The sequence below is a fragment of the Brevundimonas sp. UBA7534 genome (genome assembly GCF_002479325.1).
In the GTDB taxonomy this organism is placed as follows: Bacteria; Pseudomonadota; Alphaproteobacteria; order Caulobacterales; family Caulobacteraceae; genus Brevundimonas.
On the sequence record NZ_DLMO01000148.1, the window covers coordinates 1 to 48,993 of the forward strand.

Below are 48,993 nucleotides of genomic sequence, written 5' to 3' on the forward strand. Positions count from 1 at the left end.
TCCAAGACCATCCGCGAGATGATCGTCGGCTCGATCGACGTCATCGTTCAGGCCGCGCGCCTGCGCGACGGTTCGCGCCGCATCACCCACATAACCGAGGTGGTCGGGCTGGAAGGCGACGTGATCGTGACCCAGGACCTGTTCGTCTACGACATCACGGGCGAGGACGAGCACGGCCGCGTGGTCGGCCGTCACCGCTCGACCGGCATCGCCCGGCCCCGCTTCTGGGACCGCGCCCGCTACTATGGGCTGGAGCGCGAGCTGGCCGACGCGCTGGACGCGGCGGAGTAGGGCCCATGCTGCCGATCCTCGCCGCCGTCCTGGCCTTCATCACCATCGCCAGCGTCGGCTGGGTGCTGGTCGGCGGCGACGATTCCGGCGCCCAGGCGGTCAAACGCGCCCAGGCCATGGGCGCGGGCAAGAAGGCGGCCCAGGCCACGGCCCGCAAGGCGGCCGCAGCCAACACGCCCGAGGCCCGCCGCAAGCAGATCATGCTGCAGTTGCAGGAGGCCGAGAAGCAGGGGCGCAAGGCGCGCAAGACCCTGTCCTCGCGCCTGGCCGCCGCCGGCCTGTCGATCGGTCCGCGCACCTTCTACATCGTTTCGGCCGTCCTGGGCTTGATCGCCTTGCCGGTCGCCCTGGTCGCGGGCCTTCATCCCTTCGTGGCCCTGGGCGCGGCGATCGTCTTCGCCCTGGGCCTGCCGCGCTGGGTCGTCGGCTTCCTGGGCAAGAAGCGGATGAAGAAGTTCTCGCTGGAGTTCCCCAACGCGGTCGACGTCATCGTGCGCGGCATCAAATCGGGCCTGCCGGTCCACGAATGCTTCAAGATCATCGCCCGCGAGAGCCCCGCGCCGCTGGGACCGGAGTTCCAGAGGCTGGTCGAGGGTCTGGGCGTCGGCATGACGCTGGAGCAGGCGCTGGACAAGATGCACGGCCGGATGCCGACCTCGGAACTGCGTTTCTTCACCATCGTCATCGCCATCCAGCAGAAGACGGGCGGCAACTTGGCCGAGGCGCTGGGCAACCTGTCGACCGTGCTGCGCTCGCGCCGGCTGATGGCCGAGAAGATCAAGGCCCTGTCGTCCGAGGCCATCGCCTCGGCGGGCATCATCGGCTCGCTGCCGCCCGTGGTCATGGCCTTGGTCAGCCTGACGGCTCCGGCCTACATGGGGCTGCTGTTCACCGACATGCGCGGTCAGGTCATGCTTCTGGTGGCGGGCGTCTGGATGACGTTCGGCGTGCTCGCCATGAAGAAGATGATCAACTTCAAGTTCTAGGGCAGGGCGATGAACGGCATCCTCATCTTCCTGACCGACCCGCGCAACCTGCTCAGCATGGGCGTCGGGATCGCGGTGTTCGCCACGGTCCTGACCCTGCTGTCGACCGTGGTGGGGCAGGCCGACCTGAACAAGCGGATGAAGGCGGTGTCGGAACGGCGCGACGAACTGCGCCGTCGCTCGCGCGCCGCCATCCAGGGCGGACCCCAGGGATCGGGCGGCCTGCGCCAGACCGACGAAGGCTTCAAGAAGCGCGTGGTCGAGCGGCTGAACCTGACCAAGCTGCTGGAAGACCCCAAGGTCGTCGACCAGATGGCCCAGGCGGGCTTTCGCGGCCCCCGGCCCGTGACGGCCTTCTACTTCTTCCGCTTCGCCACGCCGTTCGTCTTCATGGCGCTGACGGCCTTCTATCTGTTTGTCGTCAACGACTTCGGCCTGCCGGTGATGATGCGCGTGACGGCCAGCATGGCGGCGGCGGTGGCGGGCTTCTATGCGCCCAACATCTATCTGTCGAACCTGATCTCCAAGCGCCGCACCTCGATCATGCAGGCGTTTCCGGACGCGCTGGACCTGCTGCTGATCTGCGTGGAGTCTGGGATGTCGATCGAGGCGGCGATCCAGAAGGTCAGCGCCGAAATCGGGGGCTCCTCCATCGAACTGGCCGAGGAGTTGTCGCTGCTGGCGGCCGAACTCAGCTATCTGCCGGATCGCCGCATGGCCTATGACAACCTGGGCCGGCGCAACAACCATCCCGGCGTCAAGGCGGTGGCGACGGCCATGACGCAGGCGGAAACCTACGGCACGCCCCTGGCCTCGGCCCTGCGGGTCATGGCCAAGGAAAACCGCGAGCTGCGCCTGTCGGCGGCCGAGAAGAAGGCCGCGGCCCTGCCGGCCCAGCTGACCGTGCCGATGATCGTCTTCTTCCTGCCGGTGCTGTTCGTGGTCATCCTGGGGCCGGCGATCATCAACATCATGGACACGATGAAGGCCTCGGCCGCCGCCAGCGGCGCGGGTTAGGCCTCGGCCGCCGCCTTCAGGCCTTCGACGATCGCCGCGTGGCCGCGTCGAAGGGCGCTGCGATGTTTGTCCATGTGAAGCTCGGCTCGAAGGCCCGAAAACAGCACGCCGGAAGCCAGGATGCAGCTGCCCCGCTCCAGCTCCTCGATCTCGATGTAGCGCAGGGTGCGGAACAGGAAACCGCGCTTTTCGGCCCAGACCAGTCGGGCCAGCGGCTGCCATTCGGCCACCTGGCCGGTGGCGCGCCGATCCTCCATGCCGGGCCAGGTCTCCGTCATATGCAGCCGGCCGCCGAAGGCGATGGCGCCGTCCACATCCCGGTCGTGCGGGTTCCAGCGGGCCCAGGCGTCCAGATCCGCGATCAGGTCCCAGATGCGCTCGGAATCCGCCTGCACGCCGATGCGCTTTTCGATGCGAGTGTCGTCCATCTGGTCCGTCTGGCACGGGTTTCGGCCGGAAGGAAGGCGTCGCGTCGCCGGCCGGCGTCGCTCAATCCTCGACCGGGACCAACGGGGCGCGCACCCGGCGGTGGTCCTGCAGGCCCAGCCGCGCCTTGACCTCCAGCAGATCGGCGCCCGCCGGCACGATCAGCAGCTGCTTGGGCCGGGCGGCGTTCACCGCGATCACGGCCCCCTTGGGACAGACGTCGAAACAGTCGACGCCGGTGACGATCAGGTCGCCCTTGCGTCCCTTATTGCCCTTCTTCAGGTGGAAATATTTCCGCAGCGCCTTCTTGAGGGTCAGGTCGCCGCCGGGGCCGAACCCGCCGTCCAGCTTCTTGGAGCATTTGCGGCACACCAGGACGACGTCGCGCCATTCGGTGCTGGTGCTCTTGAAATCATTGCCGGCCATGGACCGAGGATCGCCGTTCGCGCTCGGCCGCACAAGCGCGCCTGAACGCACCGCTCCGCCGAACGGCGAAATTTCATCCGAGCGTCACAACCGCTCGAACACCGTCTCGATCACCCGTCGATACACCGCCGTCAGGGCCTCCAGCTCGGCCACCGGCACGCGCTCGTCGATCTGGTGCATGGTCTGGCCGACCAGGCCCAGTTCCAGAACCGGGCACAAGGCGCGGATGAAGCGTGCGTCGGAGGTGCCGCCGGTGGTCGAGGCTTCGGGGCGGCGGCCCAGCACGGCCTCGACCGCGTCCTGCACCGCCTCGACGAAGGGGCCTGGCTCGGTCAGGAAGGCGTTTCCCGAACACAGATGCTCCAGCTCGATGCGCAGTCCGGTCTCGGCCTGGACGGCGCCGGCCTCGCGGTTCAGCCAGTCGATCAGCGCGTCGCCCGTGTGGCTGGGGTTGAAGCGGATGTTCAGCCGCGCGCGCGCCTGGGCCGGGATGATGTTGGTGGCCGGATTGCCGACGTCGATGGTGGTGATCTCCAGGTTCGACGGGGGAAACCCTTCATAGCCGTCGTCAAGCACATGGTCGTTCAGCCGGGTCATCAGCCGGGCGATCACTGGCGCCGGATTGGCCGCACGTTCGGGATAGGCGACGTGGCCCTGCTTGCCGTGGACGGTGATCCAGCTGTTCAGCGATCCGCGCCGCCCGACCTTGATCATGTCGCCCAGCTGCTGGGACGACGACGGTTCGCCCACCACGCAGGCGTCGATGACCTCGCCCTCGGCGGCCAGGGCCTCGACCACGCGCTTGGTGCCGTGCAGGGCCGGGCCTTCCTCGTCGCCGGTGATCAGGAAGGACAGGCTGCCGGGGACCTCGCCCTCGGCCAGCACGCGCGACACGGCCGCGACCCAGGCGGCGATCCCGCCCTTCATGTCCACCGCGCCCCGGCCATACAGCACGCCGTCGCGCACCTCGGCCTCGAACGGTTGGGACGACCACTGATCGGACGGACCGGCCGGCACGACGTCCGTATGGCCGGCGAAGCACAGGTTGGGGGCGGCGGTCCCGCGCCGGGCGTACAGGTTCTCGATCCGCGCATGGTCGCCGGTCCCGCCCGGCCCTTCGAAGGCCAGCCGCCGGCAGGTGAAGCCCAGCGTCGTCAGTCGCCGCTCCAGCACGTCCATCGCGCCCTCGTCGGCGGGGGTGACCGAGGGAATGCGGATCAGGTCGCGGGTCAGTTCGACAGGATCGATCACGGGAATTGATGCACGGCTCATGCGGCTATGCTTTAGGAGCATACCGCACCCGCGAGAAGCCCATGCCCAGGATCGACATCGAGACCGCCCCGCGCGGCGACGGCACGACCTATCCCGAGGAATTCGCCGGCCCCTGCAAGCCGCGTCGCCGCTGGAAGCTGGGCGATGCGGCGGGCTTGGACCAGTTCGGCGTCAACCTGCTGCGCCTGCCCGCCGGCGCCTGGTCCAGCCAGCGCCACTGGCACGCCGCCGAAGACGAGTTCGTCTGGGTGGTCGAGGGCGAGGTGGTGCTGGTCGAGGAAGACGGAGAGACCGTGCTGCGCGCCGGCGACTGCGCGGGCTTCAAGGCCGGCGTCGCCAATGGCCACAAGATCGAGAACCGATCCGACCATGAGGCGGTTCTGCTGGAGGTCGGCACACGCAGCCCGACCGTGACGCCCTGCGACTATCCCGACATCGACATGGTCCTGCCCGAGGGCGCGGACCGCTATTTCCACCGGGATGGGACGCCCTATCCGAAGTATCCGCGAAGAACGTGACGACCGAATCCCTCGACACCGGCGCGCCGACGCCGCCTGCTCCGCCCGCGCCGCCCGAAGGCCCGTCCAGTCCTTGGGGAATCCGCGATTTCCGCCTGTTATGGTTCGGACGGGTCGTGGCCGTGCTGGCCATCCAGATCCAGTCGTCGGCCCTGCTGTGGCAGGTCTATGAGATCGCGCGGCGGGATCATCCGATCGAGCAGGCCAGCCTGTATCTGGGCCTGGTCGGGCTATGTCAGTTCCTGCCGCTGCTGGCCTTCACCCTGCCGGCCGGCGCGATGGCGGACCGGCGCGATCGCAAGACGACCGTCTGGATATCCATCCTGATCGAGGCGGCCTGCGCGGGGTCCTTCCTGGCCATGGCGCTGCACGGTTCGCCGCCCCTGTGGGGGCTGTTGGCGGTCGCCGCCCTGTTCGGCGCCGCGCGGGCGTTCCTGGCGCCGGCCAGCCAGGCCTTCCTGCCGATGGTGGTGGGGCGCAAGGCCTTGCCGCCTGCGATCGCGGCCCAGTCCATCGCCTTCCAGACGGGCGCCATCGCCGGCCCGGCCCTGGGTGGCGTGATCGTCGGCCGCAGCGTGCCGCTGGCCTATGCGGTGGCGCTGGGGATGTTCCTGCTGGCGGTCGCCGCCTTCGTCCTGATCCGCACCAGCGGCCGGCCCGCCCCGGTCGAGCACCGTCTGTCGGCGGTGGACTCGGTCAAGGAGGGGTTGGCCTATGTCTGGAAGACCAAGATCGTGCTGGGCGCCATCTCGCTGGATCTGGTGGTGGTGCTGCTGGCGGGGGTGGCCCTGCTGACGCCGATTTTCGCGCGTGACATCCTGCACGTCGGCGCCGAGGGGTTCGGTCTGTTGCGTGCGGCCTTCGGCGTGGGCGCCCTGGGCATGGCGGTCTATCTCAGCCGCTTTCCCATCCGGCGGAACGGCGGGCGGTGGATGTTTTCGGCCGTGGCCCTGTTCGGCCTGTGCACCCTGACCTTCGGCCTGTCCAAGATCGTCTGGCTCAGCGGCCTGGCGCTGCTGATCGGCGGGGCGGCGGACATGATCTCGGTCAATGTGCGCCAGACCCTGATCCAGCTGGCCACGCCCGATCACATGCGCGGACGAGTGTCGTCGGTGTCGATGCTGTTCATCGGGGCCTCCAACGAATTGGGCGAGGCCTATTCCGGCGTCGTGGTGCGGCTGCTGGGCGCGGTCGGCGCGGCGGTCTTCGGCGGCTTCGGCGCATTGGCCGCCACCGGAGCCTGGGCGGCGATGTTCCCCGGCCTAAGGAAGGCGGATCGGCTGACCTGAGGTCGGTGAGTCGTGACTCGTGAGTTGCAGGTTCACCAGTCACGAATCACGGTTCACCATTCACGCCCGTCACCACGGCCGGAAGTGCTTCGACAGCTTCAGCCCCTGGCTCTGGTAGTGGCTGCCGCTTTCGCCATACAGGCGGCTGGGTCGTTCGGTCAGCGGCTCATAGACCAGGCGGGCGACGATCTGGCGGTGTTCCAGCAGGAAGGGCGTGTCGTGGGTGCGCACTTCCAGAACGCCCTTGGATCCCGCGCCATGCGCCTCGTCGGTGCCGAAGCCGGGATCGAAGAAGCCGGCGTAGTGGACGCGGAACTCGCCGACCGACGGATCGATGGGGGTCATCTCGGCGGCCTGGTCCACGGGGATCTCCACATCGTCGGACGAGGCCAGGATGTAGAACTCGCCCGGATCCAGCAGCAGCTCGCCGCGCCGCAGGGACAGCGGCTCCCAGAAGTCGCGCGGATCGTGGCCGTCGATGTGGTCCAGATCGACCACCCCTGCGTGGCGACGGCCGCGGAAACCCACGATCTCGCCGCCCTGCAGATCGACGCCGACGCTGCGCGTCTCCAGCTTGGGCGGTTCGCCGGCCTTCAGGCGCAGCTGGTTCAACCGCGTGCCCGGCCGCACCAGGATGGAGAAGGTCTGGGGCGCGATCTCCAGATAGAGCGGGCCGTCATAGCCCTCGTCCACGTCGTCGAAACTGGCGCCGCGATCGGTCAGCAGGCGCACGAAGACGTCGACCCGGCCGGTCGAACTCTTGGGATTGGCGCGCGCGATCAAACCCTTGGGCAGGCTCAGCCGCTCCTGCAGGCGGGCGATGTAGACGCAGCCCTTCTCCAGCACCACGCCGGCGCCAGTGATGTCGATGGCGTGCATGGCCACGTCGGCGATCCGCTCCTCGACCTTGCGCTGGCCGGGCAGGAAGGAGGCGCGCACCCGCCAGGCGCGGTCGGACAGACGCAGGTCCAGGCTGGCGGGCTGAACCTGATCGGCGTCGAACGGCGTGTCCGACGTGATCGCGCCCGTGGCGATCAGGGTCTCGATCGACTGGGCGGGCAGGATGCCGGGGCGGGGCGTCTGGAAGGTCATGCCGTCTGTCTCACACGGTTTTCGCGGCTTGTCTCCAAGTCACGCTTGCGGCCCGCGCGCGGCGGGGCGAGCATATAGCCCATGCACGACGGGCCTGCCTATACCGCCGAGACCAACGGCGTCCTTGTTCGGGTGCGGCCCAGCTATCTGGCCGGCCAGTCCGATCCCGAGGGCGGGCGATGGGTCTGGGCCTATCAGGTCGAGATCGTCAACCTGACGGGCGGGCCGGTTCAGTTGATGGCGCGCCGCTGGGTCATCACCGACGGCCACGGCCATGTGGAGGAAGTGCGTGGCCCCGGCGTGGTCGGCGAACAACCGGTCATCGCGCCGGGCGACAGCTACGCCTACGCCTCGGGATGCCCGCTGGGAACGTCGACCGGTTCCATGGTCGGGGCCTACTATATGACGGATGCGGAGGGGCGCGGCTTCGAAGCGGCGATCCCGGCGTTCTCGCTGGACACGCCCGACGCGCGACGGGTGCTGAACTGATCGAGAGCAGGTCGGGGCTGCGTCAACCCGGATGAACCGCAGCCCCGCCCCCTGAAATCTCGCCGGCCGCTTGCGCGGGCCGGCGAGGGGGAGGTCGGCTCCATAGGGAGCATCTGTGACAGGGGCATGACCCCCATTGTTCTTGCGCCATCGCCGCCCGCGCGGCGGCCGGGCGCTTCGCGAGCGATAGCGCCCCTTAAATATACCTACGCAGGCTGCGGGCCAGGTCGCTGGCGCCGTCCTTGCCGCCGCGCTTGGTCTGCGGCTGGTAGGCGACGCGGGCGTGCTCGACGCAATAGACGCCTTCCGAGGCGCGGCGGCCGCAGAAGCTGAACTCGCGCGACGACGGATCGCCGATCGGCCATTTGCACATGTGGGCGCCCAGGGTCATGACCGTGGCCGTGCCCGGCAGGTCCGGGATCGGCGCGGGGACCGGTGCGGCCGGCTGCACCGGCTTGGCCTGCACCGCCTCCAGGCGACGCGGCGCCGAAGGCTGTGCGGGCGCCGGCGCGGCCGGACGCGGCCGGGCGGTGCGGAAGGTCGCAGCGGCGGTGCGCGCCGGCTGCGACGGCGCGGCCCGGCCCGATAGGCCCAGGCGGTGCACCTTGCCGATCACGGCGTTGCGGGTGACGCCGCCGCCCAACTGCTTGGCGATCTGGCTGGCCGACTGGCCCTCGAGCCAGAGCTTCTTCAGCGCGCCTACGCGATCCTCGGTCCAGCCTGCGGTCATGCCACCCTCCGGCGAAATGGATTCAAGATGTAGCGGCCAGGGTCCCCCTCTGGGCCTTGACCTACAACTAATCGTAAACCAGCCGTTAAGAGACGCAATATGTGCGAATCGCGCTGTCCACAGAAACCAGATGTTGAATCGGTTTCGGGGTTAACGCCCAGGAGGACTTGGAATGGCGGCAGGCAGCCGCCCAGGCGGCTTCTTGGGAAGTCCGCCGAAGCCCCAAGCCCGCCCTTGCGCAGCCAAGCCTCAAAGCGCATCTGGCGACGCATGACCGATCTGCTCTCGACCCGTCCTTCCGGCCTGCCGCAGCCCCGGCGCTATCCGGGGATCAACTGGATCGGGGTGCGCACCCTCTATCTGCGCGAGGTGCGCCGGTTCTGGAAGGTGGGCGCGCAGACCGTGGCCGCGCCGGTGGTGACGACCCTGCTCTACATGCTGGTCTTCGTGGTGGCGTTGCAGAACGCTCGGCCGCCGCTGCACGGCACGCCCTTCGCCCTGTTCGTCGCGCCCGGCCTGATCATGATGGCCATGCTGAACAACGCCTTCGCCAACGCCTCGTCCAGCCTGATCCAGGCCAAGATCATGGGCACGGCCACCGACTTCCTGACCCCGCCGCTCAGCCCGCTGGAGTTGACTCTGGGCTTCACCCTGGGCGCGGCGACGCGGGGCTTGGCGGTGGGCCTGGTGACGGCGATCTGCGTCCTGCCCTTCGCCCCTCTGACGATCGCCAACCTGGCCGCCGTCGTCTGGTTCGCCCTGGCCGCCAGCTTCATCATGGGGATGATCGGCGTCCTGGCCGGCCTGTGGAGCGAGAAGTTCGACCACCTGGCGGCGGTGCAGAACTTCATCGTCATGCCGATGACCTTCCTGTCGGGCACCTTCTATCTGGTCGACAACCTGCCCGAGCCGTTCCGCACGATCAGCCACTACAACCCCTTCTTCTATCTGATCGACGGCTTCCGCTACGGCTTCATCGGTCATGCCGAGAGCAATCTCGCCGTGGGCGTGATCGGCTCGGCGGCCTTGATGGCGGCCATGGGTGCGATCTGCTGGCTGGTATTCCGCTCGGGCTGGCGTCTGAAGAGCTAGGCGGCTACCAAGGCGGCCTCGTCTCGCCTGGGGTTTTCGCCATGTCGTTCCGTTCGCTCGTCGCCGTCGCGGCCCTGATGACCGCTGGCCCCGTTCTGGCTCAGGAGGCCCCGCCCGAGCTGCGCGAGCGCCCGGACATCGCCGCCGGCGCCGCCCAGTTCGTCAAGCCGACCAACGCCGAACGGACCGAGGTCCTGGTCGGCTTCCTGACCCGCCTGGGCTTCACCCCGGACGTCCAGACTTTCGAGGGCGGCAACGACCGCACCGGCCCGATGGAGGGCGCCAACGTCGTCGTCACGGTCGGCGAGGGCCAACGCGACATCGTCCTGACGGCGCACTACGACGCGGTGAAGCTGCGCGACGGCTCGATGTCCCAGGGGATCGTCGACAACGTCGGCTCGGTCATGGCGATGATGGAGGCGGCCAAGATCCTGGAGATGGGGCTGGAGGGCCAGCCGGTCAGACACCGCTTCGTCTTCGTCTTCACCGATCAGGAAGAACTGGGACTTGTCGGCGCCAAAGCCTTTTTGGAAAGCCACGGCAAGGACCGCATCGCCGCCGTCGTCAACGCCGACGTGGCCGCCTATGGCCGCACCGTCATGTACGGCGAGAACAACGGCGACCAGTCCGACTTCGTGCTTGCGACCCTGCGCGCCCTGTGCGCGGAGCGCGGCTTCGACTGCATGGGTTATCCGATCTATCCGCCCAGCGACGACCGCGTCTTCTCCGCCGCCGGCGTGCCCGTCGTCTCCTTGGGGACGCAGGACGCGATCGGCGCTCACCAGATGTGGTTGGCGTTCAACGGCGGCGAGGACAACGGCCTGCGCGAGGGCTTCGTGCCGCCCGTGTTCCAGCGCATCCACTCCGCCGAGGACAAGATCGAGCGCCTGAACGGCCAGGACGTGGCCCGTTTCGGCCTGTTCGTCGCCGACCTGGCGCTGAAGCTGGACGCGCGTCTGGCGGAAATGGCGCCGCCGCCTGAGACGGAGCCGGCCGCCGACGCCGACGATCCCGCCGAGGTCGAGGACGAAGCCGCCCAACCTCAGTGATCGGCCGCGCGGTTCGCCGCCGTCGGGGCGGTGTTGACTAAGGGCGTCGCGCGTCCGACAACGCCTGTCCTTGTCAATCCGGCTCCGTCGCGCCCGCGCCGGGGCCGTCTCGCTTTTGGAGGTGAAGTCCCGTGTCCACCGAACATCTGATGGGTGTCTATAACCGCGCGCCGCTGGAGGTGGATCGCGGGCGAGGCGCGCGTCTGTGGTCGACCGACGGGACCGAATACCTGGATTGCGTCGCCGGCATCTCCACCAACGGCCTGGGTCACGCCCATCCCGAACTGGTCCAGGCGGTCAAGGATCAGGCCGAGAAGCTGTGGCACGTGTCCAACATCTTCCGCATTCCGGGCCAGGAGGCCCTGGCCGACGCCCTGACGGCCTCCAGCTTCGCCGACGTGGTTTTCTTCACCAACTCGGGGACGGAGGCGGTGGAGTGCGCCTTGAAGACGGCGCGCAAGTATCACGTCGCCAACGGAAGCCCTGAGCGGATCGACATCTACGGCTTCGACGGCTCGTTCCACGGCCGGACCTACGGCGCCATCAACGCGGCCGCCAACCCCAGCTACACCGAGGGCTTCGGTCCGCCGATGCAGGGCTTCCACCAGTTGAAGTGGGGCGACAAGGACGCGCTGAAAGCCGCCTTCGAAAACCCGACCACCGCGGCGATCATCCTGGAGCCCGTGCAGGGCGAGGGCGGCTGCCGCGAGACGCCGGTCGAAGACCTGCGCTGGATGCGCCAGATGGCCGACGACAACGGCGTGCTGATCATTTTCGACGAGGTCCAGTGCGGCATGGGCCGGACCGGCAAGCTGTGGGCGCATGAGTGGGCCGGCATGGCGCCGGACATCATGGCCGTGGCCAAGGCCCTGGGCGGCGGCTTCCCCATCGGCGCCTGCCTGGCCACCGCAGAGGCGGCCAAGGGCATGACCGTCGGCGTCCACGGCTCCACCTTCGGCGGCAATCCGCTGGCGATGGCGGTGGGCCTGAGGGCGCTGTCTCTGATCAACAGCCCGCAGACGCTGAGCAACGTCAACGAGATCGCCGGCTATCTGAAGCAGCAGCTGGCGGGCCTGCAGGAGCGCTATCCCGACGTGATCGTGGACGTGCGCGGCAAGGGGCTGCTGATCGGGGTCAAGCTGGTCCCGAACAATCGCGAGTTCATGGCCCTGGCGCGCGACACGCAAAACCTGCTGATCGCCGGCGGCGGCGACAACTGCGTGCGCCTGCTGCCGCCCCTGAACCTGACGCTGGAAGAAGCCCGCGAGGCCGTCGAGAAGTTCGAGGGCGCCTGCAAGGCCGCCCGCGAGAAACTCGCCGCCTGATTTTCATTTCCGCTCGTCCCCGCGAAAGCGGGGACCCAGTCCTTCCAAGCGAAGGATCGGGATCAGTGGATCGACACCCATCCGGCGCCTCTGCGCCAAATCACTGGGTCCCCGCTTTCGCGGGGATGAGCGGAGTAGAGAATGACCCGCCACTTCCTCGACATCCACCGGCTGGACGCAGCCGATCTGCGCGCCATCCTGGATGACGCCCACGCCCGCAAACGGGCGCGCAAGGGCTGGCCCAAGGGGCGCGCGGACGCCGACGCCCCGGCCAGGGATCGCGTGCTGGCCATGATCTTCGAGAAGAACTCGACCCGCACCCGCTTCAGCTTCGACGCGGCGATCCGCCAACTGGGCGGCGCGTCCATCATCGCCACCGCGTCGGATATGCAACTGGGCCGGGGCGAGCCGGTCGAGGACACCGCCAAGGTCCTGTCGCGCATGGTCGATGCGGTCATGATCCGCGCCAACGACCATGAGGATGTCGAGCGTTTCGCCCGCGTCTCGACAGTGCCGGTCGTCAACGGCCTGACCGATCGCAGCCACCCGTGCCAGATTCTGGCCGACCTGCTGACGATCGAGGAGCATCGGGGTCCGGTGGCGGGCAAGACCATCGCCTGGATCGGCGACGGCAACAACGTCTGCCACAGCTTCATGCATGCGGCGCCCAAGTTCGGCTTCCATCTGAACGTGGCCTGCCCGGCGGAATACCACCCCGACCTGCGCGACCTGGCCAAGGGCGGCGACGCCGTCACCCTGACCAGCGACCCGCGCGACGCGGTGAAGGGCGCCGATGTGGTCGTCACCGACACCTGGGTCTCGATGGGTGACCAGGACTATGAGGCGCGGCTGGCGGCGTTTGAATCCTACACCGTCGATCAGGCCCTGATGGACCAGGCGAACGCCGACGCGGTCTTTTTGCACTGCCTGCCCGCCCACCGGGGGGAAGAGGTCGCCGACGCGGTGATCGACGGCCCCCGCTCCCTGATCTGGGACGAGGCTGAAAACCGCATTCACGCCCAGAAGGCCGTTTTGGCCTGGTGCTTTGCGGGCTGATGGGAAAAAGGGCGACGCCGCGGCGTCGCCCCCGGCCATCCTATTGCAGGTTCACGTCCGACACGCCGCCGGCGTCAGGGACTGACTTGGTCAGGTTCGCCTTGAGCACTTCATAGCCGAAGCCCAGCGCGCCCTTGTCAGACACCCAGACCCGGCCGTCGTCGGCCTCGAAGCGGATCAGGGTCAGGTGCGGGTCGTCCTTGCCGTCGGGATACCAGGCCGCGACGACCGGGTTCCAATAGCGATCGATCCGCTCGCGGTCGTGATCGATGGCCAGCACGCCGTGGATGCAGGCCTGCACCTTCTGATCCTTCGCTTGATAGCAGAACATGCCGTTCTGGGCGCCGACGGCCACGTCGCGGGCGAAGTCGGTGTCGTCGCGGGTGAAGAACCAGATGGTCCCGTTCTCAGGCTCTCCGAAGCCGGTCATGGGCTGGTGGTGATAGCCCGGCTGGTCGAGGCCCAGCATGCCGGTGTTCGACTCCTTCAGGCTCTTCCAGAATTCCTTTTCCGCCTCTTGCGGCGTCAGCTTGTCCGACATGATCGTCTCCTGTGATCGGGTGTGCGGGATCAACCGATCACGGGCGGGCGGGTTCCGGTCAGGCACCGGGGATCCACGGCGTGCGCGCCGCCCCGAACAGCGTGGCCAGGTGCACCAGCAGCAGCAGGGCCAGGGCGGCGGCCCCGATCATGAGGAAGCGCCACGGAATCAGGCGCGGCCCCTTCCACGGATCGGGCGGCCGGGCGCCCCGCCAGCCGGCGAAGACGGTCATCGCCAGGGCGGCGGCCAGCAGGATCAGGGTGGTGCTCAGGTCCATGTCCGCGCAGGTGACCGAGCCGATCAGGCTTGGCAAGTCGAACCCTTGCCGAAGCGTTAATCTTCACCACTCCTTAACCACGACCGCCCCAGTTTCCGGGCTTCTGGCGGACTGTCCACAGCCGTGGCGGACTCACGCTAGATATTGCGGTTAACAGGCCGTTTACACCCTTGATGTGGTCGTTATAGCCTGCTTCGCGAAGGTCGGGAGGCGAATCAGTGAGCGCAGCGGCGCCGTGGAGCGTAAAGGGCATCGACCCCAAGGCGCGCGAGGTCGCCAAGGACCTGGCGCGGCGCTCGGGCCTGACGCTGGGCGAATGGCTGAATTCCATGATCATGGAGGAGGAGGACGACGACGGCGTGGTGCCGTTGGCGCGCCGGCCCTATGTCCCCGAACCCTACGAACGCCGCAGCCGCTCGCGTCGGCTGGACGACGCCTATGGCGCGCCGGAGGACGCCTTTCACCGCCTGTCCGCCTCGGTCGACGCCATCGCCGCGCGGCTGGAGGCGGCCGAGCGCCGCTCGACTGTCGCCATCCAGGGCGTCGACCAGGCCGTCGCCGGCCTGGTGCGCCGTCTGGACGGCCAGGACACCACGGCCAAGAGCTATGCCCGTCGCGTCGATGACATTTCCGAGGAGTTGAAGGAGGGCCATCGCCGCCTGCGTCGCTTCGAGCAGGAGGTCGGGCCGCAGTCACAGGAGGCGTTCGGCAAGGTCGAGACGTCGCTGGGCACCCTGGCGGGCCGTCTCTACGACATCGAGGAGCGCCAGCGGGCGGGCGTCAACGAACTGCGCCAACGCATGGACGCGGTTGAGAAGTCCGCCGGCCCGGGTGTGGGCTCGGACCTGCTGGCTCAGGTCGGCGCCCGGCTGGATCAGGCGCAGGGGCGCACCAGCGAGGCCCTGAAGGCGCTGGAACGCTCCTTCGCCGAACTGGACCAGCGAATGCGCGTCGCGGAAGGCCGGATCGAACCCGAGGGCGCGCGCGAGGCGGCCCGGTTCGAGAAGCTGGCCGAGACCCTGTCGCGCCAGGTCGACGCCAACCGCGCCGAAATGATGCGGCGGCTCGACACGGCCGAGACCGAAGGCCGCATGGAGCGCATCGAGCGCGCGGTCCAGTCGATCGGCGAGCAGCTGAAGACCTCCGAACAGAAGGGCGTCCAGGCGATGGAGGCGATGGGCCGCGAGGTCCTGCGCATCGCCGAGAATCTGAACAGCCGAATGCGGGCGATGGAGGGCGGCGACGCCGAGCGCACCGAGACCGTCGCGCGCGCCGTCTCGGCCGGTCTGTCCAAGCGGTTCGAGGACCAGGCCGCGCGTCTGGATCATGATTTCGCGCGTCAGTCCGAACGGATCGAACAGCGCCTGACCGCCGCCGACGACCGCCACGCCCTGGCGCTGGAAAAGCTGGGCGGCGAGATCGCGCGCATCTCCGACCGGCTGAGCGAACGCATCACCCAGTCCGAGCGCCGTTCGGCCCAGGCGTTGGAAGACATCGGCCGCCGGCTGGCCGAAAGCTCGGAGCGGATCGAGCAGCGCTACGACCGTGCTTCGGGCGAACTGGCCGAACGGATGCGGCTCAGCGAGGAGCGCACGGCGCGTCTGCTGGCCGAGGCGCGCGACAGCATGGCGGCGCGCTCGCCCTCGCGCGATCGGGCCGCTCCCGAACGCGTCCATGAGGAGCGGGTTCAGGCCGATTGGCGCGCCGCCGCCTTCCCCGACGAATCCTTCGACGCCGGCTTGTGGTCCGACGATCCGGTTGCGCCAGAAGCGGCCGGGGCGACGCCCTTCCCGGCGACCCCGGAGGCGTCCGCCGACGACGAGGCGGACCCGGTCGAAACCGTCCTGACCTCCGAACCCGCGTCGGAGGGCGAGCCCGAATCCGTCGCCGAGCCGGAGCCTGCGTCGGCGCCGGCCGTGCAGGCCTTCGGTCCGTTCGGCGGCTTCGGCGGCGCCGACGTCGACGACGCCCTGGCGGCCACGGCCCCCGCCCAGGCGGTTCGCCAGAACGACGGCGTTGTGACCACCGCCGACGAGGCCTTCGGCGCCGACGACGACGCCTACGCCGGCGAGACCGACTTCATCGACCCGCGCCGCATCCGCGCCAGCATGGGCGCCGCGGCCGCCGCCGGCCGGGCCTCGTCCACCCGCAGCGCCATCGACGCGGCCCGCGCCGCCATGACCGAACCGGCCGAGCCGGAGCAGGCCCCCCGCAAGGGCTTCGGCCTGAAACCCCGGCGCGGCGGCAAGTCCAAGCTGCAGGAACGGCTGGACAAGCAGGCGGCCAAGGACGGCTCGACCGTCAAGAAGACCTTCCTGGCGTCGGCTACGGCCATGGCCCTGGTGGGCGGCGGCTATGGCTATGTGGCCCTGATGAACGACGGCGGCCTGGACCTGGATCTGCCCGGCTTCGGCGGCGCCCGCCAGGAGCCGGCGCCGATCGCCATGGCCCTGACCCCGACCGCGCCGAAGATTCAGGCCGACGAGGGCGCGGCCGCCTACGACCAGGCGCTGGCCCAGATCGACGCGGGCGAGCCGGCCGGTCTGGAAACGTTGAAGCGCGCCGCCAACCTGGGCCACGCCCCGGCCCAGGCCCATCTGGCCTCGCTGTACCAGAACGGCGAGGGCGGGGCGCCGATCGACCTGGCCGAAAGCCGCCGCTGGGCGCGCCGCGCGGCCGAGGGCGGCGACGCGCGCGGCATGCACGTCTATGCGATGGAGCTGTACGACGGCGTCGGCGGAGAGCGGAACCGCGCCGAGGCCCTGACCTGGCTGCAACGCGCCGCCGAACACGGCCTGATCGACAGTCAGTACAATGTCGCGCGCCTCTACGAGAACGGCGACGAGGGCATCGCGCCGAACGCCACCGAGGCGCTGAAATGGTACATGATCGCCGCGCGCGGCGGCGACCAGCAGGCGCAGGAAGCGGTGACCCGGATGCGGCCAACGGCCAGCGCCACGGCCCAGCGCGCCGCCCGCGCCGCCGCCGATGCCTTCGTCGCCCAGAGTGGGACCCAGGCCGCGGTTCAGGCCGCCGGCGACGCATCCGCGACGACCGGCTGATCTTTCTTCGCCCTCGGGTGGCGATCCGCCGTCCGGGCCGCTAAGACCCACCCGTCGCCGCCCGGCGCCTATCCGTTCGTTCCAGCCGAAGGCGCGTCCTTTGGATATCTATCTGCCGATCGCCGAGGTTTCGGTGAACTGGCCGACCCTGGTCATTCTGGGGGCGGTGGTCGGATTCGTGTCCGGCCTGTTCGGCATCGGCGGCGGTTTTCTGATGGCGCCGATCCTGGTCTTCCTGGGCATCCCGCCGACGGTCGCGGTCGCCAGCCAGGCCAGCCACGTCGTGGCCTCTTCCACTTCCGGCGTGATCCGCTATTCGGGCCAGGGCGCCGTCGATTTTCGCATGGGAACGGTGATGGCCGGCGGCGGGGCCGTGGGCGCCCTTCTGGGGGTCGAGCTGTTCCGTTACCTGCGCCTGCTGGGCCAGGCCGACCTGGTGGTGGCGCTGTCCTACCTGGTGTTTCTGGGCGCCATCGGCTCTTTGATGCTGTACGAGAGCCTCAGCGAGATCCTGCGCCGTCGTCGCGGCCTGCCGGCGCCGCGCAAGGATCGCCGCCGCCCGATGTGGCTGTACGGTCTGCCCCTGCGGATGCGCTTTCCCAAGTCCGGCCTCTACATCAGCGCCATTCCCCCGTTCGGCCTGGGCGTCTTCGCCGGCGTGCTGTCGGCCATCATGGGGGTCGGCGGCGGCTTCATCCTGGTCCCGGCCATGCTCTATGTGCTGCGGATGAAGGCGGGCGCGGTGGTCGGCACCAGCCTGTTCCAGATCATCATCACCACCGCCATCACCACCATTCTCCAGGCCGGTCGCAACCAGACCGTGGACATCGTCCTGTCGACCATCCTGCTGCTGGGCGGCGTCGTCGGGGCCCAGATCGGCGCGCGCTTCGCCGGCCGCTTCCGCGCCGAGGAGTTGCGGGCGGCGCTGGGGCTGATCGTGCTGTTGGTGGGGATGCAGATGGGGCTGGAGCTGTTCGTGCGGCCGGCCGACATCTTCATGATCGCCCCCGGGATTGCGGACTGATGGGAGGCCGGGCGTGATCCAGACCCTGCCCCCGCCGCCCCCCGCGATCGAGGCGCCCGCCCCGGATCGGTCAGAGGCTACGACCGGCGACCTGCGCGTCGCCGCCGCCCTGACCGACGCCCAGGTCCATGTCGATTCGGGTTTCCAGGGGGCTTCAATCGTCCTCTACGGGGCCGTCTTCAACCCGACCGACGATCCCGCCGACGTGGTCGTGGTCGTGCGCGGGCCCGAGGCGCCGGTGCGCCTGGTCCGAAAGACCCGCAACATGGGTGTCTGGCTGAACAGCCGGCCGGTGCTGTTCGAGGGGGCGCCGGGCTTCTACATGACCGCCTCCACCCGGCCGCTCAGCGACATCGCCGACTTCGGCCAGTTGCGCCGGCTGGGCGTCGGCGTCGACCACCTGCGCATCGACGCGCCCGAGGAGAGCCGCACCGTCACCCGCTACGGCGTGCGCGACGTCGTGGTCAGCCGGCTGGGCGAGGACTATCTGGACTGGCGTCGCGCGGTGATCCGCCTGAAGGAGGCCGCCCAGCTCTACGCCACCGCGCCAGAGGGGGTGCAGTTCGTCGATCGGGGCCTGTTCCGCGCCGAGGTCGACCTCCCGACAGTGGCGCCGACCGGCAAATATTACGCCGAGGTCTGGCTGTTCCAAGGCGGGGAGCCGCGCTCGGTCTCCAACCTGACCCTGACGGTCGAGAAGGTCGGGCTGGAACGCGACATCTACGAATTCGCCCATCGCCGGCCCTGGCTCTATGGCGTTCTGTGCGTGATCCTGGCGGCCCTGACCGGCTACGGCGCCTCGCGCATCTTCAGCCGACGGAGCTGAACCCCAGTTCGGCGCGAAGGGCCTGGGCTGTCACGCCCTGGGCGCGCAGCTCGGCCAGGGTCACGGAACGATCACGCTTGGCGTAGCGGCGCCCGTCCGGCCCGGTCAGCAGTCGGTGGTGGCGATAAATCGGCGCGGGCCAACCCATCAGCGTCTGGATCAACCGCTGCACGTGGGTGGCCTCGAACAGGTCCTGGCCCCGCACGACATGGGTCACGCCCTGCAGGGCGTCATCGTGGGTCACGGCCAGATGATAGGCGACACCGGCGTCCTTGCGCGCCAGGACGACATCCCCGGCGGCCTCGGGTCGCACCGGCACGACGCCGTGCTGGCCCTCGGGACCGCGCCCTTCCTCGTCGAAGGCCAAGCCGTTCCAGGTCGCCTCGCTCAGGGCCGCGCGCGCCCGATTCAGCGACAGGCGCCAGGCGAAGGCCTGGCCCTGGTCCAGCCGTCGCGCCTCGTCGTCGGCCGGATGAGGACCCGGCCGGGCGGCCTCCATCGGTCCGTGCGGCGCGTCCCCGATGGCGTTCAAGATGTCCTTGCGCGTGCGAAAACAGCGATAGAGCAGACCTCGCTCGTCCAGATTCGCCAGCACGGCGGCGTAGTCGGCCCGGTGATCCGACTGGCGCCGCACCGGTCCGTCCCAGTCCAGGCCCAGCCAGGCCAGGTCCTCCAGGATCGCCGTCTCGTACTCCGGGCGGCAGCGTGTCGGGTCGATGTCTTCGATCCTCAGCAGAAACCTCCCGCCCGCGTCGCGCGCCGCCGTCCAGGCCGTCAGGGCCGAGAAGGCGTGCCCCTTGTGAAGGCGGCCGGTGGGGGAGGGGGCGAAGCGGGTGACGAGCATCGAGCTTGTTCTAGCGGTTTCCGGCCCCGTGCAGCAGCCCCGGCTTGCTCGCGCCGCGTCGGCGCCTAAGCTGGGGCATGGCCGTCGCTCCCACACCTGCCCAGATCGCCGCCGCGCGCGACAGCCTGGCCGCAGCCGACCCGGCCCTGGCGCGCGCGCACGCGCAGACGCCGACGTTCGAGTGGCGCCTGCGGCCTGGCGGCTATGAAGGCCTGTTCCGCATGATCGTGGAGCAGCAGGTCTCGGTCGCGGCCGCAGCGTCCATCTGGGCGCGGACGGTAGAGGGGCTGGGCGGAGCGGTGACGGCCGAGGCGGTGCTGGGCCGTGACGTCGAGACGCTGCGGACCTTCGGCCTGTCGGGTCACAAGGCGCGTTACGGGCGCGAAATCGCCCTGGCGCAGATCGAGGGGCGCATCGATCTGGAGCATATGCAGACGCTGTCGGACGAAGCGGCCATCGCCGCCCTGACCGCGATCAAGGGCGTCGGCAAATGGACGGCCGAAACCTATCTGATGTTCTGCGAGGGACGGCTGGATGTCTTTCCCGGCGGCGACGTGGCCTTGCAGGAGGCCATGCGCTGGGCCGACCGGGCCGAACTGCGCCCGCGCGAGAAGGAGGCCTACGCCCGCGCCGACATCTGGCGACCCTGGCGCGGGGTGGCGGCGCATCTGCTGTGGGGATGGTATGGCGGGGTCAGGCGCGGCGAGATCGCGCTGGAGGACCTGACCCTGTGACCCCGATCGACCCCGTCATCGGCGAGACCATCCGCAATCCGCAGACGGTGCTGACCGCCCTGGATTTCGCGGGCGTGGCCGTCTTCGCCGCCACCGGCGCCCTGGCCGCCGCGCGCGAGAAACACGATCTGGTGACCTTCGCCTTCTTCGCCGCCATCACCGGGGTCGGCGGCGGCACCCTGCGCGATCTGCTGCTGGGTCTGCCGGTCTTCTGGGTTCAGGACTGGCGCTATGTCGCCGTCTGTCTGGCCGCGGCGGTCGGCATCTGGCTGCTGGGCTGGCGCGACTGGCGATTCCGGGCCCTGCTGTGGCTCGATGCGGTCGGTCTGGCGGCCTATGGCGTGATGGGCGCGGCCAAGGCGATGGCGGCCGGCGCCTCGCCGCTGATCTGCATTGTCATGGGCACGCTGACGGCCTGCTTCGGCGGCGTCATCCGCGATCTTCTGGCCGGACAGCCGTCCATCCTGCTGCGCCGCGAGATCGCCGTTTCCGCCGCCATCCTGTCGGCGACGGTCTATGTCATCCTGCGCGGGCTGGAGGCGGAACGCTGGCCGGCCGCGGCCGTGGCCCTGGCGCTGGGTTTCGCCCTGCGCGCGGCCGCGCTGCGCTGGGGTTGGACCCTGCCGGGCTTTCCCTCCGGGCCGCGCGCCTGAGGCGCAATCTTCGCGTCTTCGTCATGGCGGCGTCTTCGAATCAGGCGTAGGCTTTTCGGGCCAGACTAGGGAAGGAGACGCGTCTTCAGTCCTGTCGCCTCGATACCCCCCGCCGTGGACGGGAGGGCCTGATGCAGGTTCTCCATCGACCGCCTTCGGGCTGGCCCGCCCTGGTGCTCAACGCCGATTTTCGGCCGCTGTCCTACTATCCGCTGTCGCTCTGGCCGTGGGAGGAGGCGGTCAAGGCGGTCTATCAGGACCGCGTCGAGGTCGTGTCGCTGTACGACAAGGTCGTCCGTTCTCCGTCGATGGAGATGCAGTTGCCCAGCGTGATCGCGCTGAAGAGCTATGTCGACCAGGACCGCAGCCCCGCCTTCACCCGCTTCAACGTCTTCCTGCGCGACGGCTTCGCCTGCCAGTACTGCGGGGAATCGACCGAACTGACCTTCGATCACGTCATTCCCCGGTCCCAGGGCGGACGCACGACCTGGGAGAACATCGTCGCCGCCTGCGGGCCGTGCAACCTGACCAAGGGCGGCCGCACCCCTCGCCAGGCCATGATGCCCGTCCGCCGCGAACCCTATCGCCCCAACGCCTGGCAGCTTCAGGACGCCGGCCGCCGCTTCCCGCCCCACTACCTGCACCAGAGCTGGCTCGACTACCTCTACTGGGACATCGAACTCGAACCTTAGGGTTCTTTTCGATTGCCGGAAGCTGCTCAAACGCCCTTGTGGTGGGCAGATTCGGGGGTCGTTCTTTTCCCGCTGATTTCTCGATTATCCTCCGAAATCCTCCCGTCTGGTGACCATGTGGTGACCAAAAACGGGACCAGAAACGCGGCTCGAGGGTCGCGAGGAGGACGAGCATGGCCCCGAACCCGAGGTCCGCAAAAATCACCAAGCGCGTCATCGGTGCTCTGACGCCGGAAGGCGCCCGCTACACCGTCTGGGATACCCAGCTGAAAGGGTTTGGCGTCCGTGTCGCCGCGACGGACACCAAGACCTACGTCGTCCCATACCGCATGATCGGCGGCGCGGATCGGCTGCTGCAGATCGCTCGACACAGGGTGGTTACCGCCGAGGAGGCGCGGGAAAGGGCCGCCGCGGTCCTCGCTCAAGTCGCCTCAGGTGGTGACCCCCAGCTGACCAAATTCGAGCGTCGAGAGGAGCTGACCATGGCCGGTCTCTGCGATCTCTACACGGCGGAGGGCACGGCGCTGAAAAAAGCCTCGACACTTCAAATCGATAAGATCCGGATCGCGCGCCACATCAAGCCGCGCCTCGGCCGAATGAAAATCACCGACATAACTCGCAGGGATATCGAGCGATTGATGGTCGATGTGGACCTTGGCCACATCCGCGGCGAGGCGACACCCCATACCCGCGGCGGCATCCACGCGGCGGCCCGCCGCCGGGACCGTTTTCTCTCGCAGGCCGAACTCGCGCGCCTGGGTGATGTCCTGACGCAGATGGAGACGGACGGCGGCGATCCGCGTCACCTCGACATCATCCGGCTTCTCGCCCTGACCGGCGCGCGCAAGAACGAGATCGCGCGGCTGCGGTGGTCGGAGATCGACCGCGAGCAGGGCCTCCTGCGGCTGGCGGATTCCAAGACCGGAGCCAAGATCATCCGGGCGCGTGAAACCCGTCTCGCCGTGACCGTCTACGTCGCCAATTTCGGCAAGGAGAACTTCGCCTGGCCGGCCTGTCTGGCGCGCAGCGAGGTCGCGACGTGTCGCGCCGCGAGGACATGGAGGCGATCGTTCGGACCATCGAGGCGCGCTTCGGCCGGCTCGACATCGTCGTCGCCAACGCCGCCGTCGGCGCCAACGCGCCGCTGGGCGAGATCGCGGACGAGAAGTTCGAGACCGTGATCGGGGCCAATCTACGCGGCGTCCTCAACACCGTGCAGACAGCCCTGCCGCTTCTGAAAGAGGGCGCCTCTGTGCTCCTGAGGGGGGCGACCGCCTCCTATGACGCGCCGCAGACCATGAGCGTCTATGGGGCCGCCAAGGCCGGTCTGCGCGCCTTCACCACGACCTGGATCAAGGATCTGGCGGGGCGCGGCATCCGCATCAACACCCTCAGTCCCGGAGCGATCGACACCCCGTCGCTGCGCAAGGCGATGGAAGCCGAGACCGACGAGAGGCGCGCCCAGGCTCTCGCGGAGCGCAGCCCGCTCAAACGAATCGGATCGCCCGAGGAGGTCGCCATGGTCGTCGCCTTCTTCGCCAGCGATCAAGCCAGCTACATCCACGGCGTCGAGCTTTACATCGACGGCGGCCTGAAGGTCTGACGATCCCGGGACCCCGGCAGGTTCGAAGCGAAAGCTGATCTGCGGGGCGGTGTCGACGAGCCAGTCGAAGAGCGGTTCGTCGACACCCTCCGCAGTTCCACCGACGCCTGCTGCGCCAACTCAATCGTCTAGGCGGGGGCACTCGCCGAGCACAGGTAGGCATAGCAAGCCCGGGGCAGTTCGCTGCGCAAACGATCCAGGCTGTCGCTGGACGGGTCCGCTTCCATCACCATGCGGACGCTTCCGCCGAGCAGAGCCGCCAGCATGAAGGCGGCGGCAGGCGGATCGCGGAACCGGACACCGGGCGCGCTGGCCAGAAGGACTTCGAACGAGTTTCTCATCAAGGTCGCCGCCCGTCCCATGTGGCTCGACAGATCGAACTCGGCGGCGATGCCGTAGATGGCGCGCGAGGCGATGGTGTCGGCCGTCTTGGCGTCCAGCCAGGCCGTGGAGAGACCTTCCGCGATCATCGCCAGGTCACAGCCCGTCAGTCGCTCGCAGGCCGCGCGCATGGCTTTCTCGATCAGACCGATCTGGCGCTCGACGACGCCGAACAGCAGGGCCTGTTTGTGCGGGAAGTACTGGTAGAGGGTTCCCACGGAGACTCCCGCCCGTTCCGCCACGCGCGTGGTGGTCAGCCGTCCCACGCCCTCTGCCAGCAAAACCTGAATCGTCGCCTGCTGGATCGCCTCGGTCGTGGCGATGGACCGGGCCTGACGCGCCGTCTTTCGGGGCTGGACGAGCGAGAGATCGGGCCGGTTCAAATGCGAATTCCGTAACTGAAGGATGCTTCATATTTTGGAGGCCCCCCGCCCGATTGGCAAGGAGTTCTCCCCATGAAGACCGTTCTCATCACCGGCTGCTCGACCGGCTTCGGCCGTGAAACCGCGCTTAAGTTCCTCCAGCAGGGCTGGAGTGTTGTCGCCACCATGCGCGATCCGGCCGCCTCAACCCTGCCCGCCTCGGACAGGTTGCGCGTCCTGCCGCTGGACGTCACCGACGACGCCAGCATCGCCTCGGCCGTGGCCGCCGCCGGCCCCGTCGAAGTCTTGGTGAACAATGCCGGGATCGGCTGGCTAAACGCCATCGAGGGCTCCCCGATCGAGACGGTCCGCGGCATCTTCGACGCCAATCTCTTCGGCGCCGTCGCCATGATGCAGGCCGTCCTGCCGGGCATGCGCGAACGCCGTTCGGGCGTGATCGTCAACATCGGCTCGAGCTCGACCTACAAGCCCCTGCCGCTGCTGTCGGTCTATCGCGCGTCCAAGGCGGCGCTGAACGCCCTGACCGAGTCGGCGGATCTGGAGCTGGCCGAGTTCGGCATTCGCGCTCGGGTCGTCTTGCCCGGCAGGTCGCCGACCACGGCCTTCGCCTCCCACGCGCAGAAGCAGATTGCGCAGGCCGGTGGCTTCCCCGAACCCTACGCAGAGTTCGCCGGCCGGACGCTGGCCGCCATGCAGGCGAGCGACGAGCCGGTCACAACCGCCCAAGACGTGGCAGAGGCGGTCTACCGCGCCGCGACCGACCCGGCTTCTCCGATGATGCTTCCGGCCGGGCCTGACGCTGTGGCCTGGGCGGCAGAAGCCTGACCCGAACAACCGGCCGGGCCGATTGTCGCGGGCGAAGTCCCGCGCGGCTTCATGGATGGATCGAGTGACCTTGCGGGCCGGCGTGTTGGGGCAACAGCGAGGCTTGAGGGCGCAGCCATCGCAGTCGGCCTTGGCCGCTCGATAACGGATGGTGTCGTCGGGCGGATCGTCCAGGCGCGGCGTCGAGAAGACGCGGCGATTGCGCTTCAGCTCGACGCCGCCCGGGCAGCGATACAGGTCGGCCTCGCCGTCATAAACGAAGTCGCTGCGCGAGAAGGTCCCGTCGATCCGCTCGGACTTGTCGATGACAGAGATGTGCGGTTCGACGCCTCGCGCGACCAGCCATTCCAGCGTCTCCGCCGAGCCGTAGGCCGTGTCGGCGGCAAGCCGCTGCGGCTGAAGATCGTGCCTGTCGCGCGTCCTGATCCCCCACTGGAAGACAACCAAGAGCCACTGGACTGAAAGACGCTGAACGCCGACGATCGGGGGACAAATCGCTGCGGCTGGGTTGGCCGGCCAGAGCTGAAAATCGCTTGTTGACCTGAGGCTTTTTCTCAAAAAGGTCGGCAAGTTTCCGGGATTGGCGATGGCGGCTTCAAAACTGGCGCTTATGGCGGGCGCTGTTCCGTGGAAGCCGGACATGCGCGGCTTCGACATCAACCAGCGCTCGGCCGACGATCTGGTCAACGGGATTCAGCGGATCGCCTATGAGGACGGCGAGGATCTCGTCGCCCTTGCAGGCTTCCGCCTCGGCGGCGGCCGGGCCTTGGCCGGCGGCTCGCACCTGTCGTTCCACGGCGGGGTCTCGGTCCTGCACAGCACCGGCGACGACCACGCCGTGGTGCTGACCGCCGGCGAGAGCGAGCGGCTGACGGCGGAACGCGTCGGGACCTGGGGTCAAGGCGTGTTCGGCGTCACGTGGAGGAGCGGCGCCGGCCTCGAGACCTTTGCTGAGGGGCAGGGCGACCTCGGCTCGGACTATGACGCGTTCGCCGGCCGGGTCGGTCTGCGGCTGCGCTTCTAGGCCGAGGGCACGGGACGGGCGATCCCGTCCCGCGCCAAGCCGGGCTGGTGGATCGGCGCCGAGGAGGGGGGGGCGTATCTGCTGCGCACGCGAAGGCGACGCGCCGGCCTTCTCAGGCCCGGCCGACCTGCGGCAGGGACATTTGGAGGATCCGGCAATTCATCGGTTCCGATCGGGCAAGGGGGATTTTCGAGCCTGTCGGACACTGGCGTACGACCTCAACCGGAGTACACGCCATGACCGACACCTCCCGTCGCAACCTGCTGGGCTTGGGCGGCGCCGTCCCCGCCGTGGCCGCTGTCGGCGCCGCCCAAGCCCAGACGGCCCGCTCGCCCAACGTCCAAGCCCGCCCCGGCGCCGGGCGCGCCGCCATTGTCACCGGCTCGTCCCGCGGCATCGGCGCGGCGACCGCCAAGCGCCTCGCCCGCGACGGCTTCGCAGTCACCGTCAACTATCTGACCAACCGGGACCTCGCCGCTCAGGTCGTACGCGACATTGAGGCCGCCGGCGGCCGCGCAATCTTCCGTCAGGCCGATGTCGCCGATCCGACTGCCGTGCGCGCCCTGTTCGACGCTAACCAGGAGGCTTTCGGCTGTGTCGATGTGGCATTTCCAACGCCGCGATCATGAACACCGCCCCCTTCGCCCAGTTCGAGGACGAGGCCTTCGATCGGATGATCGCCACCAACATCAAGGGCAGTTTCAATGTCCTGCGCGAGGCGGCCCGCCGCACCCGTGACGGCGGTCGGATCGTCACGCTGGCCTCCACCTCGATCAAGGCCAAGCGCGCGACCCATGGGGGCTTTGCAGCCACCAAAGCGGCGCAGGAGATCTTCGCCGGCGTCCTGTCCAAGGAAGTCGCCGGCCGTCGAATCTCGGTCAACGCCATGGCGCCCGGGCCGACCAACACCTCGTTGCTGGACGTGCCGCCGCCGCTGCGCGCCCAGGCCGCGCAGATGATCCCCTACGGTCGGATCGGAGAGCCCGAGGACGTCGCCAACGCCATCGCCGCCCTTTGCTCGGCCGACGGCGAATGGATCAACGGTCAGGTCGTCTTCGCCAACGGCGGCTTCATGTGAACAGCGTGGTTCCGGCGCCGGCCCCCGTCGCAGCTCTTCGGGGTATAGGACGAATCGACATTCACCGCTTCCATCATCTGGATGCGGTGAATGTCAATTCGTCCTAGATCGCCCTCCGAGCTCCGACAATGCCAGTAGAGGATTGTGCAAGAAGTACGGATGATCCGGCAAGTCGGCGGCGGCGGCCTATGCTCGGTCGTGCGCCATCTCGGAATGTCCGGTCCAGGGGGCGGGTGCGGGGTCATGTCGCCCCTGTGCGGGGTCATGTCGCCCCTGTCAGGCGTAACCAATTTCCGTGAGCGAAAGCGGCCTTGGCGTCATCGTCCAGGCCACAGGTTTCGAGGAAGGTTCGTGCGTCGCGTCCGGGACGATACTGGTAGGGATAGTCTGTCGAGAACAGAAGGCGATCCAGACCGACGACCGACGCCGCCCGCTCGAGATAGGATGGCAGAAACATGCCGCTGGGCGTGAGGTACAGGTTGTGCCGCAGATAGTGTTCGATAGGCGCATTCAACCCTGTGAAACGGTCCATGACCGACAGCCGCTCGGCGTAGAACAGAACGAGCTCGCCCCAATGGCCCAGGATCATCTGCAGGCGGGGCAGGCGATCAAACGTTCCGGACAACAGCAGACGAAGAAAGACGATGCCGGCGTCGTAGTGCCAGCCCAGCCCGGCGGTCGCGAAGACAGCGTCCAACGTCGGAGAGAAGCCGGAATAGTACGCGTCCCTGACGGCTTGCGGCGGAACCCGGGGATGCAGCAGGACCGGCGCCCCGAGGGCTTCGGCGCTTTTGAATACCGGCGCGAACAGGGGGTCGTCCAGGGGACGTTCCCCGACACGGCCGCAGAGCATGGCGCCCTTGAATCCCAGCGTCTCGACACAACGCTGGAGTTCGAGCGCCGCCTCGTCGGGGCACGAAATGGGCAGGGTCGCCAGCCCCTGGAAGCGCGTCGGGCGCCGGGCAATCGCTTCGGCCACGGCGTCATTCGCGCGTCGGGCCAGATCGACGCCCGTCCGACCCAGATCGTGCAGCGCGGGTGTCGTCAGAGACAAGACCTGAACGTCCAGCCCGGTCTCGTCCATGAGTTCCAGCCGCTCGGTCGCAAGGTCAATGAGACGGGATTTGATCGCCCCCGAATGATAGCCCACGCGGGGGTCCGCTGCGTCCAGCGCGATTTCATGCCACGCCTGCTGCACCGCCTCTGTCAGGAAGTGTTCTTCGATCCCGATCAGTTTCATCGTTCCCGCCGGTCTCACCAGGACACCGGCAGGCCGTCCCGATCCAGATACTCCAGGCCCGGTCGCCCGCGCTTCGCCAGCAGGACGTCGGCGATCTTCGGCATGCTGTCCTCGACGCTGTAGCGGGCCTCCGGTCCGCCCAGGTCCGTCCGGATCCATCCGGGCGCCATCAGCAACAAGGCGCGCCCCTCATCGACGTGGCGGGCGGCATAGCTCTTCATCAGCTGATTCAACGCCGTCTTGCTGCAACGGTAGACCTCGTGTCGGCCGTTGACGTTGTCCGCGATACTTCCCTGACCGGAGGACATGACGCCGACCAGACCACCGGGGCGGACGAGGGGCGCCAAGGTCTCGATCACCCTCATCGGGCTCAAGGCGTTGGTGACGAGAACCCGGGCGAACTCCTCCGTCGGAACGGCGGCGATGCCGCGGTCCTTCTGATCGGCGGTTCCGGCGTTGACGAACAGGATGTCGAAGAGGCGTCCGTTCAGCCGGTCCCGCAATGTGCTGATCTGGGCGGTGTCGGTCATGTCGAGCGTCTCGACCTGGATCTGTTCCGGATACTTCCGCGCCAGATCGTGAAGACGCGTCCCGAAGGCCTGGCGGGCTGTTGCGACGACGCTCCAGCCCCGCTTCGCGAACACCTCCGCCAGGCCCAGGCCAAGCCCTCTCGATGCGCCGATGAGAAGAAGAACCCTGGCGGATGAACTTGAGACACTCGACGACATGCTGGACCTCCAAGGGATGGGTTCAGCCAGTGTCCGCGCATTCGGGCTTTGCGCCAGACGCCATGTACGCAAAGAGTAAGTGCACTCAACGCCAGTCGATTGAGGCTTGATGGCAGGGCTTGGTCTCACGCATGGACGCAGTCGATCTCAATCTGCTCAGAGCGCTCGACGTGCTCCTGACCGACGGCAGCGTGACCGGTGCTGCACGACGACTGGGCCTCAGCGCCTCGGCCATGAGCCGCACGCTGGCCCGACTCCGTGCAGCGACCGGCGACCCCCTGCTGGTGCGCGCGGGACGGGGTCTCGTTCCCACACCGAGGGCGCTGGACATGCGGGACCGGGTTCATGCCCTGGCCCGAGATGTCCGTGAGGTCTTGCGGCCAGACCCCGGTCAGATGGATCTCTTCACCTTGGAGCGAACCTTCACCATCCGCGCCGGCGAGGGATTTGTTGAGATGTTCTCGCCCGCGATCGTGGCGGCCGTCCGCAGGGCGGCGCCCCGGATGCGATTGCGGTTTGCGCCGAAGCCCGACAAGAGCGCCGAGGGCTTGAGGGAAGGGCGCATTGACCTCGAGGTCGGCGTGCTGGGCGAGTTCGCACCCGAGGTCCGGGCGAGATTGATCTTCCGCGACCGCTTCGTCGGTGTGGCGCGGGTCGGCCACGCTCTTCTTGCGGGACGCCTCACGCCTGAGCGCTATTCGACCTGCGAGCACGTGGTCGCCTCCCGGCGAGGCGCATTTGAAGGCCCGGTCGATGAAGCGCTCGGCGCGCTGGGCTTTCACCGCACGATCCGGGTGGTCGTTCCGGGCTTTTCGGACGCCCTGCGGCTCGCCAAAGGCTCCGATCTGATCGCGCTTATTCCGGGGTCATGTGTCAGTATTGGGCAGGGGGCGATGGAAGGTCTGGTCGTCTTCGAGCTTCCGGTCACCACGCCTGAAATCGCGATTTCGGCGCTGTGGCATCCTCGCATGGACGCCGATCCGCTGCACCGGTGGTTTCGCGACACCGTCATCGACACCTGTCGGCAGGTGACTTCGAGCACTTAGGCGCGCCGGCGTTGAGAACATGGCTGAGACATGCGCCGTCGCCTTTAGCCGAAGCTTGGACATACGCGGCGGCCACCCGGGCGAACGGGACCCTAGCGCCATGTGCTCGGAAGCGAAATCGGCGACAGATGACGAGACCCGGGCCGTCGCTTTGACCGTCAGGATCGACCATGGTGGACTTCTCGCAACAGAGGAGAAGCGCCTTGAAGCAGGCTGAACCCCGGGGCCGGGCGCCAGCCGGTGCAGCATAGCCGCGGCGGTGCGGCCGCTGGTCAGGGAGGTGTCGAACTGGACGGACCTCCAGTCGCGGATGACGTTTGCCGATCTGCTGCAGCACCAGCGGTATGGTGGTCGGTTGCAGCGAGCGGATGGCGCCGATGGTGACCCGGCCGGTCAGGACCGACGTCCGGCTGGCGCGCGCCTCCTCGGCCAGCTCGCGGGCCAGCGGCGTGGGCCGCACCGTGCGACCGGAGCATCTAACAGGGGCTGGCCCAGATACTGCTCCAGCCGCTTCATCTGCAGGCTGATCGCGCCCGTCGCGGCGGCGACAGCGCCGGGCGCCGAGGCTGCGGTCGCCCTGCCCGAGGGCGACGCCCAGCGTCTGTGCAGCGGCTGCCACTCCCTGAGCCAGTCACCGCCCAGGGACGCACGCCCGAGGAATGGGACGCCACCGTCGCCCGGATGGAGACCAACGGCATGGTCGCCCCCGCCGACGACGTCTACGCGGTCATAGATTACCTGAGCAACGCCCTGCCGCCCACGTGAGCGACGTTCGGCATGGACGCGATGCAACCTGGCCGCTAACCTTGTTTCATGCCGTCGCAGCTTCCGCCGGATCGTCCGCTTTCGCGCCTTCTGACCGAGCGCGAGCGAGAGGTCATGGCCTATGTGGCGGCTCATCACCGCAGCAAGACCATCGCGCGCCTGACCGGCAAGACGCCCAAGACCGTCGACGCCCAGGTGGCCAGCGCCTGTCGCAAGCTGGGCGTCAGCTCGCGCGTCGATGCGGTGCGCCTGCTGCTGGAGGAAGGGCCGCTGGAGACCTTGAGGGAAAATCCCCATAGGGCGCCGTCTCCAATGGCCGAGGACCGCGCGGCGACGTCATTCCTCTCCCGTCACTCAAGGGATGCGAATGAACAGCTCGATACAGATCAGACGCGAGACCACTCTGGACGAGACGCTGCCGTCGATGAGCTTCCGGGATTTCCAGGAAGCGCTGGAACTGGTGGCCTCGGGCCGCGAGCATCGACGCATGGTGCCCTTTCTGGTTTCGGCCCTGCAGCAGCAGGCGCCCTTCCTGAACGGGCAGATGCTGATGTTCGAAATCCTGTGCTCGGCCGCCTGCCTGGCGGATCTGCCCCGGAAGCCGTTGAACAGCTAGGGCTCGCGAACCGGCCGGGCTTTCGCCTGCTGATCGCCCTGGGGATTGCGTTGGCCTTGGCCGTCGCCGCCCCCGCTGCGCTCGGCGGCGCCGTGGCCCTGCAGAAGCTGGTCGAGACGCTTCAGACGCGTCCCTGAACCGACAGACCTGAAAACCAGACCTGACACCGCCCGGGGGCGGGGGGAGAAGCACCATGTCCGACAGAGACATCGCGGCCGCGCGCGTGGCCGACATCATCAACGAAGCCGAGCGGGCGATGGACGCGGCGATGGCGCGAGCCTCGCAACTCTTGACCGAACTGCCGGCGCTGCAGGGACAGGCCGGGCTGAACGGCGCCTGGGCGCAGCCGGCGGTGGCCTCGGTCTGCGCCGCGCTGAACGACATGACGGGCGCGCGCGCCTCGCTCATCTCCGCGCACAAGAGCCTGTCGGCCGTGCAGCGCAAGCTGGGCGTGACGGTGGCCGAAGGCACGTCGAACGACAAGCCGGACGGGCCGATCCGACCGTCCGCGGATCTCGCCGACACGGTGGTGCGGTTGCGCGCCTGAGTTTGCGGCGGCGGGGATCGTCGCGATGGTGTATCGCGGATCGCGATGCTGGCCGCTCTCGACGATCTCCACCAAATCCTGGGCTATATGGCGACGGCCCTGGCTCTGGTCCTGGCCCTGGGGTTGGGGCGCGGTCCCGAACGGACCTGCGCCCTGATCGTCGTCGCCGAGACCCTCGTCGACATCGCGGTGATGAGCCAGGTCGATCCGTCGATCCGCTGGTGGGTCGTCCAGATCAAGGCCGGGTTCGTGCTGGCGGCCTACGCGGCGGCGGTGTGGCGCTGGCCCGACCGATGGCTGATCCTCATGATGGCGCTGCAGGGCTGCGCGTTGCTGTTGCACCTGTCCAGCTGGCTGGACGCCTCCTTGCTGGCGCGCTCCAACGCGCTGCTGCGCAACGGCATCGGCTGGCTGATGATGATCCTTCTGGCGTCCGCCTCGATCGGCAAGGCGATCCAGCGGCACGACGCGCGCCGCCGGCGGCGCCGGGAAGCCTACTGAGCCGTCTTCGACGTTTCGACCCGATTTGCGATGTCGATCAGGCCCTGGCCCAGCGTCCGGCCCTGCTCCGGGTGGATCAGGAAGCCCTGCCAGCCGAAACCGGGGTGGCGAATGGCCAGCAGCGGACCCTGGGCCTGGATGTCCGTGCGCCAGGACGGATTGACCACGGTCTCGACCTTGGCCCCCGGTTCGATGGCGGCGGGGATCGGCTGTGTCATCTGCGCGCGCAGGGCGCCCAGGTTGGCGATCAGGTCGTCCAAGGCGGCCGGGCTCAGCGCCATGCGGCTGACGGCCTTGCCTTGAAGCTGGAACTCCAGTTCGACCTTGGCGCGGTCGGGGCTCATCTTCACGTTCAGCTTGGTGTCGGCCACGGGCGATCTCCAGGATAGGCCGGCCCTGATAGACCAGCCGCGTCGTCGGCGCATCCCCCGCGACCGTTAAATCAGCCTGTCCCACGCCAGGGGGTGAACCCGGTCCCGACCCAGGGCCGCCGCCATCGGCGGGCTGGCGAACAGGCCGGCGATGGCGGCGTCGCGGACGTTCAGCCCGCCGGTGAAGGCGCCGAAGGCGGGCAGGATCAGCCGCGACCCGTCGGTGATGAAACAGGCGCGCCTCACCCCCCGGCCATAGGCGGCCACGCGCGCGCAGGGGTGCAGGTGACCCGCGACCTCGCCATGGCGGTCGTCGTCGGAGCTGAGAGCCTCGGGTTCGTGGACCAGGCGCAGCCGCCCCAGCGAAAGGTCGCCGACGATCCGGCCCGGCAGGCGACCCGTCGCCTCCGCGTCCCGCGCCAACGCCTCGCGGTCGTGATTGCCTTCCAGCCACAGCCAGTCGCGCCCGTGGGCCAGCCGGTCCAGCCGCGCCCGGTCGTCGGCCGCCATGCGGGGGATGGCCTTCGTGTCGTGAAAACTGTCCCCCAGCAGGATCACGGTCGCCGGGTCCAGCGCCGCGACCTCGGCCTCCAGCCGGTCCAGGGTCGCGCGGCTGTCGTAGGGCGGCAGCATCTGGCCCCGCATGGCGAAGGCCGATCCCTTTTCCAGATGCAGGTCGGCGGCGATGAGCGTCCCGTGCGCCGGCAGCCACAGCGCCCCGGAACAACGCAGCACGCAGGCCTCGCCCGCGACCAGCACGCTCAGCGAGCCGCAGACCCTGCGGGCCAGGCTCTGGCGAAGGGCGGCGTTCATGCGGCCGGCTCCATCACCTCGGCGATCAGGGCTTCGGCGCTCTCGTCCAGGATCATTTCGGCCGCGTCGCCGCCCACGCGCTCGCGACCGATCTGCACAAGCACCGGCACGCAGAAAGGCGAGGGGCGGTCCAGCGGCTGATGGCGGATGCGCCCCTCGATCCGCGCCAGCATCTGGCCCAGGCGCGCCACGTCCAGCAGGCCCGAGGCGGCGTCGGCCCGGGCGGTCTTGAGCAGCAGATGGTCGGGCTGGTGGCGGCGCAGCACGTCGTAGATCAGGTCGGTGGAAAAGGTCACCTGACGCCCCGTCTTCTCGGCGCCCGGCTGGCGACGTTCGATCAAGCCCGAGATCAGGGCGCAATTGCGGAAGGACCGCTTCATCATGAAGCTTTCCTCCAGCCACGCCTCCAGGTCGTCGCCCAGCATGTCGGGCTGGAACAGGGCGTCCAGGTCGATGTCTCCCATCGGCCGGATCGACCAGATCGCCAGCGCATAGTCGGTGACGACGAAGCCCAGCGGCCCGACGCCCAGCCGGTCCAGCCGCCGCGTCAGCAGCATGCACAGGGTCGTGTGCGCCAGCCGTCCCTCGAACGGATAGGCGACCAGGAAGTGGCGGCTGCCCCGCGGGAAGCTCTCCACCAGCATGGATTCCGCGTCGGGGATGACCGAGCGCGCTTCCTGAAGTTCCAGCCACTCCTGCACGTCGGGCGGCAGGACGCGCCAGTGGTCGCGGTCCTGCACCATGTCACGCACCCGGTCGGCCAGGGATGTCGACAGCGGGAACTTCGACCCGCCCCAGGACGGGATTTTGGGCTCCTTGTCGTTGGCGTGGGTGACAAGCGCGTCGGTCCCGGCGATGCCCTGGAAGGCCCAGACCTGGCCGGCGAACAGGAAGGTGTCGCCGGGCGTCAGCTGTTCGAAATACCACTCCTCGGCCTCGCCCACCTTGCGGCCGGCGATCCAGGCCCGCGTCCCGCCGCCGCCCCGGCGCGAGGCCACGCGAACGTTCAGCGTCCCGGCCGAGACGATGGCGCCCACGTTCATCCGGTGTCGCTGGGCGATATGCTGATTTCTGACTTTCCAGCGGCCGTTCCGATCACGGACGATCCGCGCGAACCGATCATAGGTGCGAAGCGCATATCCGCCGGTGGCGACGAAATCGACCACCTCCTCGAACTGCTCCCACGTCAACTCGCGATAGGGGCCGCAGCCGACGATCTGCTCGTACAGTTCGACCATGTCGAACGGCTCGGCGCAGGCGCAGCCCATGACGTGCTGGGCCAGGGTGTCCAGGGTGCCGATGTGCACCGGCTCCCAGTCGAAGGCGTTGGCGGCGACCGCCTCGCGCGCGGCCTGGCATTCCAGCATCTCGAACCGGCTGGCGGGCACCAGCAGGGCGCGGCTGGGCTCGTCCAGCCGGTGGTTGGCGCGGCCGATCCGCTGGACCAGGCGGCTCGATCCCTTCGGCGCCGCCATCTGAATGACCAGGTCGACGTCGCCCCAGTCGATGCCCAGGTCCAGGGTCGAGGTGCAGACCACGGCGCGCAGGTCGCCGCGCGCCATCGCCGCCTCGACCTTGCGCCTCTGTTCGGCGGCCAGCGACCCGTGGTGCAGGGCGATGGGCAGGTCGTCGTCGTTGATCGCCCAGAGCTGCTGGAACACGAACTCGGCCTGCCAGCGCGTGTTGACGAAGATCAGCGACAGCTTGGCCTGTTGAAGGGCGGCATAGACCTCCGGCACGGCGTGCTGGCCGGTATGGCCCGCCCACGGCACCTTGCCCTCCGAGATCAGCACGTCGATCTCGGCCGCCGCGCCGGGATCGCCTTTCACCAGGCGCACGACCTCTCCTACCTTCCCGCCTTCCCCCGCGAGGGGGGAAGGACCTGCCGGCGCCAGCCACCCCCGGATCAAATCCGGGTCCTCGATCGTCGCCGACAGTCCCACTCGGCGCATCTGCGGCGCATAGGCCTGCAGCCGCCCCAGGCCCAGCGACAGCAGATCGCCGCGCTTGCCGCTCCAGATGGCGTGGACCTCGTCCAGGATCACGCACTTCAGGTCGGCGAAATAGGACCGCGCGCCTTCCCAGGCGCAGAATAGGGCCAACTGCTCCGGCGTGGTCAGCAGGATGTCGGGCGGAAAGTCGCGCTGGCGCTGGCGCTTGGACTGTTTGGTGTCGCCGGTGCGGCTCTCGACATGGATGTTCAGTCCGATCTCGCGGATCGGCGCCGTCAGGTTGCGCTCCACATCCACCGTCAACGCTTTCAGCGGCGACAGATACAGGGTGTGCACCCCGGAGCCCGGTCCGCTGTCCGGCTTCGGCCCGCGCTCGGCCAGGTCGATCAGCGTCGGCAAAAACCCCGCCAGCGTCTTGCCCCCGCCGGTCGGCGCCACCAGCAGGGCGTGCGCTCCGTCGCGCGCCGCCTGGACCATTTCCAGCTGATGCCGCCTGGGCGACCAGCCGCGCGAGGCGAACCAGTCGGCGAAGAGCGGCGGAAGCGTTGCGGGAGCGGCGGCGGTCGTCACTTTCGGGATATAGCATGTTCCCGTTCCGTTTCACCCCGCCCGGCGCTATCTATCGGACGTGCCCGACGAATCCGTCATCGCCCCGTCCGTCCACAGCGCCGTCGGCGTTTCCGCCGTCGGCCCCTGGAGCGACCTGCCGCCCGCCCTGGCCGTGCCGCCGGGCGCCGGGGCCGTGTGCGACGAGGCGGGCGCGCGCAAGATCGGGCGTGGCGCGGCCGAGGGGCTGTTCACCGGCGGCCGCGTCTTGGTCGCCCACGCCAGCCTGACCGCGCGCCGCCTGGGCCTGCAGCCCCCGCCGCGGTCACCGGACGTCATGGACGTGCTGGAGCTGTTCGCCTTCGTCCGCCCCGCCCGCTTCTGCGCGCCGTCGCCGACCGGTCTGGCGCTGGGCCTGGGGCTGGCCGAGCCCCCGACGGTCGAGGCCCAGGCCGAACGTCTGCACGAGGCGGCGGCCCTGCTGCTGAAGGAGCTGGCCGCGCCCGCCTATCCGGGTCGGGAAGAGGCCTACGCCCTGGCCCTGACGCTGGAACGCGCCGGTTGGGCTTGGGGCGGGGCGGTAGTGCGGGCGTTGGAGCGGGGCGGGGTGCGACAGAGGCAGCATCGCGGCGCCGGCCTGGACGTCTGGTCCCGCCTGACCGAATGGGAGGACGAGGCCCCGCGCGGCGAGGCGGGGTCCGCCCCCGTCGATTCCGAATCCGCCCGCATCCGTCTGGACAAGCTGCTTCAGGCCTCGGGCCTGGACGAGACGCGTCCGACCCAGTCCGACTACGCCGCCGAGGCCGCCTTCGCCTTTTCGCCGAGGAACGAGGAGGGCCGGCCGCGCGTGCTGCTGGCCGAGGCCGGCACGGGCACGGGCAAGACCCTGGGCTATCTGGCGCCGGCCTCCCTTTGGGCCGAACGGAACCAGGGCGCGGCATGGGTGTCGACATACACCCGCGCCCTGCAGCGCCAGATCGACCGCGAGAGCGGCGCCGTCTGGCCCGACTCCGCCGAGCGTCGCAAGAAGGCCGTGATCCGCAAGGGCCGCGAGAACTATCTGTGCGTCCTCAATCTGCAGGACATGGTCCAGGCGGCCCAGTTAGGGAACGGCGACCTGATCGGCCTGGCGCTGGCGGGCCGCTGGGCGATCCACAGTCGCGACGGCGACATGACTGGCGGCGACTTTCCCGGCTGGCTGCCGACCCTGTTCGCGATCGCGCCGTCCCAGCAGGCGGGGCCGGCCAATCTGGTCGACCGGCGCGGAGAGTGCGTCCACGCCGCCTGTCCCCACTACCGCGCCTGTTTCGTGGAGAAGACCATCCGCGCCAGCCGCAAGGCGGACCTGGTCATCGCCAACCACGCCCTGGTCCTGACCCAGGCCGCCTTCGACGGCGCCCGCTCGGCGCGCGGCCAGCAGCAGGACGGCGAGACGGCGGCGCTGAAGCGGATCGTCTTCGACGAGGGCCACCACCTGTTCGACGCCGCCGACAGCGCCTTCTCCGCCTGCCTGTCGGGCCAGGAGGCGGCCGAGCTGCGCCGCTGGATCCGTGGGCCGGAGGGGCGCGGCCGTCGCGGGCGCGGCCTGGAACAGCGCCTCGGCGACCTGACCGGCGGCAACGAGGGCGCGGCCAAGGCGCTTCAGGACGCCATGCGCGCCGCCGCCGCCCTGCCGGGCGAGGGGGTGTCGGGCCGCATCGCCCCGGCCTCGGGCGAGGTCAACCCCATCGGCCCGATCGAGGCCTTCCTGGCCGCCGCCCTGGACCAGCTGCGCGCCCGCACCGCCGATACGCCCTATGGCGGGTCCGAGTTCGGCATGGAATGCGCGCTGAAACCGGTGACCGAGCCGGTCGCCGAGGCCGCCCGCGCCGCCGCCCGGGCGCTGGCCGCCATCGAGGCGCCGCTGCTGACCCTGTCGCGCACGCTGGAGGACATCCTGGACGACGAGGCGGCCGAGCTGGACGGCTCGCAGCGCTCGCGCATCGAGGGCGCCTTGCGCGGCCTGGACCGGCGGGCGCGCATGACCCTGCCGGGCTGGCGCTCGATGCTGGCGGCGCTGGAGGAGGCGGGCGCCGAACCCGATCCCGACTTCGTCGACTGGCTGTCGGCCGAGACCGCCTTCGGCCGCATTCATGACGTGGCCCTGCGTCGGCACTGGATCGACCCGACCGTGCCGCTGGAGGCCGCCGTCATCGTGCCCGCCCACGGCGTGCTGGTCACCTCCGCCACCCTGTCCGATCCGTTGCAGGACGACCCGTTCGACCTGGCGCGCCTGCGCACCGGCTCGGCCCGCCTGATCGAGCCGCCGCGCACGCTGAAGGTCGACAGCCCCTTCGACTATGCGGCCAACAGCCGGGTCATCGTCGTCAACGACCTGATCAAGGACGATCCGCGCCAGATCGCGGCGGCCATGCGCGAACTGTTCCTGGCGGCGGGCGGCGGAGGCTTGGGCCTGTTCACCGCCATCCGCCGGCTGAAGGCGGTCTATGAGCGGCTCGGTCCGGACCTGGCGCGCGCGGGCGTCCCCCTCTACGCCCAGCACGTCGATCCGCTGGAGGTCGGCGCCCTGGTCGACATGTTCCGGGTGGAGGAGAACGCCTGCCTCCTGGGCACCGACGCGGTTCGGGACGGGGTGGACGTGCCGGGCCGGTCGCTGCGCGTTCTGGCCTTCGACCGGGTGCCCTGGCCGCGGCCGGACCTGCTGCACAAGGCGCGGCGCGAACGGCTGGGCGGAAAGGGCTATGACGACGCCATCGCCCGCGCCCGGATGGCCCAGGCCTTCGGCCGCCTGATCCGCCGCGCCGACGACAAGGGCGTCTTCCTGATGCTGGACGCCGCCGCCCCCACCCGCCTGTTCGCCAGCCTGCCCCCCGGCACCGAGGTCCAGCGCCTGGGCCTGGCCGACGCGGTGGAGCAGGTGCGGGAGTTCCTGGGCGGCTGAACGGCCCGCACGTCCTTGCTTGAGGGGACGGGGTCTTTCGCCCCCGGCCCTCCGGATTCCCGCAAAAACGCGGGGACGATCGCGTCTGTCCGGCGTTGAAGGCGGCGCTGCCGCCCGTCTTCCGATCTGCTATGGACCCCGCATGACCGAACGTTCCTCCGCTCCGCGCCACGGCCGCTGGGGCCTGTATGCGCCCTTCGTGATCGTGCTGGGCCTGCTGGCCGCCTGGACGGTCTGGTGGTTCATCCTGGCCCATCAGGTAGAGGGGCGGCTGGAACAGCAGGCCGAGCGCCTGCGCCAGGAGGGATGGGACGTCCGCTACGCCGAAACCTCCGTCACCGGCTGGCCCTTCCGGGCGCGCGTCGCCGCCCGCCATGTCAGCATCGCCGCCCCGTCCGGCCACGCCGTCGCCCTGCCCGAACTGGTGGCGGAGGCCAACGCCTATCAGCCGACCAAATGGGTCGTGGTCGCGCCGGACGGCCTGACGCTGGACCGCGCCGGAAAGGGCAAGGTCGCGGTCCGCGGCGACGCCATCCGCATGAGCGTCAGCGGGCTGGATCATCGCTGGCCCAACCTGGCGCTGGAACTGGTCAGTCCCGTCTTCACCGCCCACCCGGACAGCGAGCCCTTTCCGGTGGCGCGCGCGGCCCGGTTCGAGCTTTACGCCCGGCCGCACGTCGTCGGCGACCAGGCGACGACCGACGACCTGGACGTGATGGCCCGGCTGCTGGACGCGCGGGGCCGGCCCGACGGCGCGGTCGAGGGCTTCGCCCAGGACGGTCAGCTGACGCTCGAGATCGAGGCGGTGATCGGCAAGGCCTCGACCCTGTCGGGCGGCGACCCGGCGGGCGTCTTCGCCGCCTGGACCCGGGCGGGCGGGACCTTCCGAAACGTGCGCGGCGAGCTGAAGGCCGGCGACAGCGAGGCGACCCTGAGCAGCGATCTGCTGCGCGCCGATGCGGACGGACGCCTGGCGGGGTCGGTCGACTTCCAGGCGCGCCGTCCGGGCCCGGCCATCGCCGGTCTGGCGGGATCGCAGGCGGGTCTGGTGGACCGAGCCGGCGCGGCGGGCGCGGCGGCGACCACGGGCGCGGCCTCGGCCGCATCGCCGGGCGACCTGCCCCTGACGGTGGTGTTCCGCGACGGGCGCGCCTGGCTGGGGCCGTTCCCGATCGCCCCGGCGCCCAAGCTGTTCTGATGCTGGCCGAACCCGAGATCGACGCCGAGCGCGCTCAGCTGGAGCGCGCCCTGGCCGAGGCGGCGGGGGCGCGGCTGACGGCCGGCGCCTGGCCTTCGCCCGACGCGGCGGCCCTGGCGCTTCGCCCGCTGCTGACCGGCTCCGACGCGACGGACGCGGTGCTGAAGGCGATGGCCGGCCGGATCGATGCGGCGACCGGGCACCCCCTGGTCGTCTGCGGCGGCCTGGCCCAGACCCTGGCGGCGGACCGCTACGGCCTGACGGCCCGGCCGCTGGCGGTGGCGGATGCGGCCCTGAAGGCGGTGGAGAACGGGGCGCGGGCCCTGATCGACCTGACCCACGACCGGCCGTGGTGGGGCCGGCTGCTGGCCCGGCCTGACCTGAGGATCGTCGCCACCCTGCCTGACGATCGCCAGGGACGGCCTCGGGCGCTGATGGTCTCGGGCCAGGCGCCCGGGCCGACCGGCGACGATCGGAGCTTCTGGGTCACCGACAGCGGCTGGAGCGACGGCCGGATCGTTCAGGCTCTGTCCGACGTCGGCCTGGCCGCGGAGCCGCTCGCCGCGTCCGGCGGCTTGAAGCTGTTCCTGCTGGCGGGCTATGTGCAGGCCGAGGACGGGCGGCTGGACGGCGCGCCCGGTTCATTGAGCGGCGTCATCGGCGCCGCACCCCTGTTCTGACTTTTTCGAGGCATTCATGACCGACGCGACCGCTGGCGGCCCCACGCCCAAGCCCGGCATCCTGGACATCGCCCCCTATGTCGGGGGCAAGTCCGCCATCGCCGGCGTGGCCGAACCGATGAAGCTGTCGTCGAACGAGAACATGCTGGGCGCCGGCGAAAAGGCGCGCGCGGCCTATGAGGCGGCGATCAGGAACATCCACATCTATCCCGACGGCCGGGCGACCAAGCTGCGCGCCGCCGTGGCCGAAACCCACGGGCTGGAACCCGAGCGGCTGATCTTCGGCAACGGCTCGGACGAGGTCTTCGCCCTGCTGAACCAGACCTATCTCCAGCCCGGCGACAACATCGTCACCGGCCAGTACGGATTCCTGGCCTACCGCATCAGCGCCAAGGCCTGCGAGGCCGAGGTCAAGCTGGCCCCCGAGCCGAACTACAAGGCCGAGGTCGACGCCCTGCTGGCCCAGGTCGATGGGCGGACCAGGATCGTCTACGTCTCCAATCCGTCCAACCCGACCGGCAGCTGGAATTCGGGCGAGGAGATCCGCCGCCTGCACGCCGCCCTGCCGGCCCACGTCCTGCTGGTGGTGGACGAGGCCTATGCGGAATACGTCACCGAGCCGGACTGGGAGACCAGCTTCGGCCTGGCGCGCGACGCCGCCAACATCGTCGTGACCCGCACCTTCTCCAAGATTCACGGCCTGGGCGGCCTGCGCATCGGGTTCGGCTATGCGCCGCTCGCGGTCGCCGAGGCGGTCGACCGCATCCGCCTGCCGTTCAACGTCTCCGTCCCCGGCCTGGAGGCGGCCACGGCCGCCCTGTCGGACGAGGCGCACCAGACGGCGTCGCGCGAACTGATCGCCGCATGGAAGCCGCGCATGACCCAGGCCATCCGCGGCTTCGGCTTCGAGGTCCTGCCCAGCGCCGGCAACTTCGTCCTGGTGATCTTCAAGGGGCCGGAAGAGGCGACGGCCGCAAACGACTATCTGAACCTCAAGGGGATCATCGTGCGGCCGGTCGGCGGATACGGCCTGCCCCAGGCGCTGCGCATCACCATCGGCACGGAAGACCAGAACCGCGCCGTCATCGACGCCCTGTCGGAGTTCGCCGCCGGCTGACGTTCAGCTCGCGAACCGGGCGAAGGCCTTCACCACCTGCTCATAGGCGGGCCGCTTGAACGGCACGATCAGGTCGCAGGCGTCCGACAGCGGGCCCCAGCGCCAGGCGTCGAACTCGACCTCGTCGTCGGCGGCCAGGTCGATCTCGGTCTCGTCGCCGACGAAGCGATAGGCGAACCAGCGCTGCTTCTGGCCCTTGAAGCCGCGCCAGGCCTTGGCGTTGTCCATCGCCTCGGGCGGAAAGTCGTAGAGAATCCAGTCCTCGGTGCGGCTCAGCGGCTCCACCGAGGTCACGCCAGTTTCCTCGCGCAGCTCGCGCCGGGCCGCGGCCTCCAGGTCCTCGCCCTTGTCGACCCCGCCTTGCGGGAACTGCCAATTGTGCGGGCCGGGCGTGGCGTGGCGCTGGCCGTACCAGACCAGGCCCTCGCGGTTGAACAGCACCACCCCGACGTTGGGGCGGTAAAGCGCCAGATCGGCCATCAGCGGCCGGGCCGCATCGTCATGGCCGAGGCGGGCGCCAGCTGCAGGCCACGCTGCTCCAGCCCGGCGGTCCAGCGGGCGGCGGTCTCGACCGTCACCGGATAGCTGAAGCCGGTCCCCAGGGCCGAACCCCGGATCTTGGCCTGGGCCTCCAGGCTGTTCAGGGCGGCGATGACGGCGGCGGGGGACTGGGGCTGGTCGATGATCTTGTCGGCGCTGGCGCGGGCCCAGGCGCCGGGCCGCCGCTGGAACGACCCGTCGTCCAGGAAGGCCACGCCGTGCTGACGCAGCACGCTCAGGAAGGCGCCCATGCCCTGGTCCGAGGCGGCGAAGCGATCGCCCAGATAGTTGGTGACGCCGAAATAGCCGGTGGCGCGGCCCAACAGCCAGTCCATCTTGGCCTTGACGTCGTCCGGGCCACCGCTGGCCAGCAGGGTGTAGGGGCCGGGATCGTTGTCGGGATAGCCGCTGGGCTCCATCGGCATTTCCAGCATGACCTCGTGACCCTGGGCGCGGGCCTGGTCGATCCACCCCTGCAGGTTTTCGGCGTAGGGCACGAAGCTGAGCGTGACCTCCGGCGGCAGCCGTTCGATGGCCGCGCGGGTGGTGACGGCGTTCAGGCCCAGGCCGCCGACGATCAGGGCCACGCGCGGCTTGCCGTTGGGGCGGAACGGACGGGCGTAGGCCTGGGCCGGCACGCGGCCGTCGGGGGCGATGACAGGCAGCGGCCCGCTGGGGCCGTTCTGGAACAGGCCGGCGATCGGGGCCTTGGCCAGAGGCGAAGCGGCATGGACCGGCACGGAATAGTTCGCGCCGCCCGCAACGCTGGCGCCGTCGGGCAGGGTGATCAACGCCTCGCCGCCGGCCGCCTCGCTCAGCGGGTCGGCCCCGGTCAGGTCCTGATAGAGGCCCATCTGGCCGGCCGAGAAGGCGTCGTAGCCGCTGGGCGCCGCCGCCTGGGGGGCCGCCTCTCGTTTCAAGGCGATGCGCGCAGACGGCGTGCCGGCGCGGGGATCGCCGAGGACGGTCAGGAACAGGGCGCTGGTCGCCAGCAGGAAGACGCCGGCCAGGCCCGCGATGACCGGCGGCCTTCTCAACACATGGGCCATCGACCGCACGGCGAACTTCTGTCGCGGGCGCGGCGGCGCGCCGGCGGCGGCGGCGAGGACGGACTGGCGTTTGGCGAACATGGGCAAGAGGCGGGACCGACGACGGATTCCTTCGCCGTCATCATCGCGCGGGGCCGGTTAAGAAACCCTAACGGCCGGTTCACCATGATCGGCGCTATCGGCGGCTGTCACGGATCGTGCGTTGACGTCGCGGCGTTCGATCCGTTCACATGGGCGTCTCCCCGCCCGATCAGAGCCATGCCGAGAGGAAACGCCCATGATGAGCCCTGCCGCCGACGACGCCTTGCGCGACGAAGTCCGACTGCTGGGCGGCATCCTTGGCGACGTCATTCGCGAGGAGGGCGGCCAGGCGCTGTTCGACCATGTGGAGGCCGTGCGCCAGGCCTCCATCGCCTATCACCGCGACCCCGCCTCGCACCCGGCCAAGCGGCTGGAGCGGTTGCTGGGCGAACTGTCGGTGGAACAGGCGGCGGGCCTGGCCCACGGCTTCGCCCTGTTCTCGTTGCTGGCCAACATCGCCGAGGACCGGGCCACGCGCCGACGCGCTCAGGATCAGGCCGAGGCCGGCGCCCGCGCCGACACGCCCGAGGGCGCGCTGAAGCGGCTGGCCGATCAGGGCGTGGACCGCGAGGCGGTGCGGGCCCTTCTGGACGAGGCCCTGGTCTCCCCGGTCCTGACGGCCCACCCGTCGGAGGTGCGCCGAAAGAGCGTCATCGACAGGATCGCCGCGATCAGCGACCTGCTGGACGCCTGCGACCGGGCCGGCGACGCCTGCACCCCCGCCGCCGTGTCCGAGCCGCTGCGTCGTCAGATCGTCATCCTGTGGGCCACGCGGCTGGTACGGTCCCAGGGCCTGGTGGTTCAGGACGAGATCGACACCGTCGTCTCCTTCCTGGAACGCATCTTCCTGCACGTCGCCCCGCGCCAGCTGGCGGCGTGGCGGCGACTGCTGGACGCGCCCGGCCTTCAGCCCTTCCTGCGGGTGGGCACCTGGGTCGGCGGCGACCGCGACGGCAATCCCAATGTCGATGCGACGGTTCTGGCCGCCGCCTTCCGCAGTCAGGCGCGCGCGGTGCTGGCCTTCTACCTGGACGAGGTTCACGCCCTGGGCGCCGAGCTCAGCCTGGCGGCCGAGCTGGCCGAGGTGTCGCCGGAACTGGCGGCCCTGGCCGACGCCGCCCACGATCCGTCGCCGCACCGCGCCGACGAGCCCTATCGCCGCGCCCTGACCGGAATCTACGCCCGGCTGGCGGCGACCCACGAGGCGCTGGCCGCGGCGCCGCCGCCACGTCGCGCGTCGGTGTCCGGGGAGCCCTATGCCGGCCCCGACGCCTTCGAGGCGGACCTGAAGGTGCTGCACGACAGCCTGATGTCGCACCACGGCGGCGTCTTCGCCCAGGATCGGCTGACCGATCTGATAACGGCCGTGGAGATCTTCGGCTTCCATATGGCCACCCTGGACCTGCGCCAGAACTCCGACGTGCATGAGCGGGTCGTCGGCGACCTGCTCAAGGTCGCCGGGGTCTGTCCGGACTATTCGGGTCTGGACGAGGAGGGCCGGCTGGCGGTCCTGGCCGGCGAGCTGACGTCCACCCGCCCGCTGTTCTCGCCCTACGCCGACTATGCGCCCGAGACGCTGAAGGAGCGCGCGATCCTGCAGGCCGCCGCCGCCGCTCTGACCGCCTTCGGGCCCCAGGCGATCCGCACCCATATCGTGTCCAAGACCGATGCGGCCTCCGACCTGCTGGAGGTCTATCTGCTGCTCAAGGAGGTCGGCCTCTACCGCCCCGAAGACTCCGCCGCCTGCCCGGTCCAGGCCGCGCCGCTGTTCGAGACCATCGAAGATTTGCGCGCCGCGCGCCCCACGCTGGAACGCCTGCTTCAGGAACCCGCCGCCCTGGCCGTCGCCAAGGCGCGCGGCGTCCAGGAGGTGATGATCGGCTATTCGGATTCCAACAAGGACGGCTCCTATCTGACGTCCGGCTGGGAGCTGCACGAGGCCTCGCGCGCTTTGGTCGGCGTCACCCAGGCCCACGGGCTGAAGCTGCAGCTGTTCCACGGCCGGGGCGGCACGGTCGGCCGGGGCGGCGGGTCGGCCTTCGCCGGGGTGCTGGCCCAGCCGGAAGGCACGGTCCAGGGCCGCATCCGCACCACCGAGCAGGGCGAGGTTATCGCCAACAAATACGGCGAGCCGGAGATCGCGCTGCGCAACCTCGACGCCCTGACCTGCGGAGCCGTTCTGGCCTCGCTGGGCCACGGTCGCGATCAGGAATACACCGCCGCACACGGCGCCCTGCTTTCGGACCTGTCCTCGGCGTCGATGGCCGCCTATCGCAAGCTGGTCTATGAGACCGAGGGCTTCGTCGACTACTACCGCGCCGCCACCCCGATCGCCGAGATCGCCGACCTGAAGATCGGCTCGCGCCCGTCGTCGCGGACCGCCTCGACCCGCATCGACGATCTGCGCGCCATTCCCTGGGTCTTCAGTTGGTCGCAGAGCCGGGTCATGCTGCCCGGCTGGTTCGGCTTCGGCTCGGCCGTCCAGGGTCGCGACCTGGCCGAGCTGAAGGCGATGGCCGAGGCCTGGCCCTTCTTCAAGACCCTGGTCCAGAACATGGAGATGGTCATGGCCAAGGCCGACATGACCATCGCCCGCCGCTATTCGACCCTCGTGGAGGACGCCTCGCTGGCGGCGCGCATCTACGGGGAGATCAAGGCCGAGTGGGAACGCACCCATGCGGCGGTCCTGGCCATCACCGGCCACGATCACCTGCTGGGCGGCCAGCCCGAACTGCACCGGCTGATCCGACTGCGGATGCCCTATGTCGAGCCGCTGAACCACGTCCAGATCGAGCTGATCCGCCGCCGCCGCTCCGGCGACGAGGATCCCCGCGTCCGCGAAGGCATACTGCTGGCGATCAACGGCGTGGCGGCAGGCCTCAGGAACAGCGGTTGATCACAGCCACTTCGACCGCTTGAAGGTGACGTAGAGGGTCAGGCAGACCGCCGCGATCAAGGTCAGCACATAGGCGTAGCCGTAGCGCCAGTGCAGCTCGGGCATGAACTGGAAGTTCATGCCGTACACGCCGGCGATGGCCGTCGGCGCGGCCAGGATGGCGGCCCAGGACGCCAGCTTGCGGGTGATGACGCCCTGGCGTTGCTGCTCCAGCAGGTTGGCGACCTCGAACACCGAGGAGAGGATGTCGGCCAGGCCGCCCAGCCGGCTGTTGACCCGCTTCACGTGGTCGGAGACGTCGCGGAAATAGGGACGCACGTCCGGGTCGATACAGGGCAGGTCCAGCGACTGCAGCTTTCCGGCGACCTCCTCCATCGGCCCCATGATGCGGCGGAACTTCAGCAGTTCGCGGCGCAGGGTGAACAGGCGCCGGATTTCGGCGCGGCTCAAGAAGGCGTCCAGCGTCTTCTGCTCCATCTCCAGGACGGCGTCCTCGGAGGCGTCGACGATCGGTACATAGGCGTCCACCACATAGTCCAGAACGCCGTGCAGGACGTAGTCGGGCCCGGCGCGCAACTGGGCGGGAGACGCCTCCAGCAGGTGGCGCAGCGCGGTGTGGGTGCGGGCCGAGCCGTGCCGGATGGTGATCACGTGATCGTCGCCCACGAAGATGTGGGTCTCGCCGTAGTCGATGTGATCGTCGGTCTTCTGGGCGGTGCGGGCCACGACGAACAGCTCGTGGCCATAGACCTCCACCTTGGGCATCTGGTGGGCCGCCAAGGCGTCCTCGACGGCCAGCGGATGCAACTGGAAGCGCCGCACCAGCACGTCCAACTCTTGCTGCGTCGGATCGACCAGACCGGTCCAGACGAACTCGTCCGGACCCAGCGCCAGACCTTGGGGCGTCAGCGGCGCCTCTCTCAGGCGCCGGCCGTCCTTGTAGACGTAGGAGGCGACGACGGGCATGCGGGTCTCCGGCTGCGACGCCCCAGCCTTAAGCCCGCCGGCGGCGAAAACAAAACGGCCGGCGGATCGCTCCGCCGGCCGGATTGCTCAGGCCTCAAGTAGGCCGAAGGCCGGTAGGCCAACTTAGGAAGTCGGGAAGCCGCGCACGCGCAGCAGGGCCGCCACGTCCGGATCGCGGCCGCGGAACTGGCGATAGGCCTCGCCGCGGTCGGTGGTGTTGCCCGGCGCCAGCATGATCGATTTGAAGCGGCCCGCGATGTCCGGATTGAACACGTCGCCCGAGTCCTCGAAGTAGGCCCAGGTGTCGGCGTCCATCACTTCCGACCACAGATAGCTGTAATAGCCGGCCGAATAGGCGTCGGAGGTGAACAGGTGATTGAACTGCGGCAGGCGGTGCCGCATCACGATCTCCTTGGGCATGCCGATGCGCGCCAGGCTTTCCTTCTCGAAGGCGTCGATGTCGCTCGGCGGCGTGGCCTGGGTGTGCAGGTCCATGTCGACGATGGCCGACGACAGGTAGCTGACCGTCGCATAGCCCTGGTTGAAGGTGTTGGACGCCTCGATCTTGGCGACCAGTTCCTGCGGCATCGGCTGGCCGGTCTCGACGTGCTTCAGATAGCCGTCCAGGACCGGGCGGCTCAGCACCCAGTGCTCGTGCACCTGCGACGGATATTCGACGAAGTCGCGCGGCGTGTTGCCCAGCGCCGGATAGACGACCTGCGACGAGAAATAGTGCAGGGCGTGACCAAACTCGTGGAACAGGGTCTCGGCGTCGTCCAGCGAGATCAGCACCGGATCGCCGTCGGGCGCCTTGACGAAGTTGTTGTTGTTCGAGCCCAGAACGTTCTCGTCGCCGTCATAGGTCGAGTGGGCGCGGTAGGTGTTCATCCAGGCGCCGGAGCGCTTGCCCGGACGCGCATAATCGTCGGCGTAGAACAGGCCGACCGGCTCGCCGTGATCCTTGACCGCATAGACCACCACGTCCTCGTGGAAGACCGGCACGGTCCCGGGCGCCAGGCGCTCGAAGGTGAAGCCGTACAGGCGCTCAGCCATGTAGAAGGAGCCGGCGCGCACATTGTGCAGTTCGAAGTACGGCTTCAGCTGGTTCTGATCCAGGTCGTACTTCTGCTTCCGGACCTTCTCGGCGTAGTACAGATAGTCCCACGGCTCGATGTCGTGGCCGGCGATGGCCTTCATGTCCGCGACTTCCTCGGCCACGCGGGCCTTGGCCGGCGCCCAGACGCGCATCATCAGGTCGTTCGCCGCGGCCGGGGTCTTGGCCATGGTGTCCTGCATCCGCCATTCGGCGTGGTTCCTGAAGCCCAGCAGCTTGGCGCGCTGATCGCGCAGCTTCACGATCTCGGCGATGGTGGCGTTGGTGTCGTTGGCGTCGCC

The 48,993-nt window shown here is 69.3% G+C and carries 47 protein-coding genes and 4 pseudogenes; 32 read left to right on the forward strand and 19 right to left on the reverse strand.

Going from position 1 to position 48,993, the window contains the following annotated elements; all coding sequences use genetic code 11:
* From B2U11_RS11940 to B2U11_RS11950, 3 genes and pseudogenes are all read left to right on the forward strand, one after another.
* Positions 1-291: pseudogene (locus B2U11_RS11940) on the forward strand (CpaF family protein); the annotation flags it as partial.
* Between the two features lie 5 nt (positions 292-296).
* Complete coding sequence (locus B2U11_RS11945) at positions 297-1,277, forward strand: type II secretion system F family protein (protein WP_292071957.1); 981 nt, start codon at positions 297-299, stop codon at positions 1,275-1,277.
* A gap of 9 nt (positions 1,278-1,286) precedes the next feature.
* Positions 1,287-2,294, forward strand: coding sequence for a type II secretion system F family protein (locus tag B2U11_RS11950; RefSeq protein WP_201217269.1), 1,008 nt, complete (start codon positions 1,287-1,289; stop codon positions 2,292-2,294).
* Here B2U11_RS11950 and B2U11_RS11955 read toward each other — a convergent pair.
* The 3 genes from B2U11_RS11955 to dapE form a co-directional block, all read right to left on the reverse strand.
* On the reverse strand, positions 2,291-2,722 hold the full coding sequence (locus B2U11_RS11955) for an SRPBCC domain-containing protein (protein WP_292071960.1): 432 nt from the start codon (positions 2,720-2,722) through the stop codon (positions 2,291-2,293). The genes B2U11_RS11950 and B2U11_RS11955 overlap by 4 nt on opposite strands.
* Positions 2,723-2,783: 61 nt before the next feature.
* Positions 2,784-3,146 carry a hypothetical protein gene (locus B2U11_RS11960; protein ID WP_292071962.1) on the reverse strand — a complete coding sequence of 121 codons (363 nt, stop codon included), beginning with the start codon at positions 3,144-3,146 and terminating at the stop codon, positions 2,784-2,786.
* Positions 3,147-3,230: 84 nt separating this feature from the next.
* Complete coding sequence (gene dapE / locus B2U11_RS11965) at positions 3,231-4,418, reverse strand: succinyl-diaminopimelate desuccinylase (protein ID WP_292071964.1); 1,188 nt, start codon at positions 4,416-4,418, stop codon at positions 3,231-3,233.
* Positions 4,419-4,459: 41 nt separating this feature from the next.
* On the opposite strand from dapE, the gene B2U11_RS11970 reads away from it, so the two are divergent.
* Together B2U11_RS11970 and B2U11_RS11975 are read left to right on the forward strand one after the other, a co-directional pair.
* The gene (locus B2U11_RS11970; protein WP_292071965.1) at positions 4,460-4,936 is read left to right on the forward strand and encodes a cupin domain-containing protein; all 477 of its coding nucleotides are present in this window, start codon (positions 4,460-4,462) and stop codon (positions 4,934-4,936) included.
* Positions 4,933-6,225, forward strand: a complete 1,293-nt coding sequence (locus tag B2U11_RS11975; RefSeq protein WP_292071967.1) for an MFS transporter — start codon at positions 4,933-4,935, stop codon at positions 6,223-6,225. The genes B2U11_RS11970 and B2U11_RS11975 overlap by 4 nt, the downstream gene beginning before the upstream one ends.
* A gap of 69 nt (positions 6,226-6,294) precedes the next feature.
* On the opposite strand, the gene B2U11_RS11980 is transcribed toward B2U11_RS11975, so the two are convergent.
* The gene (locus B2U11_RS11980) at positions 6,295-7,317 is read right to left on the reverse strand and encodes a 2'-deoxycytidine 5'-triphosphate deaminase (protein WP_292071968.1); all 1,023 of its coding nucleotides are present in this window, start codon (positions 7,315-7,317) and stop codon (positions 6,295-6,297) included.
* 81 nt (positions 7,318-7,398) lie between these two features.
* On the opposite strand from B2U11_RS11980, the gene apaG reads away from it, so the two are divergent.
* Positions 7,399-7,806 (forward strand): Co2+/Mg2+ efflux protein ApaG, encoded by a 408-nt coding sequence (gene apaG, locus B2U11_RS11985; protein ID WP_292071970.1) that lies wholly within the window; start codon positions 7,399-7,401, stop codon positions 7,804-7,806.
* Positions 7,807-8,002: 196 nt separating this feature from the next.
* Here the strand turns inward: apaG and B2U11_RS11990 are convergent, their stop codons facing one another.
* Positions 8,003-8,536 (reverse strand): GcrA family cell cycle regulator, encoded by a 534-nt coding sequence (locus tag B2U11_RS11990; RefSeq protein ID WP_292071972.1) that lies wholly within the window; start codon positions 8,534-8,536, stop codon positions 8,003-8,005.
* Between the two features lie 270 nt (positions 8,537-8,806).
* Between B2U11_RS11990 and B2U11_RS11995 the strand changes: the two genes are divergently transcribed.
* The 4 genes from B2U11_RS11995 to argF all read left to right on the forward strand — a co-directional run bounded on the left by B2U11_RS11995 (position 8,807) and on the right by argF (position 13,058).
* On the forward strand, positions 8,807-9,628 hold the full coding sequence (locus tag B2U11_RS11995; RefSeq protein ID WP_201216811.1) for an ABC transporter permease: 822 nt from the start codon (positions 8,807-8,809) through the stop codon (positions 9,626-9,628).
* Between the two features lie 41 nt (positions 9,629-9,669).
* Complete coding sequence (locus B2U11_RS12000; protein ID WP_292071976.1) at positions 9,670-10,677, forward strand: M28 family metallopeptidase; 1,008 nt, start codon at positions 9,670-9,672, stop codon at positions 10,675-10,677.
* 131 nt (positions 10,678-10,808) lie between these two features.
* Entirely contained in the window at positions 10,809-12,002 is a 1,194-nt protein-coding gene (locus B2U11_RS12005; protein WP_292071978.1) for an aspartate aminotransferase family protein, read from the forward strand.
* A gap of 141 nt (positions 12,003-12,143) precedes the next feature.
* The gene (gene argF, locus B2U11_RS12010; RefSeq protein WP_292071980.1) at positions 12,144-13,058 is read left to right on the forward strand and encodes an ornithine carbamoyltransferase; all 915 of its coding nucleotides are present in this window, start codon (positions 12,144-12,146) and stop codon (positions 13,056-13,058) included.
* A 40-nt stretch (positions 13,059-13,098) separates the two neighbouring features.
* On the opposite strand, the gene B2U11_RS12015 is transcribed toward argF, so the two are convergent.
* Both B2U11_RS12015 and B2U11_RS12020 read right to left on the reverse strand, forming a co-directional pair.
* Entirely contained in the window at positions 13,099-13,599 is a 501-nt protein-coding gene (locus tag B2U11_RS12015; protein ID WP_292071982.1) for a pyridoxamine 5'-phosphate oxidase family protein, read from the reverse strand.
* 58 nt (positions 13,600-13,657) lie between these two features.
* Positions 13,658-13,912 carry a hypothetical protein gene (locus B2U11_RS12020; RefSeq protein WP_414632959.1) on the reverse strand — a complete coding sequence of 85 codons (255 nt, stop codon included), beginning with the start codon at positions 13,910-13,912 and terminating at the stop codon, positions 13,658-13,660.
* A 182-nt stretch (positions 13,913-14,094) separates the two neighbouring features.
* On the opposite strand from B2U11_RS12020, the gene B2U11_RS12025 reads away from it, so the two are divergent.
* The 3 genes from B2U11_RS12025 (at position 14,095) to B2U11_RS12035 (ending at position 18,788) form a co-directional block, all read left to right on the forward strand.
* A complete protein-coding gene (locus tag B2U11_RS12025) occupies positions 14,095-16,938 on the forward strand; it encodes an SEL1-like repeat protein (RefSeq protein ID WP_292071984.1) in 2,844 nt (947 codons plus the stop codon).
* A gap of 100 nt (positions 16,939-17,038) precedes the next feature.
* Positions 17,039-17,962: a sulfite exporter TauE/SafE family protein gene (locus tag B2U11_RS12030; protein ID WP_292071986.1), complete on the forward strand. Its 924-nt coding sequence runs from the start codon at positions 17,039-17,041 to the stop codon at positions 17,960-17,962.
* A 13-nt stretch (positions 17,963-17,975) separates the two neighbouring features.
* On the forward strand, positions 17,976-18,788 hold the full coding sequence (locus B2U11_RS12035; protein WP_292071988.1) for a TIGR02186 family protein: 813 nt from the start codon (positions 17,976-17,978) through the stop codon (positions 18,786-18,788).
* Here B2U11_RS12035 and gluQRS read toward each other — a convergent pair.
* Positions 18,772-19,632 (reverse strand): tRNA glutamyl-Q(34) synthetase GluQRS, encoded by an 861-nt coding sequence (gene gluQRS / locus B2U11_RS12040; protein ID WP_292071990.1) that lies wholly within the window; start codon positions 19,630-19,632, stop codon positions 18,772-18,774. The genes B2U11_RS12035 and gluQRS overlap by 17 nt on opposite strands.
* Positions 19,633-19,709: 77 nt before the next feature.
* Between gluQRS and B2U11_RS12045 the strand changes: the two genes are divergently transcribed.
* From B2U11_RS12045 to B2U11_RS12065, 5 genes are all read left to right on the forward strand, one after another.
* Positions 19,710-20,366: a DNA-3-methyladenine glycosylase family protein gene (locus B2U11_RS12045; RefSeq protein WP_292071992.1), complete on the forward strand. Its 657-nt coding sequence runs from the start codon at positions 19,710-19,712 to the stop codon at positions 20,364-20,366.
* Positions 20,363-21,019, forward strand: a complete 657-nt coding sequence (locus B2U11_RS12050) for a trimeric intracellular cation channel family protein (RefSeq protein WP_414632960.1) — start codon at positions 20,363-20,365, stop codon at positions 21,017-21,019. The genes B2U11_RS12045 and B2U11_RS12050 overlap by 4 nt, the downstream gene beginning before the upstream one ends.
* A gap of 131 nt (positions 21,020-21,150) precedes the next feature.
* Positions 21,151-21,711, forward strand: a complete 561-nt coding sequence (locus tag B2U11_RS12055) for an HNH endonuclease (protein ID WP_249749588.1) — start codon at positions 21,151-21,153, stop codon at positions 21,709-21,711.
* A 173-nt stretch (positions 21,712-21,884) separates the two neighbouring features.
* Positions 21,885-22,892, forward strand: a complete 1,008-nt coding sequence (locus B2U11_RS12060; RefSeq protein ID WP_292071993.1) for an integrase arm-type DNA-binding domain-containing protein — start codon at positions 21,885-21,887, stop codon at positions 22,890-22,892.
* Positions 22,778-23,314, forward strand: coding sequence for an SDR family NAD(P)-dependent oxidoreductase (locus B2U11_RS12065; RefSeq protein ID WP_292072033.1), 537 nt, complete (start codon positions 22,778-22,780; stop codon positions 23,312-23,314). Before B2U11_RS12060 ends, B2U11_RS12065 begins: the two co-directional genes overlap by 115 nt.
* Positions 23,315-23,442: 128 nt before the next feature.
* On the opposite strand, the gene B2U11_RS12070 is transcribed toward B2U11_RS12065, so the two are convergent.
* Positions 23,443-24,078 carry a TetR/AcrR family transcriptional regulator gene (locus B2U11_RS12070; protein WP_292071995.1) on the reverse strand — a complete coding sequence of 212 codons (636 nt, stop codon included), beginning with the start codon at positions 24,076-24,078 and terminating at the stop codon, positions 23,443-23,445.
* Between the two features lie 72 nt (positions 24,079-24,150).
* Here B2U11_RS12070 and B2U11_RS12075 point away from each other — a divergent pair, with 72 nt between their 5' ends.
* The gene (locus B2U11_RS12075) at positions 24,151-24,903 is read left to right on the forward strand and encodes an SDR family oxidoreductase (protein WP_292071997.1); all 753 of its coding nucleotides are present in this window, start codon (positions 24,151-24,153) and stop codon (positions 24,901-24,903) included.
* 24 nt (positions 24,904-24,927) lie between these two features.
* Here B2U11_RS12075 and B2U11_RS12080 read toward each other — a convergent pair.
* Positions 24,928-25,326 (reverse strand): annotated as a pseudogene (locus tag B2U11_RS12080) (IS5/IS1182 family transposase); the annotation flags it as partial.
* 163 nt (positions 25,327-25,489) lie between these two features.
* Here B2U11_RS12080 and B2U11_RS12085 point away from each other — a divergent pair.
* Together B2U11_RS12085 and B2U11_RS12090 are read left to right on the forward strand one after the other, a co-directional pair.
* Positions 25,490-25,927 carry an autotransporter outer membrane beta-barrel domain-containing protein gene (locus tag B2U11_RS12085; protein WP_292071998.1) on the forward strand — a complete coding sequence of 146 codons (438 nt, stop codon included), beginning with the start codon at positions 25,490-25,492 and terminating at the stop codon, positions 25,925-25,927.
* Between the two features lie 236 nt (positions 25,928-26,163).
* Positions 26,164-27,005, forward strand: a pseudogene (locus B2U11_RS12090) (SDR family oxidoreductase).
* 262 nt (positions 27,006-27,267) lie between these two features.
* On the opposite strand, the gene B2U11_RS12095 reads toward B2U11_RS12090, so the two are convergent.
* Together B2U11_RS12095 and B2U11_RS12100 are read right to left on the reverse strand one after the other, a co-directional pair.
* Positions 27,268-28,245: an amidohydrolase family protein gene (locus B2U11_RS12095; protein WP_292072000.1), complete on the reverse strand. Its 978-nt coding sequence runs from the start codon at positions 28,243-28,245 to the stop codon at positions 27,268-27,270.
* A gap of 14 nt (positions 28,246-28,259) precedes the next feature.
* Positions 28,260-28,973 (reverse strand): SDR family oxidoreductase, encoded by a 714-nt coding sequence (locus B2U11_RS12100; RefSeq protein ID WP_292072002.1) that lies wholly within the window; start codon positions 28,971-28,973, stop codon positions 28,260-28,262.
* 131 nt (positions 28,974-29,104) lie between these two features.
* Between B2U11_RS12100 and B2U11_RS12105 the strand changes: the two genes are divergently transcribed.
* From B2U11_RS12105 to B2U11_RS12125, 6 genes and pseudogenes are all read left to right on the forward strand, one after another.
* A complete protein-coding gene (locus tag B2U11_RS12105) occupies positions 29,105-30,019 on the forward strand; it encodes a LysR family transcriptional regulator (protein ID WP_292072003.1) in 915 nt (304 codons plus the stop codon).
* Positions 30,020-30,622: 603 nt separating this feature from the next.
* Positions 30,623-30,784, forward strand: a complete 162-nt coding sequence (locus B2U11_RS12110; RefSeq protein ID WP_292072005.1) for a hypothetical protein — start codon at positions 30,623-30,625, stop codon at positions 30,782-30,784.
* A 48-nt stretch (positions 30,785-30,832) separates the two neighbouring features.
* Positions 30,833-31,024, forward strand: a pseudogene (locus B2U11_RS15750) (response regulator transcription factor); the annotation flags it as partial.
* A gap of 127 nt (positions 31,025-31,151) precedes the next feature.
* The gene (locus B2U11_RS12115) at positions 31,152-31,400 is read left to right on the forward strand and encodes a hypothetical protein (protein ID WP_292072007.1); all 249 of its coding nucleotides are present in this window, start codon (positions 31,152-31,154) and stop codon (positions 31,398-31,400) included.
* A gap of 193 nt (positions 31,401-31,593) precedes the next feature.
* Complete coding sequence (locus B2U11_RS12120) at positions 31,594-31,947, forward strand: hypothetical protein (protein ID WP_292072009.1); 354 nt, start codon at positions 31,594-31,596, stop codon at positions 31,945-31,947.
* Between the two features lie 45 nt (positions 31,948-31,992).
* The gene (locus B2U11_RS12125; protein WP_292072011.1) at positions 31,993-32,448 is read left to right on the forward strand and encodes a hypothetical protein; all 456 of its coding nucleotides are present in this window, start codon (positions 31,993-31,995) and stop codon (positions 32,446-32,448) included.
* Here the strand turns inward: B2U11_RS12125 and B2U11_RS12130 are convergent.
* The 3 genes from B2U11_RS12130 to B2U11_RS12140 all read right to left on the reverse strand — a co-directional run bounded on the left by B2U11_RS12130 (position 32,442) and on the right by B2U11_RS12140 (position 36,154).
* On the reverse strand, positions 32,442-32,819 hold the full coding sequence (locus B2U11_RS12130) for a hypothetical protein (RefSeq protein ID WP_292072014.1): 378 nt from the start codon (positions 32,817-32,819) through the stop codon (positions 32,442-32,444). The genes B2U11_RS12125 and B2U11_RS12130 overlap by 7 nt on opposite strands.
* Before the next feature lie 66 nt (positions 32,820-32,885).
* Complete coding sequence (pdeM, locus tag B2U11_RS12135; RefSeq protein WP_292072015.1) at positions 32,886-33,632, reverse strand: ligase-associated DNA damage response endonuclease PdeM; 747 nt, start codon at positions 33,630-33,632, stop codon at positions 32,886-32,888.
* Positions 33,629-36,154, reverse strand: a complete 2,526-nt coding sequence (locus B2U11_RS12140) for a ligase-associated DNA damage response DEXH box helicase (protein WP_292072017.1) — start codon at positions 36,152-36,154, stop codon at positions 33,629-33,631. Before B2U11_RS12140 ends, pdeM begins: the two co-directional genes overlap by 4 nt.
* Before the next feature lie 58 nt (positions 36,155-36,212).
* Between B2U11_RS12140 and B2U11_RS12145 the strand changes: the two genes are divergently transcribed.
* The 4 genes from B2U11_RS12145 (at position 36,213) to hisC (ending at position 42,066) form a co-directional block, all read left to right on the forward strand.
* The gene (locus B2U11_RS12145; protein WP_414632961.1) at positions 36,213-39,071 is read left to right on the forward strand and encodes an ATP-dependent DNA helicase; all 2,859 of its coding nucleotides are present in this window, start codon (positions 36,213-36,215) and stop codon (positions 39,069-39,071) included.
* Between the two features lie 142 nt (positions 39,072-39,213).
* Entirely contained in the window at positions 39,214-40,269 is a 1,056-nt protein-coding gene (locus B2U11_RS12150; protein ID WP_292072019.1) for a DUF2125 domain-containing protein, read from the forward strand.
* Entirely contained in the window at positions 40,269-40,949 is a 681-nt protein-coding gene (locus B2U11_RS12155) for a hypothetical protein (protein ID WP_292072021.1), read from the forward strand. The genes B2U11_RS12150 and B2U11_RS12155 overlap by 1 nt, the downstream gene beginning before the upstream one ends.
* A 16-nt stretch (positions 40,950-40,965) precedes the next feature.
* Positions 40,966-42,066, forward strand: coding sequence for a histidinol-phosphate transaminase (gene hisC, locus B2U11_RS12160; protein ID WP_292072023.1), 1,101 nt, complete (start codon positions 40,966-40,968; stop codon positions 42,064-42,066).
* A gap of 3 nt (positions 42,067-42,069) precedes the next feature.
* On the opposite strand, the gene B2U11_RS12165 is transcribed toward hisC, so the two are convergent.
* Together B2U11_RS12165 and B2U11_RS12170 are read right to left on the reverse strand one after the other, a co-directional pair.
* The gene (locus tag B2U11_RS12165; protein ID WP_292072025.1) at positions 42,070-42,546 is read right to left on the reverse strand and encodes an RNA pyrophosphohydrolase; all 477 of its coding nucleotides are present in this window, start codon (positions 42,544-42,546) and stop codon (positions 42,070-42,072) included.
* Positions 42,546-43,736, reverse strand: a complete 1,191-nt coding sequence (locus B2U11_RS12170) for a divergent polysaccharide deacetylase family protein (RefSeq protein ID WP_292072026.1) — start codon at positions 43,734-43,736, stop codon at positions 42,546-42,548. Before B2U11_RS12170 ends, B2U11_RS12165 begins: the two co-directional genes overlap by 1 nt.
* Before the next feature lie 196 nt (positions 43,737-43,932).
* Between B2U11_RS12170 and ppc the strand changes: the two genes are divergently transcribed.
* A complete protein-coding gene (gene ppc, locus B2U11_RS12175; protein ID WP_349680727.1) occupies positions 43,933-46,632 on the forward strand; it encodes a phosphoenolpyruvate carboxylase in 2,700 nt (899 codons plus the stop codon).
* Here ppc and B2U11_RS12180 read toward each other — a convergent pair whose 3' ends face one another.
* Entirely contained in the window at positions 46,633-47,598 is a 966-nt protein-coding gene (locus tag B2U11_RS12180; protein WP_292072028.1) for a magnesium and cobalt transport protein CorA, read from the reverse strand. It abuts the gene before it with no gap.
* 123 nt (positions 47,599-47,721) lie between these two features.
* A partial coding sequence (locus B2U11_RS12185; protein ID WP_292072029.1) for a M3 family metallopeptidase occupies positions 47,722-48,993 on the reverse strand: 1,272 nt, incomplete at its 5' end.

What these genes read in the sequence shown, in the direction of transcription:
- apaG (WP_292071970.1), top strand. Translation starts at nt 7,399, where the DNA reads ATGCACGACGGGCCTGCCTATACCGCCGAGACCAACGGCGTCCTTGTT.
- B2U11_RS12000 (WP_292071976.1), top strand. Translation starts at nt 9,670, where the DNA reads ATGTCGTTCCGTTCGCTCGTCGCCGTCGCGGCCCTGATGACCGCTGGC.
- B2U11_RS11960 (WP_292071962.1), bottom strand. Translation starts at nt 3,146, where the DNA reads ATGGCCGGCAATGATTTCAAGAGCACCAGCACCGAATGGCGCGACGTC.
- B2U11_RS12100 (WP_292072002.1), bottom strand. Translation starts at nt 28,973, where the DNA reads ATGTCGTCGAGTGTCTCAAGTTCATCCGCCAGGGTTCTTCTTCTCATC.
- pdeM (WP_292072015.1), bottom strand. Translation starts at nt 33,632, where the DNA reads ATGAACGCCGCCCTTCGCCAGAGCCTGGCCCGCAGGGTCTGCGGCTCG.
- B2U11_RS11990 (WP_292071972.1), bottom strand. Translation starts at nt 8,536, where the DNA reads ATGACCGCAGGCTGGACCGAGGATCGCGTAGGCGCGCTGAAGAAGCTC.
- B2U11_RS11995 (WP_201216811.1), top strand. Translation starts at nt 8,807, where the DNA reads ATGACCGATCTGCTCTCGACCCGTCCTTCCGGCCTGCCGCAGCCCCGG.
- B2U11_RS12120 (WP_292072009.1), top strand. Translation starts at nt 31,594, where the DNA reads ATGTCCGACAGAGACATCGCGGCCGCGCGCGTGGCCGACATCATCAAC.
- dapE (WP_292071964.1), bottom strand. Translation starts at nt 4,418, where the DNA reads ATGAGCCGTGCATCAATTCCCGTGATCGATCCTGTCGAACTGACCCGC.
- B2U11_RS11950 (WP_201217269.1), top strand. Translation starts at nt 1,287, where the DNA reads ATGAACGGCATCCTCATCTTCCTGACCGACCCGCGCAACCTGCTCAGC.
- gluQRS (WP_292071990.1), bottom strand. Translation starts at nt 19,632, where the DNA reads ATGCTCGTCACCCGCTTCGCCCCCTCCCCCACCGGCCGCCTTCACAAG.
- B2U11_RS11980 (WP_292071968.1), bottom strand. Translation starts at nt 7,317, where the DNA reads ATGACCTTCCAGACGCCCCGCCCCGGCATCCTGCCCGCCCAGTCGATC.
- argF (WP_292071980.1), top strand. Translation starts at nt 12,144, where the DNA reads ATGACCCGCCACTTCCTCGACATCCACCGGCTGGACGCAGCCGATCTG.
- B2U11_RS12060 (WP_292071993.1), top strand. Translation starts at nt 21,885, where the DNA reads ATGGCCCCGAACCCGAGGTCCGCAAAAATCACCAAGCGCGTCATCGGT.
- B2U11_RS12170 (WP_292072026.1), bottom strand. Translation starts at nt 43,736, where the DNA reads ATGTTCGCCAAACGCCAGTCCGTCCTCGCCGCCGCCGCCGGCGCGCCG.
- ppc (WP_349680727.1), top strand. Translation starts at nt 43,933, where the DNA reads ATGATGAGCCCTGCCGCCGACGACGCCTTGCGCGACGAAGTCCGACTG.
- B2U11_RS12125 (WP_292072011.1), top strand. Translation starts at nt 31,993, where the DNA reads ATGCTGGCCGCTCTCGACGATCTCCACCAAATCCTGGGCTATATGGCG.
- B2U11_RS12165 (WP_292072025.1), bottom strand. Translation starts at nt 42,546, where the DNA reads ATGGCCGATCTGGCGCTTTACCGCCCCAACGTCGGGGTGGTGCTGTTC.
- B2U11_RS11955 (WP_292071960.1), bottom strand. Translation starts at nt 2,722, where the DNA reads ATGGACGACACTCGCATCGAAAAGCGCATCGGCGTGCAGGCGGATTCC.
- B2U11_RS12015 (WP_292071982.1), bottom strand. Translation starts at nt 13,599, where the DNA reads ATGTCGGACAAGCTGACGCCGCAAGAGGCGGAAAAGGAATTCTGGAAG.
- B2U11_RS12085 (WP_292071998.1), top strand. Translation starts at nt 25,490, where the DNA reads ATGGCGGCTTCAAAACTGGCGCTTATGGCGGGCGCTGTTCCGTGGAAG.
- B2U11_RS12105 (WP_292072003.1), top strand. Translation starts at nt 29,105, where the DNA reads ATGGACGCAGTCGATCTCAATCTGCTCAGAGCGCTCGACGTGCTCCTG.
- B2U11_RS12095 (WP_292072000.1), bottom strand. Translation starts at nt 28,245, where the DNA reads ATGAAACTGATCGGGATCGAAGAACACTTCCTGACAGAGGCGGTGCAG.
- hisC (WP_292072023.1), top strand. Translation starts at nt 40,966, where the DNA reads ATGACCGACGCGACCGCTGGCGGCCCCACGCCCAAGCCCGGCATCCTG.
- B2U11_RS11970 (WP_292071965.1), top strand. Translation starts at nt 4,460, where the DNA reads ATGCCCAGGATCGACATCGAGACCGCCCCGCGCGGCGACGGCACGACC.
- B2U11_RS12180 (WP_292072028.1), bottom strand. Translation starts at nt 47,598, where the DNA reads ATGCCCGTCGTCGCCTCCTACGTCTACAAGGACGGCCGGCGCCTGAGA.
- B2U11_RS11945 (WP_292071957.1), top strand. Translation starts at nt 297, where the DNA reads ATGCTGCCGATCCTCGCCGCCGTCCTGGCCTTCATCACCATCGCCAGC.
- B2U11_RS12075 (WP_292071997.1), top strand. Translation starts at nt 24,151, where the DNA reads ATGAAGACCGTTCTCATCACCGGCTGCTCGACCGGCTTCGGCCGTGAA.
- B2U11_RS12150 (WP_292072019.1), top strand. Translation starts at nt 39,214, where the DNA reads ATGACCGAACGTTCCTCCGCTCCGCGCCACGGCCGCTGGGGCCTGTAT.
- B2U11_RS12155 (WP_292072021.1), top strand. Translation starts at nt 40,269, where the DNA reads ATGCTGGCCGAACCCGAGATCGACGCCGAGCGCGCTCAGCTGGAGCGC.
- B2U11_RS12045 (WP_292071992.1), top strand. Translation starts at nt 19,710, where the DNA reads ATGGCCGTCGCTCCCACACCTGCCCAGATCGCCGCCGCGCGCGACAGC.
- B2U11_RS12115 (WP_292072007.1), top strand. Translation starts at nt 31,152, where the DNA reads ATGAACAGCTCGATACAGATCAGACGCGAGACCACTCTGGACGAGACG.
- B2U11_RS12055 (WP_249749588.1), top strand. Translation starts at nt 21,151, where the DNA reads ATGCAGGTTCTCCATCGACCGCCTTCGGGCTGGCCCGCCCTGGTGCTC.